The organism is Actinacidiphila bryophytorum, assembly GCF_016916835.1.
GTDB classification, from domain to species: domain Bacteria; phylum Actinomycetota; class Actinomycetes; order Streptomycetales; family Streptomycetaceae; genus Actinacidiphila; species Actinacidiphila bryophytorum.
On record NZ_JAFFIX010000013.1, the window covers coordinates 114,328 to 171,998 of the forward strand.

Here is a 57,671-nt window from a genome sequence, read left to right on the forward strand (position 1 = left end):
GCCGGCGTGCGGACGTCGTCCGCGGTGGCGGTCGGCGCGAGCGACGCCCCCGTCACCAGGATCGCCGCCGCGGCCAGTCCCGTGAGGCCATGCCGGATCCTCATGTGTCCCTCCCCATTGTCAGTTCCCCGGGAGGACTCCCCGCCCTCCCGGCCCAACGCCGACCATCCTTGCCGCGGAGCGCATTCCTCCGGCCGCGCAATGGCGGACTGTCCGATACCGGGGAGGGAAATGACTGATTTCCCGACCCGCCGGGAAATGGATTCCTTCCGGGTCTCGCAATTGTTTTAGCCTGTTAATGCGGAGTTCGGTGGCGATTTGCCAAACGGATGGTTCCGCGGGAACGGGCGGCCCCTCGCGCGGGCGCGCCGGCGGGCGATGTCACGAACGGAGGGGCGCCATCCGTCGTGCTCGCAGGAGGCCCGCACCGGTGGGGCTCATGGAGATCGGAGGCATCCCGATGACGAGCGCGGCTTCGCCGTTCGGGCGGTTCACCAGGCAGAAGACGATCCTGCTCACGACGTACAAGCGGGACGGCACGCCCGTCGGGACACCGGTGAGCATCGCCGTCGACGGGGACCGGGCGTACTTCAGGACGTACGAGCCGGCCTGGAAGGTCAAGCGGCTGCGGAACAACCCCGACGTCGAGATCGCCCCCTCGACCGCGCGGGGGAAGCCCACGGGTGAGGCGATGCACGCCACGGCCACCCGGCTGGAGGGCGAGGAGGCGGCCGGTGCCGCGCGGGCCCTGGCCCACAAGTACCGCTTCCTGCACGGCTTCCTGGTCCCCTTCATGCACCGCAGGAAGGGCTGGAAGACCCTGCACTACGCCCTGACGGCACGCGACGAGTGACCCCCGGTCCGGCCACCGCCGGACACCGGCTCGCCCGAGGCGGAATGCGGCGCCGGACCCTTCCGGGGCGGCGCCGCTGGGGAGTGGGCTTGCGGGGGCGGGCGGTGGGTCAGGCCTTGACCTTGGCCAGCACCTGCTGCGTGAAGCCCTTCGCCACGCCGCACGCCTTGCCGTCGGTCAGCGCCAGGTTGTCGGCCTCGGCGATGTTCTCGACCAGGACCTCGAGTTCGTCCTTGCCGACCTGCATCGTCGCCTCGCAGGTGTTGCCGACCATGACGGTGGTGAACCCCTGGTAGCCGAGGATCGTCACCGGGACGTCGCCGTCCTGGGCCGTGCCCGCGTCCATGTTGTTGATGCCGTAGAAGCCGAGGCGGGTGGTGCCGCTGTACCACTCGCAGACCTCGTCGCCTGCCTTGCCGTCGGTGGCCTTCGGGGTCCCGGTGGTGTCGAGCCCGATCGCGATGAGCGAGTCGTCGGTCGGGATCTTGCAGAAGTCCATCCCCTTGAAACCCGTCGACTTCGATCCGCCCTTGCCGAAGCCGCTGCCGGCCGACGCCTTGCCCCCGGTCGAACTGCCCGTCTTCGCCGACGACGGCGAGGACGACCCGCCCCCGCACGCTGCGGCCCCCGCCAACACGATCACAGTCGCCGCCCCCGCGGCCATCCGTCGCATACGCATGGCGACCAATCTGGCACAGCGGAGCCGTGCGCGACGAACCGGACCTGTGAAGTACTTGTGTTCAACCGGGTTGTGAGGGCCGGAACAGCGAACGGGGCCGGGAGGCCCGGGTCAGGACTCGTCGGTGCGGACCAGGAGGACGGAGACCGGGGCGGACTTCGCGACGCCGCGGCTGACGCTGCTGTGGAGGAGGGCGGAGATGCCGCTGTAGTGGCCGGGGCCGACGGCGATCAGGTCGGCGCCCAGCGCGGTGGCACGGTCGACCAGGATGCCGGCCAGGTCCTCGCGCAGGCCCTCGTCGACCTCGCCGTCGGCGGTCACGCCGCCGGCGCGCAGCCGGGTGAGGGCCTCGTCCACGACCTGGCGGCCCTCGGCCGGCTCCTCGGTGGCGAAGACGCCGCCGGAGATGCCGTCGGTGATGACCTGGGCGGGCCTGATGTGGATGACGTGCACGGAGGCCCCGGTGAGCGCGGCGAGCGAGGCCACGGTGTCGAGCACTCCCGCGCCGTGGGACGTACCGTCGACGGCGGCCAGGATGTTCTTGTACATGCGATCAACTTCCTTGTCCGAAGGGGCCCCAGGGTCCGTGGCCCGCGCATGGGACAGCCGCCCGCCGACCTGTTCAATTCCCAGGTCGGACGTGACGGCCGCCACGTGCGCGACAAGGAGTCAGCGGCCGGTCACAGCATGAGTTCGATCGCCATCCCGAGCGCACCGGCGGCGAAGACGGCCACCACGAGCATGATCCAGACGATCGGCCCCGTGGCCCAGCCGCGGCTGAGCGGGCCGCGTTCCGGGCTGTCGAGTGAGGAGACGCCGGACTCGGCGGGCGCGGTGTGCCCGGCCAGCTGCACCGCGTCCTCCGGAACGCTCAGGCCCTCGTCGGGCAGGTGCGGGTTCAGGGGATGTACGGGGTGGGTGACCGCCATGGTGGCCCTCCGATACGTACCGGGGAAGTCGCTACGCACCTCGGCTACCCACTGCGGCGCAGCCGATGCGGCGCAGGCGCAGGCGATGCGGACAAAAGGTCCGCGGTCCCGGGGCGCGAAGGGGGCCGCAAAGGGGATCTTCCCCGCAAGCGGACCCCAATCTTGAGAAGTTCCCGGCCGAAGGCCTTCCGGCTCCATATTCTCCGGGGGTCATCGGCAGCCGGGAGGTTGCCGCCCACTGTCCACTGCGGAGTATGCATGGCCTTGCACGAGCACGAGGTGGATCGCCGAACGCTGTTCAGGGTCGGACTGGGAACCGCGGTCGCCGCGGTTGTCGGCACCGAACTCGCCTTCTCCGAGACCGCCGAGGCAGCGCCCTCGGCCGAGTTCCCCTGGATCGTCGACTGCGACAGCTGGGGCGCCCGGCCGCCGTCCAGCCCGATCCAGATCACCGGCAACACGACGAACAAGATCATCCTGCACCACATGGCGTTCCCGAACGTCACGGACTACTCCCGCGAGCACGCCGTCCAGCTCGCGAAGGACTGCCAGGACCTGCACATGGACACCAACGGGTGGGCGGACACCGGCCAGCACTTCACCGTCAGCCGGGGCGGCTACGTCATGGAGGGCAGGCACCGCAGCCTGGAGACCCTCGTGGCGGGCGAGCACCAGGTCGTGGCGGCGCACTGTCCCGGCGAGAACGGCAACGCCATCGGCATCGAGAACGAGGGCACGTACATCACCGAGACACCGCCCGAGGCGCTACTGGACTCGCTGGTCCAGCTGTGCGTGGCGGTGTGCCGCAAGTTCGACCTGAACGCCTGGGACATCTTCGGACACTGGGACTTCCGGGTGACCGACTGCCCGGGCATCGCCTTCTACGCGCAGTTCCCGATGATCCGCACCCGGGTACTGCACGAGCTGGGCGTCAGCCCGCAGGCGGCGCCCGAGCGGCGCTGGCCCGACATCTGGCGCTTCGTGGACAGCCCGGTCGTCCAGGTGGGGCAGTACCTGCTGGACAACGCCGGGTACGCGCTCACGGCCGACGGCGTCTTCGGCTACGACATGAACGCCGCGCTCGCCGACTTCCAGACCACCCGCGGCATACCGGTGACCGCGGACGCCACCTTCGACACCGCCACCTGGGAGGCCCTCGCCCCGCCGCTGGACAAGCACGCGACCGGGCTGCCGGTCACCGCGCTGCAGTTCATGCTCGCCCGCAAGGGCTACGCGGAGGTGACGGCCAGCGGCGCGTACGACCACGCGACGATGAAGGCCGTCCAGTCCATGCAGCACCTGCACGGGCTCACCCCGGACGGCAAGGTCGACCTGAGCACCTGGTGCGCCGTGGTCGGCGGCTCGGTGCGCGAGGCCTTCTGCCGCTGAGGTCCCGCACAGGGGTCCGCCCGCCCGGCGCGCGGCAAGGCGGGCGGGCGGACCCCTGCACACTCAGTGCCCGGGGTGGCCGCCTGCGGTCGTCCGGGTACGGCCGCCGTTGGCGGTGACGCCGAACTCCAGCGCGCCCGAGCCGCCGGGCGGGCGGCTGCCGTGCGTGGTCACCGTCACCGACGCGGACCCGCCGGGCGGGATCGCGGCGGCGACCGGAACCGGGAAGGCGTTCGGGTCGGCGCCCTGGACGGCGGGCCGGTCCTGGCCGCCTCGCCGGCCGTCCGCCCAGTCCACGGCGTCCAGCCGTACGTCGTTGGCGGGGCCGGACCCGTGGTTGGCGACCTCCACCCGCCAGGTCGTCATGCCGCGCGAGGTGCCGAGGCTGGTGACCTTCCCCGCCAGCCGGGCGGGCCTGGCCGGCTGCGTGCCGTCCACCTCCAGCACGAGGGTGTCCCAACCGAAGCCGCCGGAGGGCGGGTTGGGGCCGTCGACCGGCGGTACGCCGTTGCCGTAGGTGAACTCCACGGTGTTGTCGCCGACGGTCAGCAGCGACGCGGGGAAGCTCAGCACCGACAGCACCCGCACCGCGCTGCGGTCGGCCTGCCGGGAGATGCCGGAGTCGCCGCCGTTGGGCAGCGAGCCGACGATGCCCGCAGCGGTGCCGTTGACGGTGACCACCGGCGGCTTGCCCTGCATGGAGGAGGACACGGTCAGGTAGGCGGTGCCGTCGAGGGCCGTCTCCAGCGGGAAGTGAACCTTCCAGACACCGGACTTGGTCTGGGCGTAGTACCAGCTCTCCGGCTCCCAGTCCCGGCCGACGGTGAAGTCCAGGACCGCGGGCACGAGTCCGGGCTTGAAGTAGTCGCGCGGCAGCGGCTCGGCCGGCGACTGTGTGGCGAGCGCGAACTCGCCGCCGGAGCGGTCGGACCGGCCGATCTGCCACAGGAAGGTGGAGTGCTGGGTCGGCGCCCAGGTGATCGTGCCGAGGTTGTGCCGGGTCCCACGCGGCGAGATGCCGGTCTGCTTGTACTGGTCCGTGATCGAGCCGTCGGCGGCGAAGACGTACAGCGAGTACGTCCCCGCGTCGGTGGTCCCGGGCTGCCACGCCGGGGGCACGCCCGGGATGGTGAACGACCCGTTCTCGTCGGTCCGTACGAAGTAGGTGGCCTCGTGGATGCTGTAGACGTTGTCGGTGTCCTGGGTGCTCAGCAGGGCCCACAGGTTGGCGGCCGGGCGGCCGTCGGCGATACGTATCCGGCCGGTGACGGTGGTTCGCTGCTTGGGCGAGGGGTACAGCGGGTCGTCCACCCAGCTGGAACCGGCCCGGTTCTCCTCGATCTCCTGCTGGGCGATACGGGCGGCCTCGTCGATCACACCCTCGGGGTGGCGCGGGTCCCCGACGGTCACATAGCTGAACCACGGCCCGTACAGCCGCCGGTAGCCGGCCGGGAGGCTGTAGCTGGGCACACCGTAGTGGTTCGGTGAGAAGTAGTTGAGGATCAGCGCGTCCTGGTGAATGGCCAGGTCCTGGCGCTGCGGGCCGACACCGTAGAAACCGGCGAGGGTCTGGTCCGACACCCCGCTGAGCGGGGTGAACCACACGCCGAACCCGTTGCCGTAGTGGCCGAACATCGGGTTCTGGTAGTGGTAGAGGCTCCAGTCGTACTTGGTGTAGACGTCGCCCGGCTTGGTGCCGCCCGCGTTGTTGTCCGGGGACGGCAGGTCCGGGTTGTTGACCCCGTCCACCCGCCACGTCTCGTCACCGACCCGCTCCTGCAGGGCCAGGTACGCGTACGTGGGCTGCTGGCCCGTACCGCGCTCCCAGTTGTAGCAGTGGTCCAGGATGCTGCGGTCCCACCGGGTGTTCATCCGGATCTCGTTGATCGAGGTCGCCGCGGTGGCGGTGAGGATGTTGTACCCGTACAGGCCGCGCTTGCCGGTGCGCATGATCAGGTGGTGCTCGTGCCGCAGCGGGTCGCTGGTCAGGTCGACGAACGCGATCTCCACCAGGTCCCGGGTCACCCGTACGACCTTGACCTCGCCGCAGATCAGCCGGGACTTGCCGCCCGCCGCGTCGATGTAGAACGAGTGCTGGCGGTCCGGGTCGCGGGGGTCGACACCGTTGAGGTTGTGGGCCAGCTCCGTGCCGTCGACCACGACGGACGTCGCCGTGATCGAGGTGTCGGTCCAGCCGGTCACGATCCCGCCGGCCGCGTCGTCCCGGCCGAAGGTGAAGCGCACCAGGCCGTTGTCGAGGACGACCTCGGCGGCGTCGGCCGGGAAGGCGTAGCTGCCGGGCTTCGCCGGCTTGCCGTCGATCAGCAGAGTGACCGCGCCGGCGGGGCCGGCGCCGTGGGCCGCGCCCTGCGCCGCGGCCGGGGCCGCGGGTGCCGGGGACTCCGCGGATGCGGTGCCCTCCGCGCCCAGGACGGTCGCTGCCGCGCCCGCACCGATGAGACCCAGCGTGGATCGACGACTCAGATGGCTTTCTTGCCAGGACATCAAGGCTCCTCGTGCTGCAGGACAGTGGGAACACGGACGGCAGGGCGTCGACGCCGGTGGGGGCGCACGGCGGCGCGGAGTGCCGGATCGGCGATTGAAACGTAGCAAGCGCTTGCAGGCGACAAAGCTAGCGAGTGGGTCTACGGATGGGAAGAGGCGTGCGGTAGAAGCCCCGGGGCCGGGGTGCGCGCATGGGGCGGCGGCGGCCCCCGCCGGGCTCGCCCTGTGCGCTCAGGGCGCGCCCCTCGACCAACCTTCCAGGTCAGGAGGCCATCGCGGCGACCTTTACCGCGCGCACGCGCGAGGGTGATCCCCCACCCACCCGCCCTTTCCTCCGCCCCACGCGGCTCGCCCACTCCCCCACTCCCGCTGGCCACCCGGCTCTCCGCCCAATTGAATCGGTTGAACGAAGCCGCTGACTGCCCCGTGCGGCGAGCACTCCCCTTGCCCCCGGTGGGGGCTGGTCGCGCCGTTCCCCGCGCCCCTGGGTGGCTGCCCCGTGCGGCGAGCACTCCCCTTTCCGCCAGTGCGGGTTGGCCGCGCAGTTCCCCGCGCCCCTGATGGTTGCCCTCTGCGGCAGGGCCGCGCCCCCTCAGGGGCGCGGGGAACTGCGCGACCAACCCCCACCACGCGGAAGCCAGCCCCCCACCACAAGACGCGCCCCCTCAGGGGCGCGGGGAACTGCGCGGCCGGCCCCCACCGCACGGAAGCGGGCCGCCCGCCGCAAGGGGCACTCGCCCACGGGTGCGGGGAGCGGGGCGGGCAGCCCCCGCGGCGAGGGGGGCCGGGGCGGGGGCGACCGGGGCGGGGCGCGGGTCGGGGGCATGGCCCGCCACCTGCGAAGGGGCTCTGCATCGATTCATCGCGCATCCACCCGCCCCCGCGCCGCGGGATCCGCCCCGCCGCCGGGGGCGGGGGCGGCTGGGCGCGGGGCGGCGCGGGCATCAACCCAGCCTGCGCGGCCTACGCCCCGGTCAGACGCCGGTCGTCGGTCGGCGAACGCCGACCGGCGAATCGTGGCGCACCTCTCGACGTGAGGGGCTCCGCCGTTGCAAAATCGATTCAACGCAGCCTATTGACGTTGCCGACGGAGTCCCCGTAGCGTCCCAACGCATCTAGAGCGATGAACTACGTTCACATGGACGAAATGAGGGGCGCTATGGTGTCCGGTATAGCTCCCACCCAGGTCGTGGCGGTGTCGGCCCGGTTGTTCCGCACGACGACCGGGCTGGTGAGCGATTCCGATGGGCACGCTCACCCTGGTGAACGGCGGGGTGTGGAGCGGGTTCTGCTCACGGTCACCGACAGCGAGGGCAACGAGGGGCACTGCCTGACCGACGCGGCCCATGCCGGTGAGGCGCAGTTGGCCGGGCATGTGCGGCCGGTGCTGGTCGGGCAGGACCCGTTCGACCGTTCACGGTTGTGGCAGGAGCTGGCCAGGCGGCAGCGGGGCAGTGCGGGCACCCTCGGGGACCGTACGCTCGCCGTGGTAGAGCAGGCGCTGTGGGACCTGGCGGGGCGCCGCCTCGGGCTCCCGGTGTGGAAGCTGCTCGGCGGCATGCGCGACCGGGTCCCGGCGTACGGCAGCACGATGTGCGGTGACGAGATCCCGGGCGGCCTGGCCACCCCGGAGGACTACGCCGCCTTCGCCGAGAAGCTGGTCGCCGACGGCTACCACGCGGTCAAGCTGCACACCTGGATGCCGCCGGTGTCGTTCGCGCCGAGCGTGGCGATGGACATCAGGGCCTGCGCCGCGGTCCGAGAGGCGGTCGGCCCCGACGTACCGCTGATGCTGGACGCGAACCACTGGTACAGCAGGTCGCAGGCCCTGGAACTGGGGCGTGCGCTGGACCGGTTGGGCTTCCTGTGGTTCGAGGAGCCGATGGAGGAGTACTCCACGCAGTCCTACCGGTGGCTCTCCGACCAGCTAGACACCCTGGTCATCGGCCCGGAGAGCGTCGAGGGCCGGCAGCAGGCCAGAGCCGAGTGGATCACGGCCGGCGCCTGCGACATCCTGCGGGTCGGGGTGCCGACGGCGGGCGGCATCGGCCCGGCGCTGAAGACCGTGCACCTGGCCGAGGCGTTCGGAATGGACTGCGAGATGCACGGCGGGGGCGCGGGCACCCTGGCGGTGCTCGGCGCGGTCTCCAACAGCCGCTGGTACGAACGCGGCCTGCTCCACCCCTTCCACGACTTCGACGAGGTGCCGCCGCACCTGACGCGGGCGGTCGACCCGATCGACGCGGAGGGCTTCGTGCACCTCAGCCAGGAGCCGGGGCTCGGCGAGCACCTGGACCTGGAGTACATCGCCGCCGAGACGGTCAGGTCGTGGTGACCGGAACGTCCTGAATCCGCCCGGCCGCCGGCCCCCGGTCGGCCGCCCTCGCCGACGTCCCGTCTGCAAGCGCTTTCCGCACACCGCGTGAACCGCCTGCGAACCTCACGAAAACAGCCCGCCGATCACCCCCGTATCCCCCAGCACTTCGCAGAGAGGCACCTCCCATGAAATCCCGTACCACCACCGCGCACCGCCGCTCGGTCCAGGTCACTGCCGTTGCCGCGGCCGTGGTCGCGTCGCTCTCGCTCACCGCGTGTGGAGGGGGCTCCGGTGGCTCGGGCGGCTCCGGCGGCAAGGTCAAGCTGTCCTTCTCCTGGTGGGGCGACGCCTCCCGGGCCAAGGCCACCCAGGACGCCATCGCGGCCTTCGAGAAGGCCAACCCCACCATCACCGTCAGCACGCAGTACGCGACCTTCGGGCCGTACAACCAGAAGCTGGCCACCCAGATAGCCGGCGGCGGCGCCCCGGACCTGATGCAGATCGACTGGGGCAACCAGAGCCAGTACGCGCAGAGCAACACTCTGCTGGACCTGGCCGCGGGTCCGGGCGCGGTGGACATCTCCGGCCTGGACCCGAAGTTCGCCGGCAGTGGCAAGGAGGGCGCCAAGCAGGTGGCGATCCCCTTCGGCCAGGCCACGCAGAGCTTCGTGGTGGACGTCACCAAGCTCGAAGCGCTCGGGGTGGCCGTGCCGAAGGCCGGCTGGACGTGGGACGACGTGGCGACCTTCGGCGCCGAGGTGAAGGCCAAGTCGGGCGGCAAGCTGTACGGCATCAGCGACCCGGGCACCACGTGGGCGGCCTTCCAGTCCTGGCTGCTGCAGCAGGGCAAGCAGCTCTACACGGCCGACGGCAAGCTCGGTTTCGGCAAGGACGACCTGACGGCCTTCTGGACGATGTGCGACAACCTGCGCAAGTCCGGTGCGGCCACGCCCGCGAACCAGACCGCGACCCTCATCAACGGCCCCGCGGAGGACCCGCTGGCCAAGGGCACCGCGGCCGCCGAGTGGGACTACGACAGCATCTTCGCCAGCCACGCGGCGGCGACCAAGGACAAGCTCCAGCTGGTGCCGCTGCCGACGATCGGCGGGCAGACCGGGATGTACGCCAAGCCGTCGATGCTGCTGTCGGTGTACGCCAAGTCCAAGCACCCCAAGGAGGCGGCGAAGCTGCTGAGCTTCCTGGTCAACGACAAGGCGGCCGGCACGGCGCTGGGCACCAGCCGCGGGCTGTTCCCCAACACCGCCGTGCGCCAGCAGCTGGCGGCCACGGCCACCGGCAACGACAAGGTCGTGGCCGACTTCGAGGCGGCCAACGCCTCGCAGCTGGCCGCCACCCCCGCGGCGCCGCCGAAGGGCGACGGCCAGCTGATCACCCTGATGCAGCGGATCTACGGCGGGGTCAGCTTCGGCCAGCAGAGCCCGGAGGCGGGCGCGGGGTCGTTCATGCAGCAGGCCGAGCAGATCCTCGGCAGCTGACGGCCGGCAGCGCAGTGGCCTGAGGGAAGAACACAAGGAGGAAGCTGGTGAGTTCGACGGCCAGGCTTGACAGGCAGGCATCGGCGTCGCCGACGCCTGCGACGAAGGAACACCGCACGATCCGGAAGCAGGGCTTCGCCGATCGAACCGCCGGTTACGTATTTCTGCTGCCCTGGTTCGCCGGGATCGCGATCTTCACCATCGGGCCACTGGTCTATTCGCTGTACCTGTCGTTCACGAACTACGACCTGCTGCAGTCGCCGAAGTGGGTCGGTTTCGCGAACTACCACCAGATGTTCACGGCCGACCCGCGCTTCATGCACTCGGTCCGCGTCACGCTGATCTACGTGGTCGTGGTGACACCTGTGAAGCTGGCGCTCGCACTGGGTGTCGCGATGCTGCTGAACCGCAAGCGGCGCGGTATCGGGATGTACCGGTCGCTGTTCTACCTGCCCTCGCTGCTGGGCACGAGCGTGGCGGTGGCCCTGGTGTGGCGCTCGCTGTTCTCGCAGGGCGGCGCGGTCAGCAACGGCCTGGCGTCGCTGGGCCTGCCGAAGACCGACTTCATCAACGACCCGAGCTGGGCGCTGCCGGCGATCATCCTGCTGGCGTGCTGGCAGTTCGGTGCGCCGATGGTGATCTTCCTGGCCGGGCTGAAGCAGATACCGTCCGAGCTGTACGACGCGGTGGACGTCGACGGCGCCAACAAGTGGGAGCGGTTCCGGCACGTCACGCTGCCGCTGCTGTCGCCGGTGATCTTCTTCAACGTGCTGCTGGAGACGATCAACTCCTTCCAGGCCTTCACCCCGGCGTTCGTGATCAGCGGCGGCACCGGCGGCCCGGCGGACTCCACGCTCTTCTACACGCTGTACCTGTATCAGAAGGGCTTCACCGACTTCCAGTTCGGCTACGCGTCGGCCATGGCCTGGGTCCTGCTGGCGGCCGTCGCGGTGCTGACCGCGCTGATGTTCAAGGTCTCCAGGGTCTGGGTCTTCTACGGGGACGGAGGGAACCGATGAGTGCTCGTACCGCACCCGCGCTGCCCGGCCGCAAGGCCGCCGCACGCGCCAGCTCCGGGCGCCGCACCGGCCGTACGGTGCTGTGGCACGTCGGCGTCGTCGCCATCGCCTTGGTGGTGGTCTACCCGGTCATCTGGATGCTGGGCACGTCCTTCAAGCCGGCCACCGAGATCGTGACGTCCAACCGGCCCTGGCCGCTGCACTGGACGCTGCAGAACTTCCCCGACGGGTGGCACGCCAACCCGGGGGTCACCTTCGGGAAGTTCTTCGTCAACTCCCTGGTCATCTCGGTGCTCGCGGTGGCCGGCACCCTGCTGTCCTGCTCCTTTGCCGCGTACGCCTTCAGCCGGCTGGAGTTCCGCGGTCGGTCGGTCCTGTTCGCCGCGATGGTCGTGACGATCCTGCTGCCCTACCACGTGCTGATCGTCCCGCAGTACGCGATCTTCAAGCAGTTCGGCTGGATCAACACCGACCTGCCGATCGTCGCGCCGAAGTTCCTGGCCACCGAGGCCTTCTTCATCTTCCTCATGGTCCAGTTCATGCGCGGCATCCCGCGGGAGATCGACGAGGCGGCCAGGATCGACGGCTGCGGCCCCTACCGGACCTTCCTGTGGATCCTGCTGCCGCTGACCCGCCCCGCACTGATCACCAGCGCGATCTTCAGCTTCATCTGGACCTGGAACGACTTCTTCACGCAGCTGGTGTACCTCAACGACACCGAGAAGTTCACCGTGCCGATCGGGCTTTCGCTCTTCGTCGACCAGACGGGCGCGACGTCGTACGGGCCGATGATGGCGATGTCGATCCTGGCGCTGCTGCCGGTGTTCCTGTTCTTCCTCGCCTTCCAGCGGCTGCTGGTCGACGGGGCCACGTCCAGCGGTCTGAAGGGATGACGCGGATGGCTCTGCAGGGATCGCAGGACGCGCGCCACCGGCCGCGGACCGGCTGGGCGCTGAGCCCGGAACGGGGCGAGCAGGTGCGGACGGCGGCCGAGACGATGGCCGTCGGTGCGCTCTTCCTGCTCTTCTCGCTGCCGGTCGTGACGGCCGGCGCCGCGTGGTGCGCGGCGGCCGAGGTGGTCGCGGGCTGGCACCGCAAGCGCGAACTGCCGCTGTGGCGCACCTTCACCACCGTCGTCCGCCGCGACCTGGCGGCCGGCCTCGCGATGGAGGGTGTGCTGCTCGCGGTCGCCGCGCTGACCTGGTTCGAGGTGCATGTCGTCCTCGGCGCGCGAATGCCCGGGTATGCGCTGGAGGCCGCGGCGCTGGTGCTGCTCGGCGGCCTGCTGGCCGGCTTCGTGCTGCTGGCCGCGGCCTGCCGGGCCGACGGCGGCGGGCTCTCCTGGCGGGAGGCGGTCCGCGCCGCGGCGGACCACGCCCGCTCGATGCCCTCGACGCTGCCGCTGGTGGTGACCGCGATGGCCTTCACGGCCGCGCTGGTCGCCATCGTGCCGGCCTTCGCCGGTTTCATGGCCGGGCCGCTGGCCTTCGCCGTGTCGGCGGTCGTCGCCCGCAATCGCAAGGCGGACACGCCGGAGGACACCGATGCCTGAGCCCCTGACCCCCGAGGTGCCGCGCCGGCCGCTGCGGGACCGCCCGGTGCGGGTCGCGATCGCCGGGACCGGCGCGATCGCCCGCGAGGCGCACCTGCCGGCCTACCGTGCGCTGGGCGCCGGGGTGGAGGTCGTGGCGGCCTTCGACATCGACGAAGCGGCCTGCCGCGCCTTCTGCGCCGACCGGGGTGTGCCGCACGCCTACTCCGACCTCGGCACGATGCTCGAAGAGCAGCGCCCCGACCTGGTGAGCATCTGCACCCCGCCGGCGGTGCACCGCGAGCAGACCGCGGCGGCGCTGCGGGCCGGCGCGTGGGTGTGGTGCGAGAAGCCGCCGTGCCGCTCGCTGGAGGAGTACGCGGCCATGGAGGCGGCCGAGGGCGGCGAGGGCGGCCCGTACGCGGCGATCGTCTTCCAGCACCGCTTCGGCTCCGGCGCCGACCATGTGCGGGGGCTGATCGCCCGCGGGGCGCTGGGCCGGCCGCTGGTCGCCCACTGCCAGACGACCTGGTATCGCGGCGCGGACTACTACCGGGTGCCCTGGCGGGGCAACTGGGCCGCCGAGGGCGGCGGTCCGACCATGGGCCACGGCATCCACCAGATGGACCTGCTGCTGGACCTGCTCGGCCCGTGGTCGCAGGTGCGGGCGATGACCGGGCGGCTGGTGCACGACGTGCAGACCGAGGACGTGTCCACCGCGCTGGTGCGCTTCGAGAGCGGCGCGATGGCCACCGTGGTCAACAGCGTGGTCAGCCCGCACGAGATGAGCCGGATCAGGATCGACTGCGAGCGCGCCACCGTGGAGCTGACCCACCTCTACCGGCACTCCAACGGCGACTGGCGGATCACCCCGGCACCCGGTGTGCCGCCCGCCGAGGTGGCCGCGTGGCGGGACATGGGCGAGGACGTGCCCAGTTCGCACCTGGCGCAGCTGCGCCCGCTGGTCGCCGACCTGCGCGCCGGGCGCCGGCCGCGCGCCAGCGGCGCCGACGGGCGCACCAGCCTGGAGCTGGCCGCCGCGCTGTACAAGTCGGCCTTCACCGACACCACGGTCAAGGCCGGCGAGATCGGCCCCGGCGACCCCTTCCACGCCGCCATGAACGGCGGAGGCCGCGAGCTGTGACGACGCAGGCGGGCACACCCCTGAGGACGTGGGACGACGGCGCGTGCCTGACGGTGGAGGCGGCCGGGGTGCGGCTGCTGCGGTACGTCCACGCGCCGGACCCGGAGCCGAGCGAGGCGCCCAAGCCGTACGTGCACCCGCTGCGGACACTGGCGGGCGAGGCGGTCACCGACTACCGGCCGGCCGACCACCTGTGGCACAAGGGCCTGCAGATGACCGCCTCCTACCTGTCGGGCCAGAACTTCTGGGGCGGCGGCACGTACCTGCGTGCGGCGGGCGGCTACACGGACCTGGACAACCACGGGACCATGCGGCACGACGGCTTCGACGCGATCGGCACCGGGAGCTTCACCGAGCGCCTGACCTGGCTGAGCCGCGGCGGCGAGCCGTGGGTCGGCGAGCGGCGTACGGTGACCGCGTCGGTGCTCGGCGAGCAGGTGTGGGAGCTGGTGTGGCGCACCGAGCTGACCGGGCTGCGGGACGAGCCGCTGCGATTCGGCAGCCCCACCACCAACGGCCGTGAGCTGGCCGGTTACAGCGGCCTGACCTGGCGCGGCTCCCCCGCCTTCACCGGCGGCACCGTGCTGGGTCCCGACGGCCGCGGCGGCGCGGCAATGATGGGGACGGCCGCGCCCTGGCTGGCTTTCCGCAGCCGGGCAGGCACCACGCTGGTCTTCGAGGCGGCGGCGGGCGAGGGCGGTCCGCCGACGCACTGGTTCGTCCGCAGCGAGCCCTACCCGATCGTGAACCCGTCGTGGGCCTTCCACGAGGAGTTCACGCTGGCGGCCGGTCAGCGGCTGGCCTGGGACCACCGGGTGACGGTGGTGTCGGCGGCCTGGGACGCGCGGCAGGTGGCGGAGCATCTGCGGCAGCGCGCCGCCGGGTGAGCGGGCGGGGGCGCCGCGGGCGGAAATTGCGTACCGCGGCGGCGGGAAGGGGCGCAGACTCGGCGCATGGCTGACTCGGGTGACACGGCCGGCAGGAGTGGCACGGCCGGTATGGCGGACTTCCGGCGGGCGGTCACGGCGTGGGCGGCAGGCGGCGACGGCGGACCCGCGGGCGAACTGGCCGTACGCCTGCCGGTGCGGGTGGCCGTGCTGCTGGAGGGGCCGAGCGACGCGGCGGCGGTGGACGCGCTGGCCGAGCGGCGCGGCAGGGACCTGGCGGCGGAGGGGGTGTGCGTGCTGCCGATGGGCGGTGCGATGAGCGTCGGGCGCTTCGTCCGGCTGCTGGGGCCGCAGGGGCTCGGCCTGCGGCTGGCGGGGCTGTGCGACGAGCGGGAACACCCCTATTACGCCCGTGCGTTGGATGCCTCGGGCGCGGACGGGCGGGACTTCTTCGTGTGCGCGGCCGACCTGGAGGACGAGCTGATCCGGGCGCTGGGCACGGACCGGGTGGCGGAGCTGATCAGGGCGGAGGGCGACCTGCGTGCCCTGCAGACCTTCCTGAACCAGCCCGCGCAGCAAGGGCGTACGGCGCAGGCGCAGTTGCGGCGCTTCCTCGGGACGAAGAAGGGCCGCAAGATCCGCTACGGCCGGGTCCTGGTGGCGGCGCTGCCCCAGGACGCGGTGCCCGCGCCGCTCGACGGCCTGCTCCGCAGCCTGCTCAGGGACGGGTGAGCCCCGCCCGGCTCATGTTTCCTTGAGCCGGTCGCGCTGGATCTGCCGGGCCAGGGCGCGGCGCACGGACGCCGGGGCCGCCGCCGGGGGATGCGGGGCGGGCAGGTCGAGGCCGCGGCTGATCGTGTCGTACGCGGCCCGGTAGCTGCCGGGCAGCCGCGTACGGTGCTGCCGCAGGTCCTCCTCGACCAGGCGGCGCAGTTCGTCGACGTGCTGCGGGGTGAAGTGCTTCCGGCCCCGTGCCAGGGTGTCGACGCAACGCCCGCATGCGGCGGCCTCGACCCTCCCGGCGATCTCCTCGGCCAGCGCCCACAGCCGCCCTTCCAGCCAGGGCGCGTCGCCCTGGCCGAGATCGAGGTCGAGGCCGGGCGGCGGCGCCGGCTGCCCGGTGCGGGACGCAGCGACCTGCTTGGACACCGCGGGCTGGCTCATCCCGGAGATCCGGGCGATCCGCTCCTGCGTCCAGCCGAGGCCCGCCAGGATCCTGATCGTCTCGGTGCGCAGCCTGCGCATCTCCTCGCCGGCGCGGATGACCTCGTTCATGTCGGCGAGCATCCGGGCGGCCTGCTCCTCGGTGAGGGTGTCGGGCTCGCGGTCCATGTCCTTGGCCATATCTGGGGTGTATACCTGAGCCCCCCGATTATAACCTGGTTGTACAACCCGGTTATGGACTGGCAGACTGCGGCCATGCCCACCTTCACAGCACCCGACGGAAACCGGCTGGCCTACCGCGTGACCGGCGAGGGCGAACCGCTGCTCTGCCTGCCCGGCGGCCCGACCGACGCCCGCTACCTCGGCGACCTGGGCGGCCTGTCCGCCCACCGCCGGCTGGTGCTGCTCGACCCGCGCGGCACGGGCGGCTCCGCGGTCCCCGAGGACACCTCCTCCTACCGCAGCGACCGCCAGGTCGAGGACGTCGAGGCGCTGCGCGCCCACCTCGGGCTCCCCCGGGCCGACCTGCTCGCCCACTCGGGCGGCACCAACACCGCGATGCAGTACGCGGCCCGCCACCCGCACCGCCTGCGCAGCCTCGCCCTGATCGGCCCCAGCACCCGGGCGGTCGGCATCACCGTGACCGGCGAGGCCCGCCGCGCGGTCGCCGCCCTGCGCGCGCACGAACCGTGGTTCCCGGCCGCGTCCGCCGCCCTCGACGCGCTCACCGCGGGGAAGCCGGCCGGCTTCGAGGCGGTCACGCCCTTCTTCTACGGCCGCTGGGACGCGGCGGCCCGCGCCCACCACGCCCTGGGCCGCCCGCAGAACACCGAGGCCGTCGCCCTCTTCGGCGCGGGCGACGCCTTCACCCCCGGGGCCACCCGCGCGGCACTCGCCGCCTTCGGCTCCCCCGTCGTGCTGCTGACCGGCGAGTTCGACCTGAACAGCCCACCCGCCACGACCCGCGAGGTGGCCGCCCTCTTCCCCGCCGCCACCGTCACCGTCCAGCCCTCCGCCGGCCACTACCCCTGGCACGACGCCCCGTCCGCCTTCACCGCGGCGACCGCGGCCTTCCTCGGCGCCGGGAGGTAACCGCGGGCGCCGGGCGGAAAAGTCGGTTTGCCCCGCACCGGGCGCCCTCTAGGGTCGAGCGATGAGCACCCGCACCTTCCGTGTCACTGTCCGCGGTGTCTTCGACGGACTCACCCCCGAGCAGCGCGCGCGGCTGCTGGCCGAGGCGGCGGAGCACGACGTGCTGCACGCCGCCTTCACCGCAGAGGGGCATATGAGCTACGACCTCGCCGCCCGGGCGGCCTTCACCTTCCGCTTCCAGGACGTGGGGGAGGACGAGGAGGACATCCTGATCGCGACCGAACGGGCCGAGGACGCGGCCAGGGCGTGGCTGGGCGAGGGCGGCTACGGGTACAAGAACCTCAGGTCCCAGGCCGAGGACCTGTCCCTGGCCCCGCTGGGCAAGCGGCAGCGCCGGGCCGCGGGGAAGAGCTGAGAGGCCGGCACTGCGCACACGTGACGGGCCGGCGGGGTCATCCCCGCCGGCCCTTTGCTCACGTGCCCTGTCAGCCGCAGGTCAGGGTCGGTGCCCCCCAGTCGCCGTGGTCGTTGCCGTTGCCGTCGCCCGCGTCGCCGACCACCAGGTCGAGGACCTTGGCGCCGGTGACGTCGACGTCGATCGCGACGGCCGCCTGCTTGCCGCGGAGCGTCTGGGTCGTCGTCAGGGTCTTGCCGTCGGCGATCACCGAGAAGGTGACGCTGCCGCCGGTGCCTGACTCGTCGTCCACGCCGACGTGGGCGGTGAAGCGGGTGCAGACGCCCGAGAGGTAGAGCTGCACGTCGCTGACGGAGTTGGTGCCCAGGCCCTTGGCGTAGCCGGTGCCTGCGATGCTGATCGGGCGGCCGTCGCCGGCCGCCTGCTCGCCGACGCTGGTGTCCCGCTCGACCGGGCCCCAGCCGTTGGTGGAGGACAGGAAGGGCAGGTCGCTGACCGCGTTCTGGCCGGCCGCGGGGGCCGGCGGGATCGCGCCGACGACCCGCTCGTCACCCGCGCTCGCCCCCTTGGCGCGCTGCACGTAGTGCACCGTGCTGCCGAGGACCGAGGCGGCGGGCAGCGTCCCTGCGGGCGGCTGCACGCTCCAGTGGAAGGTGGCCGACTTCCCCGGCTGCACCCGGGCGGCGGTGACCGGCCCCTGGGCGGTGGCGGTCCAGCCGTCCGGCAGGGCGAGCGCGGCCGTCAGTGCGGTGGCCGGCGGCTGGTCCGCCGGGACGCTCACGGTCGTCGAGGCCGTGAAGGCCTGCCCGGACTGCACGGTGTCGGGCACGTCCAGGTTCACGTCCGCACCGGGGGCGGCCGGCATCGCGTACGTGGCGTGGTCGTAGCGCGGGCTGGCGTTCTGGCCGACGTGCAGCGACGAGGCGTAGCTGCCGTAGTCGGTCAGCTCGACCTTGCCGAGCCCGCCGGTGCTGCCGTCGAGGTTCCACACGGCGATGGCGACGGTGTTGTGCCCGTTGGGGTTCAGGATGCCGTTGGGCACCGGGAAGGTGTGCTGCGGACCGAGGTAGTTCACGTAGTTGCCGACCTGCCAGCCGTTCACGAAGATCGTGGCGCGGTATTTGCGGGCCGGGTCGTCGGTGAAGGTCAGGCCGAGCGAGGTGTCCTGGCCGTGCGGCAGGTCGAGGTCGACTCCGGTGCGGTACCAGGAGACGCCGGCGCGGGTGTCGGTGGCCGGCAGCGAGACGTCGGACCAGGAGGCGTCGGGGTAGCCGGGCAGGCTCCAGCCGGCGCGCTCGCCGTACAGGCCGCCGTTGGCCAGCGGGCCGCGGACCGTGTCGAGCAGGTCCTCGCCGCCGCGTACGCCCTGCAGCCGCCAGGTGACCGGGGTCAGCGGCGCGCCGAGGAGCGAGGCGCTGGTCAGGCCGCGTGCGGTCTTGTTGCCGTTGGAGGAGTTGTAGTCCTCCTCGTGGCCCATGTTCACCGTCAGCACCGAGATCACGTTGTCGCCGGTGGGCTTCACGGAACCGGCGGGGAAGGTGAAGTCGGCGCTGCCGGTGGTGGAACTGCCGAGGAAGGTGCCGTTGAGCCAGGCGGAGAACGCCTGTGCCTTGCCGCCGGAGTCCGAGACCAGGTGGATGCCGGTCGCGCCGCCGTCGGCGCGGAAACGGCCGCGGTACCAGGTGTTGCCGGTGTGGAAGCCGTAGTCGTCGGCGTAGAGCACGGGCAGCGAGTTGACGCCGGAGGAGCTGTTGGTGGTGGACTTGTCGGCCACCTGCCAGCCGGAGTCGTCGAAGGACGCCGCAGCCTCGGGGGACTCCTCCTGGTGCTTCCAGTTCGTGAGCGCCGGCAGCGTCACCGGTGCGGCGACGGGGATCTGCCCGGTGCGGCTTCCGGTGGCCGATGCAGCGGTGTCGAGGATGCGGCCGTTCCAGCTGACGCGGTCGGCCGAGGTGAAGACCTCGATGTCCTTGTCGTCGGCGTTGTCGCCGGTGAGCGCGACCGTACGCCCGCCGTCCTGGCTGACCGCGGTACGCAGCAGGTGGGTGCCGCGCACCAGCACGGGGCCGGTCGCGGTGTCCTGCTGCCAGAAGGTCGCCGCGGTGGCGTTGTCACCGACGAGCAGCAGCGCGGGGCGCGAGCCGCCGCCGCTGACCGAGATCCGGATCAGGCCGTTGTGCTGGTAGTTGAGCCGCAGGTCGCCCGTCGCGGGATCCCAGGTCGTGTCGACCTGGCCGCCGGTGCTGGTGACGGTGGGCCGGGAGGTGTAGTGCAGTACGGTCTCGCCGTCGCTGCCCTTGTCCCCGTAGAGGACCGAGACGTCCCGCTCGCCGATGGCAGCGGTGGTCATGATCTCGGAGGTGGAGTACTGCAGCTGGGAGTCGCCGAGCTTGTAGTTCGCGACGATGATGTGCGAGTCGCGGCCGTCGAGGGTGATCGCGGTGCCCGGCTGCTGCGGTACGACCGGGTAGGTCGGCTGCTGCGCGGTGGTGCCGGTCGGCACGTCGATCGCGTCGATGGACACGAAGTTGTCGGTGGACGCGGAGCTGTGGGTGCCGGTCGCGACGATCTTCAGGGTGTGCGCGCCCGCTGCCAGGCCGGTCTTCTGGAAGACCACCGCCTGGTTCTCGCTGCCGGAGTCGTCCACGGTGGCGACCTTGGTGCCGTCGAGGTAGACGTCGGCGAAGCCGTGGTTGTTGGTCTTCGGCCCGATCCAGCGCACGGCGGTGCCGTCGAAGGGGACGGTGACCGAGTCGCCGGCGACGTTGGAGAACGACTCGGTCTTCTTGTAGTCGCCGCCGGTGTAGCTCTGGTTCGCCACGTGCGACCAGGTGCCGGTGTACTGCAGCGCCGTGTCGGTGTCGTCCCAGGTGTACGTGGTGTCGGTGACGGGCTGGGCGTTGAGGTCCAGCGAGATGTGCGTGGTGTCGACCGCGGTGGAGGTGGAGTTGCCGTGCCGCAGGACGTGGAACTGCGTCTTGGTGTCGGGGTTCATCCGGGCGGTGTCGACGATCGCGCTGTCGTCCGGCGGGGTGGCCCTGATCTGGTCGGTCTTGGTCAGCGGGGCCACGGACTGGGTGAAGTAGCCGATGAGCTTGTCCTCGTCGTACTTCGGGTCCAGCTGCCGGTTCTCCCGTATCGCGGCGCCGTAGTCGTAGGAGGTGTAGTTCTCCGGCATGCCCAGCCAGCCCCAGTTGGTGCCGCCGTAGGTCATGTAGAAGCTCTGGGCGGTGGCGCCGACGGCGATGTTCTGCTTGTAGAAGACGTTCGCGAACTGGTCGTTGATCAGCTCGGCGCACTTGTCGTAGCCGGGGCCACCCCAGGGGTCGAAGGCGCCGCCCTGGAACTCCGGGGTGTACAGCGGCTTTCCTGCCGGGTGGTCGTAGCTGATGTCGGGGACGCCGTTCCACTTCGCGGGGTTGGAGCAGTTGAAGCCCTGCGGATAGGAGTCGGGGCCGTCCACGGCCAGGGCGCCGTCACCGGAGTTGAAGGTGCCGTTGTTGTTGCCGGTGAGCGGCACCGTGATGCCGTCGGCGGTGGCCTTGTCCTCCAGGTGCTTCATGTACGCGCGGGCGTCGGCCGAGCCGTTGTAGTACTCGTTCTCGACCTGGTAGGCGATGACCGACCCGGTGCCGTTGGTCACCTGGTGCCGCGCGAGGATCCGGTCGATCTGGGTGAGCCACTCGTCGGCGTACTTCAGGAACTTCGGGTCGTTGGTGCGGTTCTTCTCCTCCTTGGTGGTCAGCCACCCGGGCAGGCCGCCGCTGTCGACCTCGGCGTTGATGTACGGGGCCGGGCGGGCGATCACGTACAGCCCGGCCTGCTCGGCCATGTCGAGCAGCTTGTCGACGTCGCGCACGCCGGTGAAGTCGTAGACCCCCGGCGCCGGGGAGTGGTAGTCCCAGTCGAAGTAGAGCGAGGTGGCGTTGAAGCCGGCCGCCTTCATCTTCTGGAAGATGTCCAGCCACAGGTCGGGGCTGGGGAGCCGGAAGTAGTGGAACTCCCCCGACCACAGGTAGGTGCGCTTGCCGTCCACCATGAACGAGTAGCCGTCGAAGGTGACCGTCCGCGGCTTGTGGGCCGCCGCGGGCGCTGCGGCCGCGCTCGGGGCGGCGTCGCTGCGCCCGGCGTTCGCCGCGACCGCGGGCGCCGCCATGCCCGCGGAGAGCGCGAGGGCCGTACCCGCGGCCAGGCCCGCCCACCATCGTGCGCGGCGGCCGGTTCTCGCCGCCGCGGAACCGTTCGGATGTCTGTGCACTGCCGTCCTCCACACTGCCCGATGAGCCAACTCCAAACAGATTCAATCGAAGTCGCACAATAGGAGCGTTCGAACGAGTGCACAATAGTGCGGACGAAGGTCGTCCGCATCGACTTTCGTCCGTGCGAGATCCCTTGACAGGTGGGCGCGTTGGGGCTGAGATGTGGCCAACTGTTGAGTTGCGTCGGATTCTGTTCCGACCCCGGCCGGCCCGTCCTCCGCTTTGAGCCGCACCACCCCGGGCCGCGCCCCCGAAACGTCCGATCCCCCCGGAACGAACGATGGGACCCCGCATGCCGATCCCCCGAAGAATCATCGCCTGCGTCACCGCCGGAACCCTCTGGACCGGTGCCCTCGGCCTGGCCGCCGTCGGCGCAGGTGTCGCCACCGCGTCCCAGGCCGCGGCGGTGGACAACGGCCTGGCCATCACCCCGCCGATGGGCTTCAACGACTGGAACGCCTTCGGCTGCAACGTCAGCGAGCAGCTGATCAAGGACACCGCCGACTACTTCGTCAGCTCGGGGCTGAAGGCGGCCGGCTACACCTACGTCAACATCGACGACTGCTGGATGACGCACACCCGCGACGCCCAGGGGCGGCTGGTCCCCGACCCGGTGAAGTTCCCCGACGGCATCAAGGGCACCGCGGACTACGTCCACAGCAAGGGCCTCAAGCTCGGCATCTACGAGGACGCCGGCACCGCGACCTGCGCCGGCTACCCCGGCAGCCTCGACCACGAGGCCACCGACGCCCAGAGCTTCGCCGACTGGGGCGTGGACTACCTCAAGTACGACAACTGCAACAACAAGAGCGACGGCACCCGCGCCGACTTCCTGCGCCGCTACACCGCGATGGGCGACGCGCTCAAGGCGACCGGCCGCCCGATCGTCTACTCGCTGTGCGAGTGGGGCCAGCAGCAGCCCTGGGAGTGGGCGGGCGACATCGGCAACCTGTGGCGCACCACCGGCGACATCAGCGACAACTGGGGCAGCCTGAAGTCGATCACCGACGCCAACCTGCCGCTAGCCGCCTACGCCAAGCCCGGCGCCTGGAACGACCCGGACATGCTGGAGGTCGGCAACGGCGGCATGACCGACACCGAGTACCGCACGCACTTCTCGCTGTGGTCGATGATGAACGCGCCGCTGCTGATCGGCACCGACCTGCGCAAGGCCACCCAGGCGACGATGGACATCCTGCTCAACAAGGACGTCATCGCCCTGGACCAGGACCCGCTGGGCAAGCAGGCCACCGTGCTGTCCTCGGCCGGCGGCGCCCAGGTCGTCGTCAAGCAGCTCGCCAACGGCGACCGCGCGGTCGCCCTCTACAACGAGTCCGACCAGCCGCAGCACATCGCCACGACCGCCGAGGCGGTCGGCCTGCCCGCGTCGGGCGCCGGCTACCGGGTGCGCGACCTGTGGCAGCACCGCGACTACCAGTCGGCCGGCAGCCTCGCCGCGACCGTGCCCGCCCACGGCACCGTCCTGCTGCGCGTCGGCAAGGACGTCCACGCGCTGCTCGACCCGGCACTGGTCGACGCCGGCGTCGGCGGCACCGCCCTGCACATCCAGCCCGGCAAGGGCGCCGACGTCACCGCGACCGTCACCGACCTCGGCACGCTGCCGGCGCTGAACGTCGCGGTGAAGCTCACCGCACCGAACGGCTGGTCGGTCCGCCCCAAGGGCCGGACCAGCGTCGTCGCGCTGGCCGGCGGCAACACCCTGACCACCACCTGGCACATCGACGTACCGGCAGGCACCGACACCGGCACCTACGCCTTGTCCGGCACCGTCTCCTACAGCGGCGTCGGCGCCCATGCGGCCGTCAGCAGCCCGCTCAGCGGCCAGGTCGCCGTCGCGGTCCCGCCGCCGGCCGGCACCTCCTACCTCAGCGACCTGCCGTGGGAGTCGGCGTCGAACGGCTGGGGTCCGGTGGAGCGCGACACCAGCAACGGCGAGACGGCGGCCGGTGACGGCCACCCGATCACCCTGGGCGGCACCGTCTACGCCAAGGGCCTCGGGGTGCACGCCCCGAGCACCGTCGCCTACTACACCGCAGGCGGCTGCACCTCGCTGAGCGCCACCGTCGGCATCGACGACGAGAAGAAGAACAGCAAGGGCTCGGTCGAGTTCCTGGTGCTGGCCGACGGGAAGCAGGTCGCCGACAGCGGTGTCGTCACCAGCACCACCGGCGGCCACCCGCTGACCGCCGACATCACCGGCGCCCAGGTCGTCCAGCTGGTCGTCACCGACGGCGGCGACGGCAACGACAGCGACCACGCCGACTGGGCGGGCGCCGCGATCACCTGCTCATGACCGCCGCGGGCCGCTGCCGACGGCAGCGGCCCGCTCCCGACCGCCCCGCCTTCCCGCCGAGCGCCCACTTCTGCCACTGGCCGGTGTCCTTACGCAGTGGCAGCGTGGTCGGCGACACGGAAGGGCGGGGCACGGTCATGGAGAACGCAGGGGCGCGGGCGGGTACGGCGGCCGGTGTGCGGGGCGGCGACCTGCTGGAGCGGGCGCGGACCGGGGACGGCGAGGCCTTCCGTGAGCTGGTCGAGCCGCACCGGCGGGAGCTGCACGTGCACTGCTACCGGATGCTCGGCTCGCTCCAGGACGCGGAGGACGCCCTGCAGGACGCGCTGCTGACCGCCTGGCAGGGCCTCGGCGGCTACCAGGGCCGCGCGAGCCTGCGCACCTGGCTCTACCGCATCGCCACCAACCGCTGCCTGAACGCCCGGCGTTCCGCGTCCCGGCGGCCGGCCAAGGCCTGGGACATCCCCGGCGTCCAGCCGCCCGAGCCGACCCGGCTGGGCGAGGTCGTCTGGCTCGAACCCTTCCCCGACACCCTGCTGGCGGGCGCAGCCGGCGCACCACTCGGCCCCGAAGCGCGCTACGAGCAGCACGAGTCGGTCTCGCTCGCCTTCGTGACCGCCCTGCAGGTGCTGCCGCCGCGGCAGGTCGCCGTCCTGCTGCTGCGCGACGTCCTGGGCTTTCCCGCCGCCGACGTCGCGGGCATGCTCGACGCGACGCTCGGCTCGGTCAACAGCGCGCTCAAGCGCGCCCGGGCCGCGCTGAACCGCCGGATGCCGCAGCCGGACGGGCACCCGCCGGCCCCCGCGGCCGGCTCCCCCGAGGAGCAGGCGCTCGTCGCCCGCTTCGTCAGCGCCTACGAGTCCGCCGACCTCGACGCGCTGATCGCGCTGCTGACCGACGACGTCTTCATGTCGATGCCGCCGATGCCGCTGGAGTACGAGGGCCTCGACGTCGTCGCCCGCTTCTGCGGACAGGTCTTCCGCGGCGGCCGGCACTTCGACCTGGTCCCCACCCGCGCCAACGGCCAGCCCGCCTTCGGCGCCTACCTGCGGTCCCCCGACGGCGTCCGCCACGGTACGGGGCTGCTCGTCATCTCGCCGTCCGGCGACCGGATTTCGGCGATGGTCCGCTTCGAGTCCGGCGTCCTGCCGTGGTTCGGCCTGCCGCGCTCACTGCCGGCCCGCTGACGGCAGGCGGCGGGCGCGGCTGCCCGCAGGCCGGACAGTCCCTAGGAACCCTCCTGGGCCTCCGCACGCAGGAAGTCGGTGATCAGGCGGGTCACCTCGCCGGGCCGCTCCAGGCTCGGCAGGTGGCCCGCCCAGGGCAGCTCCAGGTGCCGGGCGCCGGCGATGCGCTCGGGGAGCCGTGCCGGGATCGCCCGGAAGTCCGCCACGTCGTGCGCCCCGGAGACGGCCAGGCAGCGTGCCGTGACATGGGCGAGGTCCACGTCGGGACCCGCCTCGCAGAAGTCCACGGCCGCCGCGGCCTGCACCTCGAAGGCCAGCCGCTGCATCATGCGGAGCTGCGCCACGGCCTGCTCGCCGGCCTCGGGGCCGAACCACATGCCGACGTTCAGCTCGACCGCCGCGTCGATGTCGCCGGCCGCCAGCAGCGCGTCCTCACGGGCACCGAAGGACTGCAGGTCCGGCCCTGGCACATGGCCCGGCATCCCCGGGCAGAGCAGCAGCAGGTCCGTGAACCGCTCCGGCCGGTGCGCGGCCGCCTGCAGCGCGATCCGGCCGCCGTAGGAGGCCCCGACCACCGCCGTCCGCTGCACGCCGAGGTGGTCCAGCAGGTCCAGGACGTCGCCGGCGTCGCTGTAGGGGCGCTCGCCCACCGGGGAGTCGCCGAAGCCGCGGAAGTCGCAGCGGACCACCCGGAAGCCCGCGGCGGCCAGCGGCTCCCACTGCGGGTCCCACATCCGCCGGTCGCACACCGAGGAGTGCAGCAGGAGCAGCGTGGGACCGGTCCCTGCGATGTCGTAGCCAAGAGTCATCTGCCGGACGCTAGCCGAACCCCTGACCTGGGGCATCGCATTTAGCCCACGGCCTACGACAGCAGCTCCGCCAGCCGGTCGCGGACGGCTTCCTTGCCGTCGAGGCGGGTCGGGATCAGGTGATCGGGGGCGGCCGGGTCGCGGGAGAGGGCGTGCAGGCGCCCGTCGTGGCGGGCCAGGACCAGGTCGGTGCTCTCCCCCGCGATCTCGGCGGAGCCCTCGGCGGTGTAGTGGGTGACGGTGACCAGTGCCGAGCGCTCGGCCGCAGCCAGCAGCTCGTCGGTGTCCACCGCCTTGTCGCGGTCGGCCTCCCCGCCCTTGGGCAGCCAGTCGGTGACGATGCGCAGGGCCTGGTCGAGGACGTACAGGCCGATCTGGTGGACGCCGAGCGCGTCGATGCGGACCATCAGGCAGATCCGCTCGGGCTGCGGCAGCAGCAGGATGCGCCACGGCTCGCCCGGCCGCGAACCGGTGATGCGGGCGTCGAGCACCATCCTGGCCCGCTGCTGGAAGGCCACCGCGATGCCCAGGTCGCCGCGCACCTGGACCTGCTCGCCGGTGTCGCCGGCCAGCAGCAGTTCTCGGGCCGCCAGCGACCTGACGGCCTCGGTCAGCTCGTCCTCCGAGGGCCTGGCCTCCAGGAAGTCCACGATCGCGTCGACCGCGGTCAGCTCGGCGATGGTGTAGGCGCCGAGCATGACCGGGCCGGTGTGCACCAGGTTGACCACGGCGGTGACCAGCCCCGAGGGGACGGCCGCCTCGCCAGGTCCTGGGCCGGGCGGCTGCTCGGGGGTGCCGGGCCGGTATCCGTCGTCGCGGCTCTCGTCGCTCATCGCGGGCCTCCCGTCGGCCATACGGTCGCCGCGGACGCCCGGTCGCTGCTCGCGCGCAGGACGGCGGCGGCGGTGCGGGACGGTGTCTGGGTGATCCACACCTCGGAGTTGCCGAACAGCCCGCGCCCGCCCCGGTCGGACAGCGCCTGGCCCAGCTCGCCTGCCAGGTCCTGCCGGTCGGGCGGCGGGAAGCGGGCGGCGAGCTGCTGGGAGACGGCGGTGACGTCGTCGGACTCCTCGATCCTGCGCAGCGCCTTGGTCAGCGACCTCGCCACCGGCGGTGTCAGGGACGTGGGCACCGCCACGATGGGCGAGAGGTACATGGGGCGCCGCTCCGTCATCCGGGACAGGCCCCACGGTCCGACGTTGCTGCCGGTGAAGCGGTAGACGACGTAGTCCATCAGGTGCCGCAGGTCGTCGATGCTGGGCATCTTGCTGCCGCCGAAGGCCGCCGGGGTCTTCTCCAGCTGCACCCAGGTGCCGGTCGCGGTACGCCCGTGCAACTTCTCGCGCACCACGTGCCCGCGCATGCCGATGTCGGGGTAGCGGGTCTTGTCGATGTCGCGGTGATGGCTGGACAGCCGCGGGTGGCTGCCCTTGGCCGCCCGCCACCTCTCGTACAGGTTCGGGTCGTCCACCAGCACATGCCCGCCGCACAGCACGTCGTGCAGCTGCGGGACCTGGAGACCGTGCTCCTCCAGGCCAGCGAGGATCTCCGCCTCCTCGGCACTGAGCCGTGCGACGGCGGCGATCAGGCCCCTGCGGTACTCCCCCGCCCGCGCGGTGATCTCGATCGTCAGCCGGACCCGGTTGCGCACCTGCTCCGCCCGGGCGTCGGCGGCGTCGGACGACGACCCGCCCGGCCACCCGGCGCGTGCGGCCCGCTTGGCGGACGCCAGTGGGTGCTTGCGGTCCATCTGGCCAGTACAACACGGGTGGCGCGGTCCCGCAGCGGCTCCGCCGGGGGGCCGCCGCGGGCGGGGTCGGCGCGGTGGTCAGCCCTGGGTGCGGGCCGGCAGCCGCCAGCCGGGCCGCGGGAAGTGGCAGGTGTAGCCGTCGGGGTAGCGCTCCAGGTAGTCCTGGTGCTCGGGCTCCGCCTCCCAGAAGGGGCCCTCGGGCTCGACCTCGGTGACCACCTTGCCGGGCCACAGGCCCGAGGCGTCCACGTCGGCGATGGTGTCCTCGGCGATGCGCTTCTGCTCGTCGTCCACGTAGTAGATCGCCGACCGGTAGCTCAGGCCGATGTCGTTGCCCTGGCGGTTCTTGGTGCTCGGGTCGTGGATCTGGAAGAAGGTCTCCAGGATCGCCCGGTAGTCGGTCCTGTCAGGGTCGAAGGTGATCTCGATCGCCTCGGCGTGGGTGCCGTGGTTGCGGTAGGTGGCGTTGGGCACGTCACCGCCCGTGTAGCCGACCCTGGTGGCGGTCACTCCGGGCAGCCGGCGCAGCAGGTCCTGCATCCCCCAGAAGCAGCCGCCCGCCAGTACCGCCTTCTGCATCTGCGTGGCCATCTCGTTCCTCTCCGCAGTCAAACGTCATGGACAGCCGCCGGGGTGGGGGCGCGGCCGTGGCGCCGCCGCCTGCCCACCGGCTCTGCTCTACCCAACGCTCGGGGGGCCGCCACGATTCCGCGTTCTGCCCGGGAGCCGCCGGTCAGGGCGGTGGCGGCCCCCGCCGGGGACCTGCGGGTCAGGGCTGCGGGAGGCGCCCGCCGTTCGCCTCCGCCAGGACCTCCCAGTTGTCCGCCACCAGGCCGAGGTGGCCGAGCTTGTCGGGGTTGTTCACCGTGCGGATCGTCTGGATCCGCCCGTCCGCGATGTCGAGCGCCATGGTGTTGAGCACCCTGCCGTCGCCTGTGCGGAAGATCGCGCCAGGCTGGCCGTTGACCTCGTGCTGCTCCACGACCGCGCCGATCCGCACGAACATCGGGAAGACCGCCGTCAGCACCCCGGCCACGGTGTCCGCGCCGTCGAAGCGGCTGGCCACCTGCGGCGCCTTGCCGCCCGCGTCGCCGACCATGTGGACGTCGGCGGCCAGCAGCTCCCGCAGCCCGTCCACGTCGCCCTCGCGGAAGGCGTGGAAGAAGCGCGCCGCCAGCTCCTGGCGCTCCCTGCGGTCGGCCTCGAAGCGCGGCCGGCCCGCGTCCATGTGGCGGCGGGCGCGCACCGCGAGCTGCCGGCAGGCGGCGGGTGAGCGCCCGACGGCCGCCGCGACGTCGGGGAAGCCGAAGCCGAACACCTCGCGGAGCACGAAGACGGCGCGCTCCAGCGGGCTGAGCCGCTCCAGCAGCAGCAGCGCGGCCATGGACACCGAGTCGGCCAGCTCGGCCGACCGCTCCGGGTCCTGGTAGGGGTCGGTGAGAAGCGGCTCGGGCACCCACGGCCCGACGTACTCCTCCCGCCGCACCCGGGCCGAGCGCAGCACGTCGATGGAGATGCGGGTCACCACGGCCGACAGGAACGCCTTGGGCGAGGCCGGCGACGTGGCGGAGCCGCGGTAGCGCAGCCAGGTCTCCTGCACCGCGTCCTCGGCCTCGCTGACCGAGCCGAGGATGCGGTAGGCGATGGAGAACAGCAGCGGGCGCAGATCCTCGAACTCCGCGGTGCGTGCGCCCTCCCCGGCAGGCGTCACGCCAGCTCCTCGGCGAAGCCCTGGCGCCACGAGGGGTAGCGGGGCTCCCAGCCCAGCGCCTGCTTGGCCTTGGCGTTGGAGAAGCCGCGGCCCTGGGTCATCATGACCACCGCCTGCTCCCCGGCCAGCAGCCTGGCCAGCCACACCGGGACCCGCATGGGCGGCTTGGCGCCGGCGCAGCGCGCGAGGTGCGGCAGCCACTCGGCGGCCGGCGCCGGTTCGTCGTCGACGATGTTGAACACGCCGGTGGCCTTCTGCTCCACGGCCAGCACGGTGGCGCTCGCCGCGTCGTCCAGGTGCACCCAGGAGCTGTAGCCGCCGCCCTTCCCGACCAGCGGGTACTGCCGCTTGCGCACCAGCGTGACCTGGTCGTCGATGGCGCCGGGGCCGTAGAAGGCGCCGTAGCGCAGGACGGCGCCGCCGGCCGCGAGCACCACGTCCTCCGCGTGCCGGATCGCCTCCATGCCGACCTGCGCCGCGGTGCCGGGCAGCAGGTCGAGCGGGTCCTGCTCGGTCTTGACCCAGCCGCCCTCGCGGATGCCGTTCCAGCTGGCGTAGCCCTGCGCGACGATGTGGGAGACGCCGGCCTCGGCCGCCGCGGCCAGCAGGTTGTCGGTGCCCTCGGTGCGCAGCCGGTTGGTCATGGCGAACCAGCGGTCCGGGTGCTTGATGTCCGGCTTTCCCGCGTGGGCCATGGAGATCGCGGTCATCTGGTGCACGATCGCGTCGGGGCGCGCCCCGGTCACCGCGGCGGCGACCGAGTCCGCGTCCAGGCCGTCCATCACCACGCCCTCGGCGCCCAGCCGCCGCGCGAGGTCCAGCTTGGCCGCGCTCGTCGTCGTAGCCGTCACCTGATGGCCGCGGGCCACCAGCTGCGGCACCAGCCGCCGCCCCAGGACCCCCGTACCGCCCGCCACGAAAACCCGCATGACGCTCACCTTCCGTCTTCCATGATCTGCCTCTCGACAGCGAGACGAGACAGCCCTGCCGTCTGTGACACTCCCCGCAGGAAGCCGGCGCCCGGCAGGGCGGATCTGCCCGGGACTCCCGTACGGCGGCGGCCGGTTCGGCATGATGGGGGCGTGCCGGACTACACAGAGCTGAGGCTCGCCGACGGGACCGCGGTCCGATTCGAGCTGGGGCCGGGCGGCGCGGTCGCCGTACCGACGCAGGCAGGGCCGGGCGACCTGCCCGACGGGCGGGGCGACCTGCCGGAGGGGATGGGCGACGCCGTTCCTGTGGGGCGCGGCAGCGCGGCGGCCCGGGCCTTCGCCGTGGAGTCGCTGCGTACGGCGCTGCGACCGCTGGGGCCGCTGCTGCAGGAGGTGCACGACGCGATCGCCGCGTCGGACCGGCCGCCGCGCGAGGTGAACGTGACGTTCGGGGTGGAGGTCGGGCAGGATCTCAAGCTGGGCATCGTGGGCGCCGCGGGGAAGGCGCACATGACGGTCTCGGCGACCTGGGGTCCCGAGGCGGCGCCCGGGCCAGCCGGCGAGGGCGCCGAGCAGGATACGCCCGCCTCCTGACGCCCCAGGTTCCCGCGGACGCCGCCGGGCGAGGACGCCGACCGCATGGGTGGTGGGCGCGTGGGTACGATGCGGCCACGATCTCGCCTACGAAGGAGTCAACGGTGGTGACCAGCCAGCCGGCCGCCTCGCTCCGGTCGCGTTACGTGGAACAGGCCGCCAGCGATCTGCAGGACAACCGCCGCAGACAGCAGGAGCTGGCCGAGAGCATCCGGGTGCTCAAGCAGGAGGAGGCGCTGCTCCTGGACATCCTGACGCTCGCCGAGCGCTACGGCTCCGATCCCGGCCCCGCTGCCGACGCCCCCGTCCAGGCCGAGACCGCCACCGTACCCGCGCCGCGCGAACCCGAAGCCGCGGCGGCCCCGGAAGAGCACAGGCACCGGGCGAAGGCACCGCAGGCGCTGCTCGGCGACCTGCTCGCGGGGCTGCTGGAGGGCCACGACGAGCCGCGGCACGCGAAGGAGCTGCGCGAGGAGCTGATGGACGAGCACCCGGACCGCAGCCCGACCCCGCAGGTGGTGCGCAACACCCTGGAGTCGCTGGTCGCCAAGGGCCGCATCCGGCGGCACAAGCAGCGCCGCTCGGTGCTGTACTCCCTGGTCTAGGCCCCGACTCCCTGGTCTAGGCCGTGTTTTGGAAGTCCCGCCTGCCCCGCGACGCCTGGCACGCACGCTCGCTGCGTTGTCGGAGTCGTCCGAGTAGGCCCACTACGAGGACGACCCTCCGCCATGCGATCGCACGCACCAGACGCCGCGGGGCCCGCCCTGTGGGCGGACGGCCCTACTTCCAAAACACGGCCTAGGTCCCGGGCTGCCGGCGGGCCGCGAGGGTGGCGCGGGTGGCACCCGCCGCCGTCAGCAGCCAGCCGGCGACCGCCACCCACAACAGGACGGTGCCGAGCCCGTGCGGCCAGCCGATCGCGGCGGCCTGGCTGGTGGACAGCGACGCGACCGCGGTCATGCCGAGCGGGAAGACGGTGGACCAGCGGCGCAGGTCGTAGTGCAGCCGCGGCCTGACGAACTCCGAGACGGCGAGCACCGCGTATCCGGCCAGGTCGAGGACCAGCAGGACGAGCGTGCCGGCACGCAGGGCATCGTGGGCGCCTCCCGTCCACACCGGGGACGCGGTCAGTTTGGAGGCGGCCAGCGCCGAGATGGCCAGCGCTCCCGCGGCGATCCACTGGTCGCCCGCTCCCCTGCCGATCTCGCGCAGGTCGAAGCGGACCAGCGCCTCGCCGTAGAGCAGGACTCCCAGAGCGCAGGCGGCCAGGGCCGCCCAGGCCAGCCAGTCGTCGTGCTCGGCGAGGGCCAGGGTGGCGGCGAGCACCGCGAGCCCCTGGGTGGCCACGCACACCAGGAAGGCCGCGCCGGGCGCCGGGCGCCTCAGGTGCCGCAGCACCGACATCAGCAGCCACGGCCAGACGGCGGCGGCCAGCACCAGCAGGACGGCGGCGCCGGTCTGCCGGCCGAACAGCGAGAGCCGGGTGCCCAGTACGCAGGTCGCCGCGACCGCGGTGAGCGCGGGCGGGTTGGCGGCGGTGGCCTGCCAGCCGGCCCGGTCGAGCCCGAACCGCACCGCGAAGGCTACGGCCAGCACCACCCACATGGCCCCGGCCAGCGCCAGGGCGGCGCCGGAGAGCGTGGGGTGGCCGGTCAGGTGCAGGCCGACCGAGACGATCCCGGTGGCCATGACCGCGGCCCCCGCCCCGGGCGGCGCGGCCCGCAGTACCGCCATCACGCGCCCGGCGGCGGGCCGCAGCGCGGCGGGCGGTGCGGGGCTGCCCGCGGCGGGGCGACCCCGGAGTGTGCTCACCCTTTCATCGCACCGCGGCCGGGCCCCGCCCGCCACCGCGTGGGAGCCAGAGGAACGACACCCGGCGCGTCGTCCGCCCGCGACCGCCCGCGACGGCCACCGTAGAGGAGATTGCGGCAGATCCGTCCGGAGAAAGGCTGATATGCGGGAGACCACGGACGGCACCGCCCGCCCGCCCGGCGAACCCGACGCCGTGCTGCTGCGGGCCGGCCGCTACTTCCGCCGCGGGCAGCCCGCAGCCGACCTGCACAGCGAGCACGTCGAGGGCGGCCGGCAGGCCGACCGCTTCTACCGGGACCGCTGGAGCCACGACAAGGTCGTCAACTCCACGCACGGGGTGAACTGCACCGGCTCGTGCCGGTGGAAGGTGTACGTCAAGGACGGCATCATCACCTGGGAGACGCAGGCGACCGACTACCCCACCGTCGGCCCCGACAAGCCGGAGTACGAGCCGCGCGGCTGCCCCCGCGGCGCCGCCTTCTCCTGGTACACCTACTCGCCGACCCGGGTCCGCTACCCGTATGTGCGCGGCCTGCTGCTGGAGATGTACCGGGAGGCCAAGGGCCGGCTCGGCGACCCGGTGCTCGCCTGGGCCGACATCCAGGCCGACCCGGAGCGCCGCCGCGCCTACCAGCAGGCCCGCGGCAAGGGCGGCCTGGTGCGGGCGGGCTGGGACGAGGCGGTGGAGATCGTCGCCGCCGCCCATGTGCACACCATCGCCGCCCACGGCCCGGACCGGATCGCCGGCTTCTCGCCGATCCCGGCGATGTCGATGGTCTCGCACGCGGCGGGCGCCCGCTTCATGTCGCTGATCGGCGCCCCGATGCTGTCCTTCTACGACTGGTACGCGGACCTGCCGGTGGCCTCGCCGCAGGTGTTCGGCGACCAGACGGACGTACCGGAGTCCGGCGACTGGTGGGACGCGGCCTACCTGGTGATGTGGGGCTCCAACGTCCCCGTCACCCGCACCCCCGACGCCCACTGGATGGCCGAGGCCCGCTACCGCGGGCAGAAGGTCGTGGTGGTCGCACCGGACTACGCCGACAACGCGAAGTTCGCCGACGAGTGGCTGCACCCGCACCCGGGCACCGACGCGGCGCTGGCCATCGGCATGGGCCACGTTCTGCTCAGGGAGTTCTTCGTCGAGCGGCAGGTGCCCTTCTTCACCGACTACGTGCGCCGCTTCACCGATCTGCCCTTCCTGGTCACGCTCGCCGAGCGCGACGGGGCGTACGTGCCCGGCAAGTTCCTGCGGGCCGCGGACCTCGGCGGCGCCGCAGGGCAGCAGGAGGCCGCCGAGTGGAAGACCGCGGTGTGGGACCTGGCGGCCGGCGCACCCGCGGTGCCTGGCGGCTCGGTCGGCTTCCGCTGGGCGGAGTCGGGGCAGGGGCGGTGGAACCTCGACCTCGGCGGCATCGACCCGGCGCTGACCCTGATGGGGCTGGCCGACGCGGGCCCGGCCGAGGTGCTGCTGCCGCGCTTCGACACCGACGGCGGCCCGCACGGCCAGGGCAGCGGCGGGGTGGTGCGCCGCGGGGTTCCGGCGGTGCGGCTGGCAGGCGGGCACCTGGTCACCACGGTCTACGACCTGCTGCTCGCGCAGTACGGCGTCGACCGCGACGGCCTGCCCGGGCAGTGGCCCGCCTCCTACGGCGACCCGGACACCCCGGGCACCCCCGGCTGGCAGCAGGCGCACACCTCGGTGCCGGCGGCGGTGTGCACGCGTATCGCCCGGGAGTTCGCGCGGACGGCGGAGCGCTCGCGGGGCCGCTGCATGATCCTGATGGGCGCGGGCACCAACCACTGGTTCCACTCCGAGACGATCTACCGCGCCTTCCTGGTGCTGCTGCAGCTCACCGGCTGCCAGGGCCGCAACGGCGGCGGCTGGGCGCACTACGTCGGGCAGGAGAAGACCCGCCCCTCGACCGGCTGGGCGACGCTGGCCGGCGCCGCCGACTGGTCGCGCCCGCCCCGGCAGGCGATCGGTACCGCCTACTGGTTCCTGCACACCGACCAGTGGCGCTACGACCGCTTCGCCGCGGACGTCCTCGCCTCGCCCCTGGGGCAGGGGCGCTTCGCCGGGATGACCGCGGCGGACTGCCTGGCGCAGGCGACCAGGGCCGGCTGGATGCCGTCGTACCCGACCTTCGACCGCAACCCGCTGGACCTGGCCGAGGGCGACGACCCGGTGGCGGCCGCGGTCGCCGAACTCACCGCGGGCACGCTGAAGTTCGCCTGCGAGGACCCGGACGCCCCGCAGAACTGGCCGCGGGTGCTGACCCTGTGGCGGGCCAACCTGCTCGGCTCGTCGGCGAAGGGCGCCGAGTACTTCACCCGGCACCTGCTGGGCACCCACTCCTCGCTGCGCGCCCAGGAGGCCGAACCCGGCGTACGCCCGCGGGACGTCGTGTGGCACGAGCGGGCGCCCGAGGGGAAGCTGGACCTGCTGCTGTCGCTGGACTTCCGCATGACGTCCTCGACGCTGCTGTCGGACATCACCCTCCCCGCCGCCACCTGGTACGAGAAGCACGACCTGTCCAGCACCGACATGCACCCTTACGTGCACGCCTTCTCCCCCGCCGTCGACCCGCCCTGGCAGGCCAGGACCGACTTCGAGGCCTTCCAGGCGATCGCGGCGCGCTTCAGCGAACTCGCCGCCGGCCACCTCGGCACCCGGCGCGACCTGGTGGCGACCGCGCTGCAGCACGACACCCCCGGCGAGATCGCCCAGCCCGGCGGGCTGGCCCTGGACTGGCGGCGTGGCGAGTGCGAGCCGGTGCCGGGCAGGACCATGCCGGTGCTGACCGTCGTTGAGCGCGACTACACCGCGGTCGGTGCGAAGATGGCCGCGCTCGGCCCCCTGGTGGAGCGCCTGGGCCTGCCCGCCAAGGGCGTCACGCTGCACCCGGACACCGAGGTCGAGGTGCTCCGCGCCCTCAACGGCGCGGTCTCCGGCGGCGGCGTCGCCGACGGCAGGCCGCTGCTGGACACCGCGGCCAAGGCCGCCAACGCGATGCTCGCCCTGTCCGGCACCACCAACGGCCGCCTGGCGGTGCAGGGTTTCCGCACCCTGGAGAAGAGAACCGGCAGGCCGCTGGCGCACCTGGCCCAGGACAGCGAGTCCCGCCGGGTCACCTACGCCGACACGCAGGCCGCCCCGGTGCCGGTGATCACCTCCCCCGAGTGGTCGGGCAGCGAGTCGGGCGGGCGCCGCTACAGCCCCTTCACGCAGAACACCGAGCAGCTCAGACCGTGGCACACCCTCACCGGGCGGCAGCACTTCTTCGTCGACCACGACTGGATGCACGAGATCGGTGAGGCGCTGCCGGTCTACCGGCCGCCGCTGGACATGCACCGGCTGTTCGGCGAACCCGCGCTCGGACCCGACGGGCAGCGGGAGGTGACGGTGCGCTACCTGACCCCGCACAACAAGTGGTCCATCCACTCCGAATACCAGGACAACCTGCTGATGCTGTCGCTGTCCCGCGGCGGCCAGGTCGTCTGGATGGCGCCGCAGGACGCCGAGGCGATCGGGGTGCACGACAACGACTGGATCGAGGCGGTCAACCGCAACGGCGTCGTGGTGGCCCGGGCGATCGTCTCGCACCGGATGCCGGCCGGCACCGTCTACATGCACCACGCGCAGGAGCGGACCATCGCCGTCCCCCGGGCGCAGGCCACGGGCAGGCGCGGCGGCATCCACAACTCGCTGACCCGGCTGCTGCTCAAACCCAGCCATCTCATCGGCGGTTACGCCCAGTTGAGCTGGGCCTTCAACTACCTCGGCCCGACGGGCAACCAGCGCGACGAGGTCACCGTCATCCGCCGGCGCAGCCAGGAGGTGGAGTACTGATGCGGGTCCTCGCGCAGGTCGCGATGGTGATGAACCTCGACAAGTGCATCGGCTGCCACACGTGTTCCGTCACCTGCAAGCAGACCTGGACCAGCCGCAGCGGCATCGAGTACGCGTGGTTCAACAACGTGGAGACCCGCCCGGGACAGGGCTACCCGCGGCGCTGGCAGGACCAGGACACCTGGCGCGGCGGCTGGCGGCTCAACCGCCGCGGCCAGCTCACCCTGCGGGCCGGCAGCCGGATCGCCCGGCTCGCGGCGATCTTCGCCAACCCGGTGCTGCCCGGCATCAAGGACTACTACGAGCCGTGGACGTACGACTACCGCACCCTGGTCAACGCCCCGCTCGGCGACGACTACCCGGTGGCGCAGCCGCACTCGCTGATCACCGGCAAGCCCATGAAGATCGAGTGGAGCGCCAACTGGGACGACGACCTGGGCGGTTCTGTCGAGCACGGCGACGCCGACCCGCTGCTGGCCCGCACCCGCGCGCAGGGCGAGCAGGCGGCGCAGAAGGTCAGGGCGGCCTTCGAGCAGACCTTCATGTTCTACCTGCCGCGGATCTGCGAGCACTGCCTGAACCCGTCGTGCGTGGCCTCCTGCCCCTCGGGGGCGATCTACAAGCGCGAGGAGGACGGCATCGTCCTGGTCGACCAGGACCACTGCAGGGGCTGGCGGCAGTGCGTCACCGGGTGCCCGTACAAGAAGATCTACTTCAACCACCGCACCGGCAAGGCGGAGAAGTGCACCTTCTGCTACCCGCGGATCGAGGTCGGGCTGCCGACGGTGTGCTCCGAGACGTGCGTGGGCCGGCTCCGCTACCTCGGCGTGGTGCTCTACGACGCCGACGCCGTCACCGCCGCCGCGTCCGTACCGGAGGACCGGGACCTCTACGCCGCGCAGCTGGGCGTCTTCCTCGACCCCGCGGACCCCGGGGTGCGGCGGGCCGCCGAGCGCGACGGCATCGCCCACGACTGGATCGAGGCCGCCCGCCGCTCCCCCGTGCACGCGCTGATCAGCCGCTACCGGGTGGCGCTGCCGCTGCACCCGGAATTCCGCACCATGCCGATGGTCTGGTACATCCCGCCGCTGTCCCCGGTCGTCGAGGCGCTGACCGAGACCGGGTTCGACGGCGAGGACGCGGGCAACCTCTTCGGCGCCATCGACAGCCTGCGCATCCCGGTCGAGTACCTGGCCGAGCTGTTCACCGCGGGCGACCCCGCTCCTGTGCGGGCCGCGCTGGACCGGCTGGCCGCGATGCGCGCCCACATGCGGGCGGTCAACCTCGGGGAGAGCCCGCCGGGTTCGCCCTCGGACGCGGCGGCGGCGGTCGGCATGAGCGGCACCGAGATCGAGGAGATGTACCGGCTGCTGGCCGTCGCCAAGTACGACGAGCGGTACGTCATCCCGACCGCGGCCGTCGGCGACGCCCGCCGCCTTGAGGAGTCCGCGCTGCCCGAGGACTGCTCGCTCGACCACGACGGCGGCCCCGGCATGGGCGGCGCGGGACCCTTCGGCGAGGACTCCGGGCACCGGCGGCTGCCGCTGGTGGCGCTGGAGACCTTCCACGCCCTGCGCAGACGGCAGACCCGCGACGAGGAGCCCGATCGGTGAGCGCCCGCGGTGCCGGGGGCGACCGGCACGCGGCGGCGGTCGTCCACCAGGCTGCCGCCCGCCTGCTCTGCTACCCCGACCGGCAGATGCCGGCCGAACTCCCGCTGCTGCGGGCCGCGCTGGAAGCCGCCGGCACCCGGCCCGCGCAGCTGCTGCGGCCGCTGCTCGACCACCTCGGCGGCACCGCGCTGCCGGAGCTGACCGCCGGCTATGTGCGCACCTTCGACTTCACCACCCGGCACTGCCTGCACCTGACGTGGTGGACCGACGGCGACACCCGCCGCCGCGGCGAGGCACTGGTGCGCTTCAAGGAGCGCTACCGGCAGCACGGCCTGGAGCCGGTCGGCGAGGAACTGCCCGACTTCCTGCCCGTGGTGCTGGAGTTCAGCGCCGCCGCCCGCACCGACGTGCTGCTGCGCGAGCACCGCCCGGCGCTCGAACTGCTGCGGCTGGCCCTCACCGAGGACGGCACACCGTATGCGGCGGCGCTTGAGGCGGTGTGCGCCACGCTTCCCGGGGCCTCGCCCGCCGACCGGGCCGCCGCGATGGCGACGGCCCGCAGCGGACCGCCGCGGGAGGAGGTGGGCCTGACGCCGTACGGGCACCTGGGCCTGCTGCCGGTACTCAGCACATGACGCGCCGGCGCGCCGCCCCGCAGGCCGACCGCCCCCGCCCTTGCACCGACCGCCCCCGCACCGACCAGGAGCCGCGCCGATGACGACCCTGCTGTGGGGCGCCCTGCCCTACCTCGCCTTCGCCCTGCTGGTCAGCGGGCTGGTCTGGCGGCACCGCTACGACGCCTTCGGCTGGACCACCCGCTCCTCGGAGATCCACGAGTCGCGGCTGCTGTCGGTCGCCTCGCCGGTCTTCCACTACGGCATCCTGTTCGTGCTGGCCGGGCACCTGCTCGGCCTGTTCGTGCCCGCCTCGTGGACCGACGCGACCGGCGTGCACGAGCGCGCCTACCACCTGCTGTCGCTGATCGGCGGCACCATCGCCGGAGTGCTGGCCATCGCCGGCATCGCGGTGCTGGTCTACCGCCGCCGCACCAACGCACCCGTGCTGCTGGCGACCACCCGCAACGACAAGTTCATGTACGTGCTGCTGGTCGGCGAGATCGCGATGGGGCTGTACGCGAAGCTGTCCAACTCCTCCTTCTCGCACGGCTACGACTACCGCAGCACCATCGCACCCTGGGCGCGCAGCCTGTTCACACTGGACCCGAAGACCGAGCTGATGCAGAGCGCGCCCCTCACCTACCGCATCCACGCCGTCATCGGCATGGTCCTGATCGCGGTGGTCCCCTACACCCGGCTGGTCCACATGTTCAGCGCACCCGTGCAGTACCTCTTCCGCCCCTACATCGTCTACCGCAGCCGCGGCCCGCTCACCGAGCAGCCGCGGCCGCGCGGCTGGGAGGAATTCACGGACGTTTGAACCGTGCGCACGGAAAAGCGACTCACGCCACGGGAATTACCATCCGCACCAACACGGTCAATTCAACTCATGCGATCCAGGCCGGGCGAACTGGTTACGGCACAGGGCGGCCTGCCGCTACTCTCGGCTCCCCAAGTGTTTCTTGAACCACCGCAGCAGGGAGATCCAGAACCATGTCGTACGATGTGCCGCCGCCGTCCGGCCCGCCGGCCCAGCCGCCGAACTCCGCCGGTCCGTCAGGAAACTCCTTCGACCCGTCATCGGTCGACCGCCGAGACTGGGCGATTCTCGGAATCGGGTTCATCGTCTTCATCTTCTCGTTCTTCAACTACTACAAGTGGGATTACAGCGGCTTCGGCATCAAGCTCAGCAAGACCTGGAGCGCCTGGCACTTCGACCACGGCCTCTTCATAGCCTGGCTCGCGATGGTCCTCACCGTGGCCGGCGCCGCCGTACTGGCGGTCAGCCTGTTCTCCCCCGCCGTCCAACTGCCCGCGCCGGCACGGCAGCTGTCCTTCCTGGCGTTCGGGGCGGGATTCGTCCTCTACGTGATCGCGATCTTCGCGCACTCGGACTTCGGCCCCGGTGGCGGCCACGACTTCAGCTTCTGGATCAGCCTCATCCTGTCGGGTGTCGGCGCCGTCGTCGCGCTGATGCGCGCCCAGCAGACGAACACCGCGCTGCCCGGCCCGCTGGCGAGCCTGCCGCGCATCGGCAAGTGACCCCGCGCCGCCGCTAGGCCGCGGCAGAGGAGCGGGGGCCGCCACTTCGGTGGCGGCCCCCGGTCCTGGCAGGACGTGATGATTGGTCAACTATGTGTGTGCAGCCGGGAGTTGCCCGAGGGGGTGCGGGCAACTCCCGGCCCGGCCCGCTCAGGGAATGTGCGGGCCGCCCAGGTAGTGCCCCTGGGCGTCATAGGGCCACGCGTTGGCCACGCAGCCGTGCAGGCCGTCGATCTGCTGCATCATCGCCGGGGCCGGCCGCCCGGGGCCCGGGCAGCCCTCGTGGCCGTGGCCTATCCGGTGACCCACCTCGTGGTTGATGATCAGCGCGCGGTACTCGGCGACCGGTCCGGGGAATTCCGGCGAACCGGTGTTCCAGCGCTTGAGGTTGACCACCACCTGCGGTCCGACGTCGCAGTTCACCTCGCCGTGGGTGTGCAGCCCCGCGGCTCCGCAGATGGCGTCCACCGTCGCCGGGCTGGCGATCTTCACCACGAAGTCGTAGGTGCCGCCGGAGACGAGCTGGAAGGCGTCGCGGTGGTCGGCGGTCCAGCCGCGGGGGTCGCCGAGGATGTCCTCGATCTCCCGGGCCGCGCTGTTCGCCGACACCCCGGTGCCCTGCTCGACCTGCACCTTGTAGCGCCGCACCAGACCCTGGCCCACCCGCTTGCCCGACAGGGTGGCGGTGCTGAAGACCCCCGCGCCCTTGTCAGGGCCTGCGTCCCCCGCCGCCTGCGGTGTCCGGCGCGGCGCCTTGCCGGGCGCGTGCGGTGCCGGGGCGGACGCCCGCGGCGCCGTGCTGCCGGTGTCCGCACCCTTCCCCGTCCCGTCCGCGGCCGAGGACTCCCCCGGGTGCCGGTTGGCCAGCGCCGCACCGGCCAGCCCCACGGCCAGCACCGTGCACAGCACGTACAGCCCGCGCCGCCTGCGCGGGGCGCCGCGCCCGCCTACGTGTCCTGACCCGGCCCGTGCCGGGGTCCGCGGCCTGCGTCTGCTTCCGTGCTGCATGGCATTCACCCTGGTCGCGCCAGGTGATAGCCACTGGCCCAACGAGTCACGGAACCGTAACAGGCCTGCGCGCCGGCCCCCGGCACGGACACGGGGACGGGGCGGGTCCCTGGCGGACCCGCCCCGTCCCGGGCGCAGCAGCGGACGGTCAGACGACCGCGACACCGTTCGAATAGCTCTTCATGTTGAACACAGCGAAGCCGTTCTGGACCGGATCGCCACTGTTGTTGATGCAGTGCAGCATGCCGCCGCCGCCCGCGCCGTTGAGGCACACGGTCATCAGGTCGGTGAAGACCACACCGGGGGTGTCGGGGACCTCGTAGGTCGCGTCGGTGTAGATGTCGGCGTTGAGGTTGAAGAAGCAGTAGCTGCCCAGACCCCAGGCCTGGTGGTCCCTGACGTGGTCGCCGACCTTGTAGGCCGCGTAGCCCTTGGTCGAGCCGTTCACCCAGGCGGACTGGGTGGGCACGTCGTAGGGGTTCTCGTTCTGGAAGAAGTACGTGCGCCCGTGCTCGCCGTTCCAGATCACCTCGTACTTCTGGTAGTGCTCCACGAACAGCCCGTAGGTGGTGACGTGGTCGCCGTTGACGACGATGCCGGTGTCGGCGGGGTTGACCGTCCAGCCCACCGTGCCGTCCAGGCCGTGGTCGGCACGCCACAGCCACAGGTGGTCGCAGATGACGTCGTTGCTGTCGATCTGCAGGCTGATGCCCGCGCCGCCGGCGATGGCGCCGCCGATCCGGGCGAAGACGTCGTAGAGCACCGTCGGGTCGTCGGTGTGGCGGCGCCGGCTGCGGCCCTCGCCGACCTTGAGCAGCACGGGGGTGTGCTTGGAGGCGGCCTCGACCAGCACACCGGCCACCGTGACGCCGCTGACGTCGGCGACTTCGATGAGCGTGTTGCCGTGCGTGGAGCGCAGCGTGGTGTAGCCCAGGCCCAGCACGACCGTGCCGGGGCGGGTGACGTGGATGGTGGAGGACAGGTTGTAGATGCCCGGCGTGAAGAGCAGGTGCCGGCCCCTGGACAGCGCCCGGTTGATGTCGGCGACGGAGTCACCGGGCTTGGCGACGAAGAAGCGGGACAGCGCGATGCTGTGCCCCGCGGTGCGCCCGTCCGCCCAGGTGGTGCCGGTGCTGCTCCGGTGCAGGGCGGGCACGAAGACCTGGTAGTCGCCGTGCCGGTCCACCGTCAGGTACGGCTTCTCGCGGACGACCGGGGTGCGGTCGACGGTGGTCATCGGGGGCGTCGGGAAGGACTGGGCGGGGGCGCCCTCGACGCCGACGAAGACCATGTTCCAGTTGGCGCCGGTCCAGCTGCCGAAGGTGTCGTTGCGCGACAGCCACTGCTGCTGCGAGCCGGAGTTCACCTGGCCGTCCACCACGCTGTCGGCCAGGAAGCCGCCGCTGGACCACCCGTTGCCGGGCGGGCTGGGCATCAGGATCATGTCGCCCTTGACGTGCACCCGGCGCATCGGCCCTGCCTGCGCGACGGCCCAGCGCTCCAGGCCGTCGGGGGGCGCGATGCTGATGTTCTCCGCGGCCCGCCAGAAGTCCTGCGTGCCGTTGCCGTCGAACCACTGGGCGTCGACGGTGACATGGCCGTTGATCAGCACGTCGTCGGGGCTGTCGCCGAGGCCCAGCACATGGGTGTAGAAGCCGACGTTGATGTCGACGTTGTACGTGCCCGGCATGAAGGCCAGCGCGTACCGCTCGTCGCCGAACTGGTTGGACTCCTGGATGGCGAAGACGGCGTCGCACTGCGCCTGGATCGCCGCGTCCCCCATCGAGGGGTCGAAGACAAGGACGTTGGGGCCGAGGTCGGCGCCCTTGTGCGGGTGCGCGGGGGACGGCGAGGCGAAGGCTGACCCGGTGGCGATGCCGCCGGCCAGCGGAACCGCGGCGGCGACGGCCGCCCCGCGCAGCACGGAACGGCGAGTGGGGATAACGGACACGGCTCTCCCTGGAGTGGTGGATGGGGGAGGTGGTCACGGTTGGTCCTGAACCGCGAGAGAGCGCTCTCAGGGACGAAGTGAAGCACCAGGGCCATGCAGCGTCAATAAAGAAGTGGTCATGAACCGTCCAGAAGATGAACGCAAAGGCACGGAACGGCCGGTTGTCCCGGATTCACGGAGCGCTCCGGTCCGGTTGACGGTGCCGCGCTCTGACCTGCCCGTGGCCTGCGGTGGTCGCGGGACTGCGGTGGCAAGGGGGGCACAGGTGCAGCGGGAGGCCGTCGACTCCCGTTCAGCAGTTGTTCAACTCACTGTTCGTGCCCGGGCTTTGTGCCCTCCCTAACCTCCCTGGAGGTTTGCGAAAGAAGGGACTCATGGACACTCCCCCCGCAGTCCGGGCTCGTGGGATCACCAAGTGCTTCGGCGAGGTCGTCGCACTCGACGGCATCGATCTGGATGTGGCGCAGGGTCAGATCCACGGCCTGGTCGGACCGAACGGCGCAGGCAAGACGACCCTGCTGGGCCTGCTGCTCGGCCTTGCCGCAGCAGACAGCGGCAGTCTCGACATCCTCGACACCCCGGTGGGCCGGGCGCTCACCGCCCCGGAGGGCGTCGCGGGCTTCGTGGACGGCCCGGGTCTGTACCCCTCGCTCACCGCCCGGCAGAACCTCGCTGCGCTCGCCGCGCTCCGCGGCGGGCGCCGGGCGCGGGGCGCCGGCATCGACGACGCGCTCGACCAGGTCGGGCTGACCGACGTGGCCGCCGACAAGGCCCGCGGCTTCTCGCTGGGCATGCGGCAGCGGCTCGGGCTCGCCGCGGCCCTGCTCACCAGGCCCCGGCTGCTGGTGCTCGACGAGCCCTCCAACGGCCTTGACCCGGCGGGCAAGAAGCACGTGCACGGCGTGCTGACCCGCCTCGCGGCCGAGGGCACCGCCGTGGTCCTGTCCAGCCACCGCATGGACGACCTGGAAGCGCTCTGCTCCGAGGTCACCATCCTGTCCACCGGGCGGATCGTCTTCACAGGGCCGCTGAGCAAGCTGGCCGCGGAGAACAGCGAGCTGGACTACCGGCTGCTGACCTCCGACCCGCAGACCGCCCGCCGTATCGCAGACGGGACCGCGGACGTCCACGTCGCCGGCAGCGCCGCGGAGTGGCGCGGCGCCGAGGCGCTGGTGGTACGCGCGCTGGTGCCGGCCCTGGACGAACTGGTGGCGCACCTGGTGCGCGACGGCGTCGCGATCCGCGAACTGGCGCCGGTGGTCTCGCCGTTGGAGGCCGCCTTCCTCGCCCTCACAGAACCGCAGGAGGCCGGCCGATGACCGCCACCGCAACCGCGCCGGCCGCCCCGGCCGCCGCCGGGCCACCCCGTGTCTCGGTGGCCCGCGGCTACCGCTTCGAAGTGGTCAAACTCGTCTCGCAGTGGCGTGTCAGGCTGGTCGTCCTGGCCTGCTGGCTGGCGCCCGCGCTCTTCGTCGCCGCGGTCAGCCAGCAGAGCACACTGCCCTCCGACACCCTCTTCGGGCGCTGGATGCACGCCACCGGATGGGCCGGGTCGCTGGTCATCCTGGGCTTCTCCGGCACCTGGGCGCTGCCGCTGCTGACCTCGCTGGTCGCCGGCGACGTCTTCGCCGCCGAGGACCGGCTCGGCACCTGGCGCCACCTGCTGGTCGCGGTCAGGTCACCGCGGCGGATCTTCGCCGCGAAGGCGCTGGCCAGCCTCACCGTCATCCTGCTGCTCGTGGTCGGCCTGGCCGCCTCCAGCATCGTCGGCGGGCTGCTGGCGGTCGGCAACCACCCGCTGGTGGGCCTGGACGGCCACCTGCTGGCGCCGTCGGACGCGGCCGGCAAGGTGCTGATGGCCTGGGCCTGCGTGCTGGCCCCGACGCTGGCGCTGGCCGCGATCGGGCTGCTCGGCTCGGTGGCGCTCGGGCGGTCCCCGATGGGGCTGCTGCTGCCCGCACTGGTGGCACTGGCGATGCAGCTGGCGCAGATGCTGCCGCTGCCGGTGGCGGTGCGTCTGGCTCTGCCCGGCTACGCCTTCATCTCCTGGAGCGGGCTGTTCACCGACCCGGGGCAGTTGCGCCCGCTGGCGGTCGGCGTCGCGGTGAGCCTGGTGTGGGCGGTGGTCGCGACCGCGCTGGCCTACGCCGTCTTCGTCCGCCGGGACTTCACCAACGCCTCCTACGACGGCCACGGCCGGCGCGCGGTCACCGTCGGTGTGCTGCCGCTGGCGGCACTGCTGGGCGCCACCGTCGCGGGGGTGGCGGTGGCCACTCCCTCGATGCACTCCGGGATCGAGCAGGACAAGGTCCAGCGCTCGGTCGCGGTCGCCTTCGCGCACCTCTACCGGATGCAGACCGACGAGCTGAACCGGCCCGCCGTCACCGAGGCCCAGCTGCGGGTCTCCGCGGCCTGCAACAAGGGCGGCGGCCAGCGCACCGCCGAGGGCGCGGGCAACGACTGGCGCTGCGTCGTGTCCTGGCACCTGCCCGGCGTGCGGGCGGTGGGCTCGGCCGTCTACCAGCTCGACATCACCTCTGACGGGCGGTTCGTCGCCGACGGCGACGGGCCGAAGGAAGTGAACGGCTACTTCCTGGTACGGACCCCGAACGGGGACGCACCGAACCCGCTGTGGCAGTTCGACGGCAACGTCGAGCTGCTCGACACCACCCCGAAGGGATAATCCCATGCAGGTAGTACGGCAGCGTCGGACGGAAGAGAAGGCGCAGATCAGCCTTCTCGGTCGACGTGTCGGCCGCAGGAGCGCGCTGGTGACGGCGTGCATCACGGTCGCGCTCGGTGTCACGGGCACTGCGGTCGCCTCGACGCAGCAGTTCGGCACGCAGCAGGTCGGCCAGATCACGGAGAACGGCCAGGTGGTCTCCGCCGACCAGTACATCGCCCCGTACGGCGACCGGCTCGTCATCAACAACGGCAAGATCATGTCGTCCACGGTCAGCCCGGACGGTACGCACCTCGCGGCGTCGATCACCGACGGCGGCCTGGCGATGAGCATCGTGGACCTCAAGAGCTGGAAGGTGCAGCAGCTCGTCGGCAACTCCGCGTCTGCGGACCTGCGGATCAGCGGGAACGACGTGGGCCAGGAAGGGCCCACCTACTCGCCCGACGGCAAGCAGCTGTGGCTGGGCCAGACCGACGGCTACACCAAGTTCACCGTGAACCCCGACGGCACCGTTGCCAACCCGGTCGCCGTCAAGATCCCGGCGGACGGCCCGAAGCACGCGCTGGTGGGCGCCGCGGTCTTCTCGGCCGACGGCTCGACCGTCTACTCCGCGGTCAACGGCCAGAACCGGGTCGTGGCCATCGACACCGCAACCGGCACCATCACCCACAGCTGGACCGTCGGCAACGCCCCGCGCGACCTGGTCCAGGTCGGCGGCAAGCTCTACGTCAGCAACGAGGGCGGCCGTACCGCCAAGCCCGGCGAGAGCACCATCAACTCGTACAACACCCAGGTGCCCGCCAACCCGGTGACCGGCGCGACCACCACCGGCACGGTCAGCGTCATCGACCTGGCCGACCCGGCCGCCGCCGTCGGCAGCATCGGCGTCGGCCTGCACCCGACGGCGATGTACGCCAAGGGCCGGGCGCTGTTCGTCACCAACACCGCGACCAACGACGTGTCGGTCATCGACACCGCCAAGGGCAAGGTCGTGCAGACCATCGCCACCCAGCCGTGGCCCGAGGCCTCGGTCGGCTACGAGCCGAACGCGGTGACGCTCACCGACGACGGCCACCTGCTGGTCACGCTGGGCCGCGCCAACGCGGTCGCCGTCTACCGCTACACCTCCCCGCAGGAGCCGGTCAGCTACGTCGGCCTGCTCCCGACGGACTACTTCCCCTCCGAGATCGCCACGGTCGGCAACAAGGTCGTGGTCTCCAACACCCGCGGCGTCGACGCGCTGCGCCCCACCACGGCGGCGGGGCACGGCACCCACGACACCACGTCGAGCCTGACGCAGTTCACGCTGCCGAACGACCGGGTGATCCGCTCGGAGACCGCCAAGGTCTTCAAGCAGAACGGCTGGGGCAAGAACGACGTCGCCGTGGCCCACGGCAAGCAGAAGGGCAAGAAGCCGGTCCCGGTGCCGGTGCGGCTCGGCGACCCCTCGACGATCAAGCACGTCTTCCTGATCGTCAAGGAGAACCGGACCTACGACCAGGTCTTCGGTGACATGCCGCAGGGCAACGGCGCCCCGGCGCTTGCGCAGTTCGGTGCGAACGTGACGCCCAACCAGCACGCGCTGGCCGAGCAGTTCGGGCTGTACGACAACACCTACGACATCGGCACGAACTCCGCCGAGGGCCACAACTGGCTGATGCAGGCCGACAACCCGGAGTACACGGAGTCCTCCGCCGGGGAGTACCTGCGCAGCTACGACACGGAGGACGACGCGCTGGGCCACCAGCGGACCGGCTTCCTGTGGAGCGGTGCGCAGGCGGCGGGCAACACCGTGCGCGACTTCGGCGAGTTCCAGCAGTTCCTGACCAAGCCGGCCGGCGCCACCTGGCAGAACCTGTACTGCGACTCCAAGACCATGGAGGCGACCGGGCAGGGCACCGCCTACCCGCTGGACTCGTCGTCGCCGATCCCGTCGCTCAACGACGTGTCGGTGCACGGCTTCCCGAAGTTCGACACCAGTGTTCCCGACGTCTACCGGGAGCAGATCTGGAAGCAGGACTTCGCGAAGAACGGCCCGGCGAACCTGAACATGTTCTGGCTGTCCAGCGACCACACCGGCGGCCCGGCGAACTCCGCGGCCCAGGTCGCGGACAACGACCTGGCGGTCGGCCGGATCGTCGACACGATCTCGCACAGCCCGTACTGGAAGGACTCGGCGATCTTCGTCGTCGAGGACGACTCCCAGGCGGGCCTTGACCACGTCGACGGCCACCGGGCGCCGATCCAGATCATCAGCCCGTACGCCCAGCACGGCACGGTCGACAACCACTACTACTCGCAGATCACCATGATCCGCACCATCGAGCAGATCCTCGGGATCCACCCGATGAACCAGAAGGACAGCGCGGCCACCCCGATGGCGGGCGCCTTCACGTCGAAGCCGGACTTCACCCCCTTCACCGCTCTGCCCAACCGCACGTCACTGACCGCCGGTCTGGCCACCCCGCCGTCGTGCGGTGTGGACGTCCCGGCCCCGCAGGACCCCGCCGCGGCGCCCGCGCCCAAGGCGACGGTGCCCGCGGCCGAGGCGCCGGTCGCAGCGCAGTGGAACGCCTGGAAGACGCACCAGCGCCTGACGGGCACCAACGCCGTCCCGGACTTCGCCAACCCCGCCCAGATGAACCACCTGACGTGGTACGAGACGCACGACTGGGCCAAGCCGTACCCCGGTGAGAACCGGATCTTCGCCCCGAACGACGTCCCCGGCGCCTACATCCCGTCGGCCGAGGCCGACGACTGACCGGTCCTGGACACCCGAGGGCGGCCCCCGGCCGGCGACACCGCCGGCCGGGGGCCGCCCTGCTGTGCGCGCGACGCCACGAGGGCGCCGGCTAGAAGGCGTTGACGCCGGTCAGCTGGGCGGACAGGTCCCACAGCCGGGCGGCCTGTGCCGGGTCGACCGCGTAGGAGCGCACACCGCGCCAGGAGGTGTCACCGGCCAACGCCGGGCGGGCGATGTCGGCGTCCTCGCAGTACACGCCGCCCATGCCCTTGAGGTCGGCGGAGGTCGCGGCCCACACCTGGGTCGAGGCGCCCTGCTCCGGGGTCTTGAAGCGCTCGCTGACGTTGCCGTCCTCGTCGATCCAGCCCATCGCGACCCGCTCCTCGCGCGGGGTGTGGCGGACCAGTTCGGTGAGGATCTCCCCCGGGTGCACCGCGAAGGCCCGCACCCCCGACTCGCCCGCGAGCCTGTCGAGTTGGACGGCGAAGAGGATGTTCGCGGTCTTCGACTGCCCGTAGGCCGCCCATTTGTCGTACGCGTCGGCCCTGAAGTGCGGGTCCTCCCAGCGGATGTCGCTGATGTGGTGGCCGCGCGAGGTGAGCGCGACGACCCGGGCGCCGCCGCGCGCGATCGGCTCCCACAGGGCGTTGACGAGTGCGAAGTGGCCCAGGTGGTTGGTGGCGAACTGCGCCTCCCAGCCGTCGGGTCCCACCCGGGTCTCGGGGCAGGCCATGACCCCGGCGTTGGTGACGACGATGTCGATGTCCCGGCCGGAGGCGAGGAAGCGGTCGGCGAAGCCGCGGACGCTGCCGAGGTCGGCGAGGTCCATCTCGTCCACCTCGACGCCGTCGATCGCGCCGACCGCCTGCTCGGCGACCTCCCGCCGCCGGGCGGGGACCACGACCCGGGCGCCGGCGCCGGCCAGCGCGCGGGTCGTCTCCAGGCCGAGCCCCACATAGCCGCCGGTGACGACGGCGAGCCGGCCCGCCAGGTCGACACCGCGCAGGACGTCGTGTGTGGTGCTCCTGGCACCGAATCCCGATCCGATGGGTTGCTGTGGCGTCGTGATGTACGTCATGGCCCGACGCTACGGCTTGGAGGGCACTCCACCGCAAGGCCGCCTCCCCGCCGCGGCGGGCGGGCCGCCGGATCCCCTCCTCCCGGGGGCGTACGCCCCGGACGTACAGTGGCAGCGTGGTGGCATACCCGGAGATACCCGGCCTCGGCGCGGTGCGGCGGCGGCTCGGGGCGGAGCTTTTCGCACGGGTGGCGGGGCCCGGGGGTCCCGGCACCCGGGAGCGTATCCATGGCTCACCAGGGCCGCGCTGGTTCGGGCCCGACCGGCCGATCCGCACGGTGCACGGCGACGCCTCGATGTTCGTCGGCGGCCTGCGCGCGCTGCTGCTCCAGTCGCTGCACCCGTCGGCCATGGCGGCCGTCGCCGCGCACTCCGGCTACCGCGGCGACCCGTGGGGCCGGCTGCAGCGCACCAGCCACTTCCTCGCCGTGACGACCTTCGGGACCGCGTCGGACGCCGAAGCGGCGGTGGCGCACGTGCGGGGGATCCACGCCAGGGTGTCGGGCACCACCCCGGAAGGCGAGCCCTACCGGGCCGCCGACCCGCACCTGCTGGGCTGGGTGCACGCGGCCGAGGTGGACAGCTTCCTGCGGGCGCACCGCCGCTACGGCGCCCGCCCGCTGGACGACGCGGGATACGACGCCTACGTCGCGGACACCGCCCACGTGGCGAGGGCGCTGGGGGTCCTGGACCCGCCCCGCGACCAGGCGGAGCTGGCGGCGCAGCTTGACGCCTACCGCCCGGAGCTGCGGGCCAGCCCGCAGGCCCGCGAGGCCGCCCGCTTCCTGCTGCTCGACCCCCCGCTGCCGTGGGCCGCCCGGCCCGCCTACGCGGTGCTCGCCGCCAACGCGGTCGCGCTGCTGCCGCTGTGGTCCCGGGTGCCGCTGGGGGTGCCGTACCTGCCGCTGGTGGAGGAGACCGGGGTACGCCTGGCCGGCCACGGCCTGACCCGGGTGATCCGCTGGGCGCTGACACCGCCGCCGGACGGGGTGCCGGGGCCGGGACGGATGCCGCCCGGGAGCGGGGCGTCCGCGCCGAAGGGCTGAGCCCCCGTTCTCCGGCATGCCGCGGCCCCCGGCTCTCGCGAAGGAGGGCCGGGGGCCGGCGGGCGCGGGGTCAGACCCCGGCCAGCTCCCTGCGGTCGCCGGCGGCCTCGGCGTCCGCGGTCTGCTCGTCGGGGTCCTCCAGGTCGCGCGGGTTGTTGAAGGCGTCCAGGTCCAGGATCTTCTCCCGTGAGGCGACCAGGACCGGCACCACCGCCTGGCCCGTGACGTTGGTCGCGGTGCGCATCATGTCCAGGATCGGGTCGATCGCCAGCAGCAGGCCGACGCCCTCAAGGGGCAGGCCCACCGTGCTGAGGGTCAGCGTCAGCATCACGATGGCGCCGGTCAGACCCGCGGTCGCGGCCGAGCCGATCACCGAGACGAAGGCGATCAGCAGGTAGTCGCCGACGCCCAGGTGCACGTGGTAGACCTCGGCCACGAAGATCGCCGCCAGCGCCGGGTAGATCGCGGCGCAGCCGTCCATCTTGGTGGTGGCGCCGAAGGGCACGGCGAAGGACGTGTAGTCGCGCGGCACGCCGAGCCGCTCGGTGACCCGCTGGGTGACCGGCATGGTGCCGACCGAGGAGCGGGAGACGAACGCCAGCTGGATGGCGGGCCAGGCGCCGCGGAAGAAGTTGACCGGGTTGACCTTGCCGACCAGGGCGAGCAGCAGCGGGTAGACCACGAACATCACCAGCGCGCAGCCGACGTAGACGTCGACGGTGAAGGTGCCGAGCGGCCTGAGCAGGTCCCAGCCGTAGGTGGCGACCGACTTGCCGATCAGGCCGAGGGTGCCGAGCGGGGCGAGCCGGATGACCCACCACAGGGCCTTCTGCACGACCTCGAGCACGACCTTGGAGAAGTCGATCAGCGGGTCGGCCTTGGGGCCGACGGACAGGCACGCGGCGCCGACGACGACGGCCAGGAAGACGATCTGCAGCACGTTGGGCTCGCCGAAGGCGTCCACCACGTTGGTCGGGATGATGCCGGTGAGGAAGTCGACCCAGCTGCCCTTGTGGATCTCGTCGGGCAGCGCGGCGGCCTTGAGGTGGACGCCGTCACCTGGTGTGGTGGCCAGGCCCAGCAGGATGCCGATGGTCACCGCGATCAGCGAGGTGATGCAGAACCACATCAGCGTGCGCAGCGCCAGCCGGGCCGCGTTGGTGACGTTGCGCAGGTTGACGACGCTGACCAGGACGGCGGTGAAGACCAGCGGCGGCACGGCCAGCTTGAGCAGCTGGACGAAGATGTTGCCGATCCGGGTGAGGGTTTCGGTGAGCCAGTTCACATCGCCGTTGCGGGCGATCAGGCCGAGGACGACGCCGAGGACCAGACCGCCGAGGATCTGGGCCCAGAACGGGGTTCTCTTGAGCGAGGCAGGCAAGGGGGGACTCCTGGAAGAGAGCGGACACAGCCGGGCACCACGAAAGGGGGGTGTGCCGGCGCGGTGCAGCTGGTGCCGTGCCCTCGACAGCGGTGAGGCGGTTCAGGAGCGGCAGGCGGACGACCGGGCCGGGAAGTGAGGCGTCGGCGCGGAGCGCCGGTTACGCGTCAGGCCTTACACAGGTCGCCGTTGCAGTGGCACAGGTCGACATGCCGACGCTCCACGAGCGGGGTTCCCCCGGTCGCGGGCGTCTCGAAGACCCTGTGTGCACTGGACATGACCAAAAAGATAATACATTCATCACACACGAACAAGCCGCCGGAGCACCCACCCTGCCGACGGTTTTCGGCCAGGCCCCCGGCGGGGCGCTCCGCTGTTCGGACATCTTCCGCCGAGTGCATGGCGCGATGTCGCCCGCTGCCGGGACCATCCAGCGCTATGCGGACTCAGCGGCTGACACGCCTGCCGGTACTCCTCGCGCTGCTCGCCCTGCTCGCTGCGGGTCTGGTGGGCGGTGCGACCCGGTCGCACGCGGCCGTGCCCAAGCCGGTCGTGAACGGGTCCGTCTTCAACGACCCGCTCGGCACCGCCGACCAGCAGGCGGCGATCTTCACCCAGCTGATCCGGCTGATCGACGCGACGCCCGCGGGCCAGGAGATCCGCGCCTCGATGTTCGAGTTCGCCGACATGGGCGTTGCGGACGCGCTGATCGCCGCGCACGACCGGGGTGTCAGCGTCAAGGTCATCGTGGACGACTCGACGTACGAGGGCGCCGACCCCGCGGCCTGGAAGGCACTCAAGGACCCGGCCACGGGCCTGGGCAGCGACGACAGCAAGCCGTCCTGGATCGTCGTGTGCGACGACAGGTTCGAGGACGACGACGGGGTCGACGACGTCAAGCGCGGCTGCCTGGCGACCGAGCCGCCGGGACCCGCCTACAACCACAACAAGTTCTTCCTCTTCTCCAGGATCGGCCCCTTCGACGACGGCACCAGCTACAGCAAGGTGGTCTTCCAGACCTCGTCCAACCTCAGCGACTGGTACAAGGTCGAGTCCTACAACGACTCCGTCACCTTCGCCGACGCGACGGTCTACGACGGCTACGCCGCCTTCCACGAGGCCGAGCGGGCCGCGCGCTACTCCAGCACGGGGAACAACGCCTACTACCGCAGTACGCCCACCGGCAGCACCTACCGGGCGTACTTCTTCCCGCGCAAGGACTCCTCCTACTACAACCCCGACAGCGACACGATCGTGAACGCGCTCAAGGAGGTCAGCTGCGCCTACACCGGCACCGACGGCAAGCGGCACCAGACCGACGTGCGGGTCGTGATGCTCAACTTCCTCGGCTCGCGCAAGCAGGTGGCGACCGAGCTGGCGGCGCTGCGGGCGGCGGGCTGCTGGATCGACGTCATCTACGCCAGCGGCGACTCCACCGTCACCGGCATCCTGGGCGATGCCGGGATCGAGTACCTGCCCTGCAAGTTCAACGTCGCGCCCGGCATCGACGTGCGCCCGCACGACAAGTTCATGCTGATCGACGGCGACTACAACGGCAGCATCACCCCGCGGGTGTACATGGGAAGTCCGAACTTCGACGGCTCGTCGCTGCGTTCGTCGGACCAGGCGCTGGTACGCATCACCAGCGCCGCCTACCACGCGCAGTATCTGAGCTTCTTCTACAAGATCCGCGCGGCCTGCCGGGCCGGCGGGGCCTGAGCCGAGCCGGGGACGGGGCGGGCGCCCCGCCCCCCGACACCGTCAGCCCAGGTGCCGCAGGGTGACCGACTCCCCCGGGCGCAGGTCCACCGTGCGGACGGCGCCGCCCGCGACCACGGTCGTGCTGCGTCCGCCGACGCTGCGCAGCGTCGCCTCGGTGACCTTGCCGTCGCGCCAGCTCAGGTCCGCGACGAAGCCGCCGCGTATACCCACGCCCGAGACCGAACCGGCCGCCGCCCAGGCCGCGGGCAGCGCGGGCAGCAGTTCCACATGGCCGGGCCGGGAGTACACCAGCATCTCCAGGACGGCGGCGGGGGTGCCGAAGTTGGCGTCGATCTGGAAGATGCCGCGGCCCTGCTCGACCTGGTAGATGTCGAAGAGGTTCATCGCACTGCCGTTGCTGCCGCCGGCGGACGGCCTGAGGTTGGTGACGACCAGCTGGTACGCCTTCTCGGCGTCCTTCAGCCGCGCCCAGCACAGGCTGCGCCAGGCGTTGGCCCAGCCGAAGCTGTTCATGCCGCGGGCGGTGAGCAGGGCCGTCGCACCGGCCAGGACGTCCTTCGGGGTGGAGTCGTCGGGGCGTATCCGGTCCCCGGGGAAGAGGCCGAACAGCGGCGAGAGGTGGCGGTGGGTGGTCTCACCGAGGTTGTCGGGCGACATCCACTCCTCCAGCCAGCCCGTCGTCGGGCTCACCACCGGCAGGTAGAGGCGGTCCCGCAGCGCCTCGACGGCGGCGCCGTACCCGGTGTCGGTGCCGAGCACCTGCGTGGCGGTCCGGTAGTGGCCGAAGAGGTTCCACACCAGTTCCTGCGCGTAGGTGATGCCCTTGGCGTCCAGCGGACCCTGTTCGGGCGACCAGTCGCTGTCGGCGACCAGGACCTCCCGCGAGGCGCCCGACGCGTCGGTGACCGTGGTGGTGAGCAGCCGCGCCTCCCAGAACTGGACGGCGCCCTTGAGCAGCGGGTAGACCTTGGCCAGGTAGTCGCGGTCCTGGGTGAACTCGTAGTGCTCGTAGAGGTTGTGGCACAGCCAGGCGTTCCCTGCCGGGTGCCACCACCAACCGCCCCCGCCGTAGGGGTTGGTGGAGATCGCGACGGTCCAGCCGGCCACCTTGCCGCCGGAGTTGCGGTAGCGGTTGGCGGGGCTCTCGAACAGCCGCCGGGTGGTGTCGGTCCAGGACGGCAGCTGCGCCAGGCAGTAGTCGGCGAAGGCGTCGAAGCACCCGGACAGGGCCGCCCGGTCGGCCAGCCAGTAGTTCATCTGGATGTTGATGTCGGTGTGGTAGTCGCCCATCCAGTCCGGGTCGTTGCCGTCCAGCCACACGCTCTGCAGTCCCATCGGCAGGCTGCCGCGCGACCCGGAGATCATCAGGTAGCGGCCGTACTGCAGATACCCGGCCTCCAGCTCCGGGTCGGGTACGCCGTCGCGCCAGCGCGCCTGCACCCGCTGCCAGGTGTCCAGTTCGCGCTGCGCGGCTGAGGAGGTGCCCAGGTTCAGCCCGAACTGCTCGAAGACCGCGCGGAAGTCGGCGACATGGGTGTCCAGCAGGGTGGTCGCGGAGTGCCGGGCGGCGGCGCGGACCTTGGTGAGGGCCAGCGCGTGCGGGTCGGCCGACGGGTCACGGAAGCCCGCGGACGCGTCGGGTGCGTAGTCCGTGCCACCGCTCAGCACCACCGTGAGGTCCCGGCACCCGGTGAAGGTGAGCGAGCCGCCGTCGGCGGCGACCTTGCCGGTGCTGCTGGAGACGGTGACCGCGGCGCCGTAGCGCAGGCCGTTGCCGAGGGCGGCGGCGAAAGAGGCGGTGCGGGAGGCCGGGTCGGCGGCGGTGGTCTCGCCGTGGGTGCCGGCCAGCGAGACGGTGCCGGTGTAACTGCCGCCGCCGCGCTGGGAGAAGGCCAGCACGATCACGTCGTCGGGGCGGCTGGCGAACAGCTGCCGCTGGTAGGTCACCCCGGCGATGTCGTACGTCGTGGTGACGACGCCCTGCGCCATGTCCAGGACGCGCCGGTAGCCGTCGACGCCGCCCAGGTCGTGCCCCGGTATCGCCACGGTGAGCTGTGCCAGCAGCGTCAGCGAGCCGAAGTCGTCGCGGCCGTAGGGGAACTGGCCGTCGTCCTGCAGGGTGTCGTTGGCGCCGCCGGTCCACAAGGTGGCGTCGGTGACCGTCAGGAGTTCGGCGGCCGGGTCGTTGCTCGCCAGCGCGCCCAGCCGTCCGTTGCCGACCGGCAGTCCCTGGCCGATCATCGAGCCGGCGGACCCGGGGGCCTGCCACCACAGCTGGTTCTTCGCCGCGTCGGCGGCCGGCAGCAGCGGGGAGCGCGCCGGGCGCAGCGGGGCGGCGGATGCGGTGAAGGCGGGCAGGCCGCAGAGGGCGGCGGCCCCGGTCGCGGCGGCGAGGGCCAGGAAGCCCCTGCGGCCGGTGGTGCCGGGGCGGTCGGCGGGCGTGGCGCCGGGCTGGATGTCCACTGCTGCACTCCAGGGTGAGGGAACGGCGGGAGCGGTCCTACGGGGCGGGCTGGTCGGGGGCAGGGGTCCGGGGGCGGGATCCGGTGCGGGACCCCGCCCCCGGGCGGGTCAGAGCGACGTGGGGACGTCGATCCGGTCGATGTCCGGCGCGTATCCGCCGGCTCCGCTGTCGAAGGTGACGGTGTTGGCGCCGGCCTTCAGCGCCAGTCGGACGCTGACGGTCGCGGTCGTGCTCCAGTCGCCCGTGGAGGGGAAGGGCAGGCTGGTGCCGTTGCCGCCGTCGGAGGACACGGTCACCGAGCGCGGGTCGCCGCTGACGTAGCGGACCTTGACGGTGTAGATGCCGGCCTTCTTCACGGTGACGCCGTTGAAGCGCAGCGTGCCGCCGTCGTAGAGGTTGCCGACCTTCTTGCCGCCCGAGCAGGTGTCGCAGCCGGCCACCGCGGCGTTGCCGCCCAGGGTGTTGGCCGCGGACTCGGCCTCGTAGCCGGTGGTGGCCAGGGTGCGGCCGTTCGGGCGGACGGTGAACAGCCGGGAACCGTGGGCGGGCAGCGCCTCGGTGATCCGGTCGCGGTAGGGGCCGAGGTCGCGCTTGTTCCACAGGTCGCGCACGGAGGCGTTGCCGGTGAAGCCGAGGGCCGCCCAGTCGGCGGTGACCGAGGCGGGGGCGCCGGCGAGGTTGAACAGGGCGACGGTGTAGCTGCCGTCGGGGTTCGCGGTGGCCCACACCTGCTGGTCGCCGACCGGGGTGACCGGGCGGGCGACGGGCGAGGTGTTCTGGTCGACGGCGATGACCTCGCGGTTGGTCAGCAGCGAGACGCCGTAGCTGTCCAGGGAGGTGATGTCGTCACCGGTGAACAGCGGGGACTTGTTGATCGCCCACAGCGTCATGTAGCTCTGTCGCTCGGCCTGGGTCAGACCGTCCATCGCGCCGTTGCCGACGTCGACCGCGTCGAGGTCGTTCCAGCCGCCGGGTCCTGCCTTGCCGCTCCAGGCGGGTGCGTCGTTCCACCGGTCGTTGACCGAGTTCTCCCAGGTGACCAGGGTGTTGCAGTAGCACTCGACGTCGGTGTCGATCCGCCAGCCGTCGGAGTACCGCTGCCAGTCGGCGGCGTGGCCGATGTCGAGGGACCAGGACAACTCCAGGTGGATGGGCCGCCCGGTCGCGGCGATCGCCTTCTGC

46 protein-coding genes (2 of these 46 only partly in view) are annotated in these 57,671 nt (G+C 72.1%); 26 read left to right on the forward strand and 20 right to left on the reverse strand.

What is annotated here, in order from left to right; translation table 11 throughout:
* Positions 1–104 carry the 5' end (the start) of an RICIN domain-containing protein gene (locus JT723_RS20170; protein WP_205046111.1) on the reverse strand. It extends 631 nt beyond the left edge of the window, so 104 of the gene's 735 nt are visible here — the first part of the coding sequence; its start codon is at positions 102–104; the stop codon falls past the left edge of the window.
* Positions 105–439: 335 nt separating this feature from the next.
* On the opposite strand from JT723_RS20170, the gene JT723_RS20175 reads away from it, so the two are divergent.
* Positions 440–853: a PPOX class F420-dependent oxidoreductase gene (locus tag JT723_RS20175; RefSeq protein WP_240165897.1), complete on the forward strand. Its 414-nt coding sequence runs from the start codon at positions 440–442 to the stop codon at positions 851–853.
* 109 nt (positions 854–962) lie between these two features.
* On the opposite strand, the gene JT723_RS20180 is transcribed toward JT723_RS20175, so the two are convergent.
* From JT723_RS20180 to JT723_RS20190, 3 genes are all read right to left on the reverse strand, one after another.
* On the reverse strand, positions 963–1,532 hold the full coding sequence (locus tag JT723_RS20180) for a DUF3558 family protein (protein WP_205046112.1): 570 nt from the start codon (positions 1,530–1,532) through the stop codon (positions 963–965).
* Positions 1,533–1,643: 111 nt separating this feature from the next.
* The gene (locus JT723_RS20185; RefSeq protein WP_205046113.1) at positions 1,644–2,081 is read right to left on the reverse strand and encodes a universal stress protein; all 438 of its coding nucleotides are present in this window, start codon (positions 2,079–2,081) and stop codon (positions 1,644–1,646) included.
* Positions 2,082–2,212: 131 nt separating this feature from the next.
* Positions 2,213–2,461: a DUF6480 family protein gene (locus JT723_RS20190; protein ID WP_205046114.1), complete on the reverse strand. Its 249-nt coding sequence runs from the start codon at positions 2,459–2,461 to the stop codon at positions 2,213–2,215.
* Positions 2,462–2,719: 258 nt separating this feature from the next.
* Between JT723_RS20190 and JT723_RS20195 the strand changes: the two genes are divergently transcribed.
* Positions 2,720–3,850: a peptidoglycan recognition protein family protein gene (locus tag JT723_RS20195; protein ID WP_205046115.1), complete on the forward strand. Its 1,131-nt coding sequence runs from the start codon at positions 2,720–2,722 to the stop codon at positions 3,848–3,850.
* Positions 3,851–3,913: 63 nt separating this feature from the next.
* On the opposite strand, the gene JT723_RS20200 is transcribed toward JT723_RS20195, so the two are convergent.
* On the reverse strand, positions 3,914–6,355 hold the full coding sequence (locus tag JT723_RS20200) for a polysaccharide lyase family 4 protein (RefSeq protein ID WP_205046116.1): 2,442 nt from the start codon (positions 6,353–6,355) through the stop codon (positions 3,914–3,916).
* A gap of 1,276 nt (positions 6,356–7,631) precedes the next feature.
* Between JT723_RS20200 and JT723_RS20205 the strand changes: the two genes are divergently transcribed.
* The 8 genes from JT723_RS20205 (at position 7,632) to JT723_RS20240 (ending at position 15,481) form a co-directional block, all read left to right on the forward strand.
* Positions 7,632–8,690 carry an enolase C-terminal domain-like protein gene (locus JT723_RS20205; RefSeq protein WP_205046117.1) on the forward strand — a complete coding sequence of 353 codons (1,059 nt, stop codon included), beginning with the start codon at positions 7,632–7,634 and terminating at the stop codon, positions 8,688–8,690.
* A gap of 167 nt (positions 8,691–8,857) precedes the next feature.
* On the forward strand, positions 8,858–10,168 hold the full coding sequence (locus tag JT723_RS20210) for an ABC transporter substrate-binding protein (RefSeq protein ID WP_205046118.1): 1,311 nt from the start codon (positions 8,858–8,860) through the stop codon (positions 10,166–10,168).
* Between the two features lie 47 nt (positions 10,169–10,215).
* A complete protein-coding gene (locus tag JT723_RS20215; protein ID WP_205046119.1) occupies positions 10,216–11,187 on the forward strand; it encodes a carbohydrate ABC transporter permease in 972 nt (323 codons plus the stop codon).
* Positions 11,184–12,080, forward strand: a complete 897-nt coding sequence (locus JT723_RS20220; RefSeq protein ID WP_205046120.1) for a carbohydrate ABC transporter permease — start codon at positions 11,184–11,186, stop codon at positions 12,078–12,080. Before JT723_RS20215 ends, JT723_RS20220 begins: the two co-directional genes overlap by 4 nt.
* Positions 12,081–12,085: 5 nt before the next feature.
* Positions 12,086–12,739 carry a DUF624 domain-containing protein gene (locus tag JT723_RS20225; protein ID WP_205046121.1) on the forward strand — a complete coding sequence of 218 codons (654 nt, stop codon included), beginning with the start codon at positions 12,086–12,088 and terminating at the stop codon, positions 12,737–12,739.
* On the forward strand, positions 12,732–13,862 hold the full coding sequence (locus tag JT723_RS20230) for a Gfo/Idh/MocA family protein (protein ID WP_205046122.1): 1,131 nt from the start codon (positions 12,732–12,734) through the stop codon (positions 13,860–13,862). Before JT723_RS20225 ends, JT723_RS20230 begins: the two co-directional genes overlap by 8 nt.
* A complete protein-coding gene (locus JT723_RS20235) occupies positions 13,859–14,749 on the forward strand; it encodes a DUF6807 domain-containing protein (protein ID WP_251513181.1) in 891 nt (296 codons plus the stop codon). Before JT723_RS20230 ends, JT723_RS20235 begins: the two co-directional genes overlap by 4 nt.
* A gap of 66 nt (positions 14,750–14,815) precedes the next feature.
* On the forward strand, positions 14,816–15,481 hold the full coding sequence (locus JT723_RS20240) for a TOPRIM nucleotidyl transferase/hydrolase domain-containing protein (protein ID WP_372441342.1): 666 nt from the start codon (positions 14,816–14,818) through the stop codon (positions 15,479–15,481).
* 12 nt (positions 15,482–15,493) lie between these two features.
* Here the strand turns inward: JT723_RS20240 and JT723_RS20245 are convergent, their stop codons facing one another.
* The gene (locus JT723_RS20245; protein ID WP_205046123.1) at positions 15,494–16,093 is read right to left on the reverse strand and encodes a sigma-70 family RNA polymerase sigma factor; all 600 of its coding nucleotides are present in this window, start codon (positions 16,091–16,093) and stop codon (positions 15,494–15,496) included.
* Positions 16,094–16,168: 75 nt separating this feature from the next.
* Between JT723_RS20245 and JT723_RS20250 the strand changes: the two genes are divergently transcribed.
* Both JT723_RS20250 and JT723_RS20255 read left to right on the forward strand, forming a co-directional pair.
* Positions 16,169–17,005, forward strand: a complete 837-nt coding sequence (locus JT723_RS20250; RefSeq protein ID WP_205046176.1) for an alpha/beta fold hydrolase — start codon at positions 16,169–16,171, stop codon at positions 17,003–17,005.
* 61 nt (positions 17,006–17,066) lie between these two features.
* Entirely contained in the window at positions 17,067–17,420 is a 354-nt protein-coding gene (locus JT723_RS20255) for a DUF6204 family protein (protein WP_205046124.1), read from the forward strand.
* A 70-nt stretch (positions 17,421–17,490) separates the two neighbouring features.
* Here JT723_RS20255 and JT723_RS20260 read toward each other — a convergent pair whose 3' ends face one another.
* Entirely contained in the window at positions 17,491–21,576 is a 4,086-nt protein-coding gene (locus JT723_RS20260) for a beta-galactosidase (protein ID WP_240165927.1), read from the reverse strand.
* A gap of 395 nt (positions 21,577–21,971) precedes the next feature.
* Here JT723_RS20260 and JT723_RS20265 point away from each other — a divergent pair, with 395 nt between their 5' ends.
* A complete protein-coding gene (locus JT723_RS20265; protein WP_240165898.1) occupies positions 21,972–23,993 on the forward strand; it encodes an NPCBM/NEW2 domain-containing protein in 2,022 nt (673 codons plus the stop codon).
* Positions 23,990–25,180 (forward strand): sigma-70 family RNA polymerase sigma factor, encoded by a 1,191-nt coding sequence (locus tag JT723_RS20270; RefSeq protein ID WP_240165899.1) that lies wholly within the window; start codon positions 23,990–23,992, stop codon positions 25,178–25,180. The genes JT723_RS20265 and JT723_RS20270 overlap by 4 nt, the downstream gene beginning before the upstream one ends.
* A 41-nt stretch (positions 25,181–25,221) precedes the next feature.
* On the opposite strand, the gene JT723_RS20275 is transcribed toward JT723_RS20270, so the two are convergent.
* The 6 genes from JT723_RS20275 to JT723_RS20300 form a co-directional block, all read right to left on the reverse strand.
* Positions 25,222–25,989: an alpha/beta fold hydrolase gene (locus JT723_RS20275; RefSeq protein WP_205046127.1), complete on the reverse strand. Its 768-nt coding sequence runs from the start codon at positions 25,987–25,989 to the stop codon at positions 25,222–25,224.
* A 53-nt stretch (positions 25,990–26,042) separates the two neighbouring features.
* On the reverse strand, positions 26,043–26,822 hold the full coding sequence (locus tag JT723_RS20280; protein WP_205046128.1) for a hypothetical protein: 780 nt from the start codon (positions 26,820–26,822) through the stop codon (positions 26,043–26,045).
* Entirely contained in the window at positions 26,819–27,739 is a 921-nt protein-coding gene (locus JT723_RS20285) for a hypothetical protein (RefSeq protein WP_205046129.1), read from the reverse strand. Before JT723_RS20285 ends, JT723_RS20280 begins: the two co-directional genes overlap by 4 nt.
* Before the next feature lie 78 nt (positions 27,740–27,817).
* Positions 27,818–28,330, reverse strand: coding sequence for a peptide-methionine (S)-S-oxide reductase MsrA (msrA, locus tag JT723_RS20290; RefSeq protein ID WP_205046130.1), 513 nt, complete (start codon positions 28,328–28,330; stop codon positions 27,818–27,820).
* Positions 28,331–28,508: 178 nt separating this feature from the next.
* Positions 28,509–29,450, reverse strand: coding sequence for an RNA polymerase sigma-70 factor (locus JT723_RS20295; protein ID WP_205046131.1), 942 nt, complete (start codon positions 29,448–29,450; stop codon positions 28,509–28,511).
* Positions 29,447–30,379 (reverse strand): NAD-dependent epimerase/dehydratase family protein, encoded by a 933-nt coding sequence (locus tag JT723_RS20300; protein WP_205046132.1) that lies wholly within the window; start codon positions 30,377–30,379, stop codon positions 29,447–29,449. Before JT723_RS20300 ends, JT723_RS20295 begins: the two co-directional genes overlap by 4 nt.
* 153 nt (positions 30,380–30,532) lie before the next feature.
* On the opposite strand from JT723_RS20300, the gene JT723_RS20305 reads away from it, so the two are divergent.
* Together JT723_RS20305 and JT723_RS20310 are read left to right on the forward strand one after the other, a co-directional pair.
* The gene (locus tag JT723_RS20305; protein ID WP_205046133.1) at positions 30,533–30,976 is read left to right on the forward strand and encodes a CU044_2847 family protein; all 444 of its coding nucleotides are present in this window, start codon (positions 30,533–30,535) and stop codon (positions 30,974–30,976) included.
* A 107-nt stretch (positions 30,977–31,083) separates the two neighbouring features.
* Positions 31,084–31,581 carry a hypothetical protein gene (locus JT723_RS20310; RefSeq protein ID WP_205046134.1) on the forward strand — a complete coding sequence of 166 codons (498 nt, stop codon included), beginning with the start codon at positions 31,084–31,086 and terminating at the stop codon, positions 31,579–31,581.
* Between the two features lie 193 nt (positions 31,582–31,774).
* On the opposite strand, the gene JT723_RS20315 is transcribed toward JT723_RS20310, so the two are convergent.
* Positions 31,775–32,788, reverse strand: coding sequence for an SLAC1 family transporter (locus JT723_RS20315; RefSeq protein WP_307794052.1), 1,014 nt, complete (start codon positions 32,786–32,788; stop codon positions 31,775–31,777).
* A gap of 142 nt (positions 32,789–32,930) precedes the next feature.
* Between JT723_RS20315 and JT723_RS20320 the strand changes: the two genes are divergently transcribed.
* From JT723_RS20320 to JT723_RS20340, 5 genes are all read left to right on the forward strand, one after another.
* Positions 32,931–36,641 carry a nitrate reductase subunit alpha gene (locus tag JT723_RS20320; protein ID WP_205046135.1) on the forward strand — a complete coding sequence of 1,237 codons (3,711 nt, stop codon included), beginning with the start codon at positions 32,931–32,933 and terminating at the stop codon, positions 36,639–36,641.
* A complete protein-coding gene (gene narH, locus JT723_RS20325) occupies positions 36,641–38,254 on the forward strand; it encodes a nitrate reductase subunit beta (RefSeq protein WP_205046136.1) in 1,614 nt (537 codons plus the stop codon). The genes JT723_RS20320 and narH overlap by 1 nt, the downstream gene beginning before the upstream one ends.
* Positions 38,255–38,340: 86 nt before the next feature.
* Positions 38,341–38,889 (forward strand): nitrate reductase molybdenum cofactor assembly chaperone, encoded by a 549-nt coding sequence (narJ, locus tag JT723_RS20330; protein WP_205046179.1) that lies wholly within the window; start codon positions 38,341–38,343, stop codon positions 38,887–38,889.
* Positions 38,890–38,968: 79 nt separating this feature from the next.
* Positions 38,969–39,691, forward strand: a complete 723-nt coding sequence (gene narI, locus JT723_RS20335) for a respiratory nitrate reductase subunit gamma (protein ID WP_205046137.1) — start codon at positions 38,969–38,971, stop codon at positions 39,689–39,691.
* A gap of 173 nt (positions 39,692–39,864) precedes the next feature.
* On the forward strand, positions 39,865–40,413 hold the full coding sequence (locus tag JT723_RS20340; protein ID WP_205046138.1) for a hypothetical protein: 549 nt from the start codon (positions 39,865–39,867) through the stop codon (positions 40,411–40,413).
* Positions 40,414–40,563: 150 nt separating this feature from the next.
* Here JT723_RS20340 and JT723_RS20345 read toward each other — a convergent pair whose 3' ends face one another.
* Both JT723_RS20345 and JT723_RS20350 read right to left on the reverse strand, forming a co-directional pair.
* On the reverse strand, positions 40,564–41,421 hold the full coding sequence (locus JT723_RS20345) for a DUF3152 domain-containing protein (protein WP_205046139.1): 858 nt from the start codon (positions 41,419–41,421) through the stop codon (positions 40,564–40,566).
* A 148-nt stretch (positions 41,422–41,569) separates the two neighbouring features.
* Positions 41,570–43,372, reverse strand: a complete 1,803-nt coding sequence (locus JT723_RS20350; protein ID WP_251513183.1) for a pectate lyase-like domain-containing protein — start codon at positions 43,370–43,372, stop codon at positions 41,570–41,572.
* 374 nt (positions 43,373–43,746) lie between these two features.
* On the opposite strand from JT723_RS20350, the gene JT723_RS20355 reads away from it, so the two are divergent.
* Genes JT723_RS20355 through JT723_RS20365 form a run of 3 tightly spaced genes read left to right on the forward strand, consistent with a single transcriptional unit; the run spans position 43,747 to position 48,816 of the window.
* A complete protein-coding gene (locus JT723_RS20355; protein ID WP_205046140.1) occupies positions 43,747–44,691 on the forward strand; it encodes an ABC transporter ATP-binding protein in 945 nt (314 codons plus the stop codon).
* Positions 44,688–46,055, forward strand: coding sequence for an ABC-2 transporter permease family protein (locus tag JT723_RS20360; RefSeq protein ID WP_205046141.1), 1,368 nt, complete (start codon positions 44,688–44,690; stop codon positions 46,053–46,055). Before JT723_RS20355 ends, JT723_RS20360 begins: the two co-directional genes overlap by 4 nt.
* Before the next feature lie 4 nt (positions 46,056–46,059).
* Complete coding sequence (locus JT723_RS20365) at positions 46,060–48,816, forward strand: bifunctional YncE/alkaline phosphatase family protein (protein WP_205046142.1); 2,757 nt, start codon at positions 46,060–46,062, stop codon at positions 48,814–48,816.
* A gap of 91 nt (positions 48,817–48,907) precedes the next feature.
* Here JT723_RS20365 and JT723_RS20370 read toward each other — a convergent pair whose 3' ends face one another.
* On the reverse strand, positions 48,908–49,876 hold the full coding sequence (locus JT723_RS20370; protein ID WP_240165900.1) for an SDR family NAD(P)-dependent oxidoreductase: 969 nt from the start codon (positions 49,874–49,876) through the stop codon (positions 48,908–48,910).
* A 116-nt stretch (positions 49,877–49,992) separates the two neighbouring features.
* On the opposite strand from JT723_RS20370, the gene JT723_RS20375 reads away from it, so the two are divergent.
* Positions 49,993–50,922, forward strand: coding sequence for an oxygenase MpaB family protein (locus JT723_RS20375; RefSeq protein WP_251513184.1), 930 nt, complete (start codon positions 49,993–49,995; stop codon positions 50,920–50,922).
* A 70-nt stretch (positions 50,923–50,992) separates the two neighbouring features.
* Here the strand turns inward: JT723_RS20375 and JT723_RS20380 are convergent, their stop codons facing one another.
* The gene (locus JT723_RS20380) at positions 50,993–52,303 is read right to left on the reverse strand and encodes a dicarboxylate/amino acid:cation symporter (protein ID WP_240165901.1); all 1,311 of its coding nucleotides are present in this window, start codon (positions 52,301–52,303) and stop codon (positions 50,993–50,995) included.
* A 438-nt stretch (positions 52,304–52,741) separates the two neighbouring features.
* Between JT723_RS20380 and JT723_RS20385 the strand changes: the two genes are divergently transcribed.
* Positions 52,742–54,022: a phospholipase D-like domain-containing protein gene (locus JT723_RS20385; protein WP_205046143.1), complete on the forward strand. Its 1,281-nt coding sequence runs from the start codon at positions 52,742–52,744 to the stop codon at positions 54,020–54,022.
* A gap of 42 nt (positions 54,023–54,064) precedes the next feature.
* On the opposite strand, the gene JT723_RS20390 is transcribed toward JT723_RS20385, so the two are convergent.
* The gene (locus tag JT723_RS20390) at positions 54,065–56,488 is read right to left on the reverse strand and encodes a glycosyl hydrolase family 95 catalytic domain-containing protein (protein ID WP_251513185.1); all 2,424 of its coding nucleotides are present in this window, start codon (positions 56,486–56,488) and stop codon (positions 54,065–54,067) included.
* A gap of 108 nt (positions 56,489–56,596) precedes the next feature.
* Positions 56,597–57,671 carry the 3' portion of an alpha-galactosidase D gene (locus JT723_RS20395; RefSeq protein WP_205046144.1) on the reverse strand. It continues 770 nt past the right edge of the window, so 1,075 of the gene's 1,845 nt are visible here — the last part of the coding sequence; its start codon lies off the right edge, out of view; the stop codon is at positions 56,597–56,599.

Excerpts from the sequence above, each read along its gene's own strand:
- JT723_RS20175 (WP_240165897.1), top strand. The coding sequence starts at position 440 with ATGGAGATCGGAGGCATCCCGATGACGAGCGCGGCTTCGCCGTTCGGG.
- JT723_RS20180 (WP_205046112.1), bottom strand. The coding sequence starts at position 1,532 with ATGCGTATGCGACGGATGGCCGCGGGGGCGGCGACTGTGATCGTGTTG.
- JT723_RS20185 (WP_205046113.1), bottom strand. The coding sequence starts at position 2,081 with ATGTACAAGAACATCCTGGCCGCCGTCGACGGTACGTCCCACGGCGCG.
- JT723_RS20190 (WP_205046114.1), bottom strand. The coding sequence starts at position 2,461 with ATGGCGGTCACCCACCCCGTACATCCCCTGAACCCGCACCTGCCCGAC.
- JT723_RS20195 (WP_205046115.1), top strand. The coding sequence starts at position 2,720 with ATGGCCTTGCACGAGCACGAGGTGGATCGCCGAACGCTGTTCAGGGTC.
- JT723_RS20200 (WP_205046116.1), bottom strand. The coding sequence starts at position 6,355 with ATGTCCTGGCAAGAAAGCCATCTGAGTCGTCGATCCACGCTGGGTCTC.
- JT723_RS20210 (WP_205046118.1), top strand. The coding sequence starts at position 8,858 with ATGAAATCCCGTACCACCACCGCGCACCGCCGCTCGGTCCAGGTCACT.
- JT723_RS20220 (WP_205046120.1), top strand. The coding sequence starts at position 11,184 with ATGAGTGCTCGTACCGCACCCGCGCTGCCCGGCCGCAAGGCCGCCGCA.
- JT723_RS20225 (WP_205046121.1), top strand. The coding sequence starts at position 12,086 with ATGGCTCTGCAGGGATCGCAGGACGCGCGCCACCGGCCGCGGACCGGC.
- JT723_RS20230 (WP_205046122.1), top strand. The coding sequence starts at position 12,732 with ATGCCTGAGCCCCTGACCCCCGAGGTGCCGCGCCGGCCGCTGCGGGAC.
- JT723_RS20240 (WP_372441342.1), top strand. The coding sequence starts at position 14,816 with ATGGCTGACTCGGGTGACACGGCCGGCAGGAGTGGCACGGCCGGTATG.
- JT723_RS20245 (WP_205046123.1), bottom strand. The coding sequence starts at position 16,093 with ATGGCCAAGGACATGGACCGCGAGCCCGACACCCTCACCGAGGAGCAG.
- JT723_RS20250 (WP_205046176.1), top strand. The coding sequence starts at position 16,169 with ATGCCCACCTTCACAGCACCCGACGGAAACCGGCTGGCCTACCGCGTG.
- JT723_RS20255 (WP_205046124.1), top strand. The coding sequence starts at position 17,067 with ATGAGCACCCGCACCTTCCGTGTCACTGTCCGCGGTGTCTTCGACGGA.
- JT723_RS20260 (WP_240165927.1), bottom strand. The coding sequence starts at position 21,576 with ATGGCGGCGCCCGCGGTCGCGGCGAACGCCGGGCGCAGCGACGCCGCC.
- JT723_RS20265 (WP_240165898.1), top strand. The coding sequence starts at position 21,972 with ATGCCGATCCCCCGAAGAATCATCGCCTGCGTCACCGCCGGAACCCTC.
- JT723_RS20270 (WP_240165899.1), top strand. The coding sequence starts at position 23,990 with ATGACCGCCGCGGGCCGCTGCCGACGGCAGCGGCCCGCTCCCGACCGC.
- JT723_RS20275 (WP_205046127.1), bottom strand. The coding sequence starts at position 25,989 with ATGACTCTTGGCTACGACATCGCAGGGACCGGTCCCACGCTGCTCCTG.
- JT723_RS20280 (WP_205046128.1), bottom strand. The coding sequence starts at position 26,822 with ATGAGCGACGAGAGCCGCGACGACGGATACCGGCCCGGCACCCCCGAG.
- JT723_RS20285 (WP_205046129.1), bottom strand. The coding sequence starts at position 27,739 with ATGGACCGCAAGCACCCACTGGCGTCCGCCAAGCGGGCCGCACGCGCC.
- msrA (WP_205046130.1), bottom strand. The coding sequence starts at position 28,330 with ATGGCCACGCAGATGCAGAAGGCGGTACTGGCGGGCGGCTGCTTCTGG.
- JT723_RS20300 (WP_205046132.1), bottom strand. The coding sequence starts at position 30,379 with ATGCGGGTTTTCGTGGCGGGCGGTACGGGGGTCCTGGGGCGGCGGCTG.
- JT723_RS20320 (WP_205046135.1), top strand. The coding sequence starts at position 32,931 with ATGCGGGAGACCACGGACGGCACCGCCCGCCCGCCCGGCGAACCCGAC.
- narH (WP_205046136.1), top strand. The coding sequence starts at position 36,641 with ATGCGGGTCCTCGCGCAGGTCGCGATGGTGATGAACCTCGACAAGTGC.
- narJ (WP_205046179.1), top strand. The coding sequence starts at position 38,341 with ATGCCGGCCGAACTCCCGCTGCTGCGGGCCGCGCTGGAAGCCGCCGGC.
- narI (WP_205046137.1), top strand. The coding sequence starts at position 38,969 with ATGACGACCCTGCTGTGGGGCGCCCTGCCCTACCTCGCCTTCGCCCTG.
- JT723_RS20340 (WP_205046138.1), top strand. The coding sequence starts at position 39,865 with ATGTCGTACGATGTGCCGCCGCCGTCCGGCCCGCCGGCCCAGCCGCCG.
- JT723_RS20345 (WP_205046139.1), bottom strand. The coding sequence starts at position 41,421 with ATGCAGCACGGAAGCAGACGCAGGCCGCGGACCCCGGCACGGGCCGGG.
- JT723_RS20355 (WP_205046140.1), top strand. The coding sequence starts at position 43,747 with ATGGACACTCCCCCCGCAGTCCGGGCTCGTGGGATCACCAAGTGCTTC.
- JT723_RS20360 (WP_205046141.1), top strand. The coding sequence starts at position 44,688 with ATGACCGCCACCGCAACCGCGCCGGCCGCCCCGGCCGCCGCCGGGCCA.
- JT723_RS20365 (WP_205046142.1), top strand. The coding sequence starts at position 46,060 with ATGCAGGTAGTACGGCAGCGTCGGACGGAAGAGAAGGCGCAGATCAGC.
- JT723_RS20370 (WP_240165900.1), bottom strand. The coding sequence starts at position 49,876 with ATGACGTACATCACGACGCCACAGCAACCCATCGGATCGGGATTCGGT.
- JT723_RS20385 (WP_205046143.1), top strand. The coding sequence starts at position 52,742 with ATGCGGACTCAGCGGCTGACACGCCTGCCGGTACTCCTCGCGCTGCTC.